47 protein-coding genes, 2 rRNA genes and 2 pseudogenes (2 of these 51 only partly in view) are annotated in these 57,671 nt (G+C 34.9%); 24 read left to right on the forward strand and 27 right to left on the reverse strand.

Annotated elements, in window-relative coordinates; genetic code table 11:
• A 23S ribosomal RNA gene (locus QWZ06_RS01330) occupies window positions 1-1,326 on the forward strand (it extends 1,462 nt beyond the left edge of the window).
• Between the two features lie 146 nt (window positions 1,327-1,472).
• Window positions 1,473-1,580 (forward strand): 5S ribosomal RNA (rrf, locus tag QWZ06_RS01335).
• A gap of 707 nt (window positions 1,581-2,287) precedes the next feature.
• On the opposite strand, the gene QWZ06_RS01340 is transcribed toward rrf, so the two are convergent.
• The 13 genes and pseudogenes from QWZ06_RS01340 to QWZ06_RS01405 all read right to left on the reverse strand — a co-directional run bounded on the left by QWZ06_RS01340 (window position 2,288) and on the right by QWZ06_RS01405 (window position 17,880).
• Window positions 2,288-2,776, reverse strand: coding sequence for a hypothetical protein (locus QWZ06_RS01340; protein WP_290295369.1), 489 nt, complete (start codon window positions 2,774-2,776; stop codon window positions 2,288-2,290).
• An 87-nt stretch (window positions 2,777-2,863) separates the two neighbouring features.
• Window positions 2,864-3,388 (reverse strand): hypothetical protein, encoded by a 525-nt coding sequence (locus QWZ06_RS01345; protein ID WP_290295370.1) that lies wholly within the window; start codon window positions 3,386-3,388, stop codon window positions 2,864-2,866.
• The gene (locus QWZ06_RS01350; protein ID WP_290295371.1) at window positions 3,385-6,135 is read right to left on the reverse strand and encodes a COG1470 family protein; all 2,751 of its coding nucleotides are present in this window, start codon (window positions 6,133-6,135) and stop codon (window positions 3,385-3,387) included. Before QWZ06_RS01350 ends, QWZ06_RS01345 begins: the two co-directional genes overlap by 4 nt.
• Window positions 6,128-6,931, reverse strand: coding sequence for a WxL protein host-binding domain-containing protein (locus QWZ06_RS01355; RefSeq protein ID WP_290295372.1), 804 nt, complete (start codon window positions 6,929-6,931; stop codon window positions 6,128-6,130). The genes QWZ06_RS01350 and QWZ06_RS01355 overlap by 8 nt, the downstream gene beginning before the upstream one ends.
• Before the next feature lie 101 nt (window positions 6,932-7,032).
• Window positions 7,033-7,329: a hypothetical protein gene (locus QWZ06_RS01360; protein WP_290295373.1), complete on the reverse strand. Its 297-nt coding sequence runs from the start codon at window positions 7,327-7,329 to the stop codon at window positions 7,033-7,035.
• 116 nt (window positions 7,330-7,445) lie between these two features.
• Window positions 7,446-7,583, reverse strand: coding sequence for a hypothetical protein (locus tag QWZ06_RS01365; RefSeq protein ID WP_290295374.1), 138 nt, complete (start codon window positions 7,581-7,583; stop codon window positions 7,446-7,448).
• Window positions 7,584-7,796: 213 nt separating this feature from the next.
• The gene (locus tag QWZ06_RS01370) at window positions 7,797-9,059 is read right to left on the reverse strand and encodes an alkaline phosphatase family protein (protein WP_290295375.1); all 1,263 of its coding nucleotides are present in this window, start codon (window positions 9,057-9,059) and stop codon (window positions 7,797-7,799) included.
• 125 nt (window positions 9,060-9,184) lie between these two features.
• Window positions 9,185-9,364: a hypothetical protein gene (locus tag QWZ06_RS01375; protein ID WP_290295376.1), complete on the reverse strand. Its 180-nt coding sequence runs from the start codon at window positions 9,362-9,364 to the stop codon at window positions 9,185-9,187.
• A 22-nt stretch (window positions 9,365-9,386) separates the two neighbouring features.
• On the reverse strand, window positions 9,387-10,160 hold the full coding sequence (locus QWZ06_RS01380; RefSeq protein WP_290295377.1) for an alkaline phosphatase family protein: 774 nt from the start codon (window positions 10,158-10,160) through the stop codon (window positions 9,387-9,389).
• Window positions 10,161-10,242: 82 nt separating this feature from the next.
• The gene (locus QWZ06_RS01385) at window positions 10,243-11,763 is read right to left on the reverse strand and encodes a SusD/RagB family nutrient-binding outer membrane lipoprotein (protein WP_290295378.1); all 1,521 of its coding nucleotides are present in this window, start codon (window positions 11,761-11,763) and stop codon (window positions 10,243-10,245) included.
• Between the two features lie 18 nt (window positions 11,764-11,781).
• Window positions 11,782-14,939: pseudogene (locus QWZ06_RS01395) on the reverse strand (SusC/RagA family TonB-linked outer membrane protein).
• Between the two features lie 408 nt (window positions 14,940-15,347).
• Window positions 15,348-16,859, reverse strand: a complete 1,512-nt coding sequence (locus QWZ06_RS01400) for a BamA/TamA family outer membrane protein (protein WP_290295381.1) — start codon at window positions 16,857-16,859, stop codon at window positions 15,348-15,350.
• 232 nt (window positions 16,860-17,091) lie between these two features.
• The gene (locus QWZ06_RS01405; protein ID WP_290295382.1) at window positions 17,092-17,880 is read right to left on the reverse strand and encodes an SDR family oxidoreductase; all 789 of its coding nucleotides are present in this window, start codon (window positions 17,878-17,880) and stop codon (window positions 17,092-17,094) included.
• A gap of 402 nt (window positions 17,881-18,282) precedes the next feature.
• Here QWZ06_RS01405 and QWZ06_RS01410 point away from each other — a divergent pair, with 402 nt between their 5' ends.
• The 3 genes from QWZ06_RS01410 (at window position 18,283) to QWZ06_RS01420 (ending at window position 24,606) form a co-directional block, all read left to right on the forward strand.
• Entirely contained in the window at window positions 18,283-21,171 is a 2,889-nt protein-coding gene (locus tag QWZ06_RS01410; RefSeq protein WP_290295383.1) for a SusC/RagA family TonB-linked outer membrane protein, read from the forward strand.
• Between the two features lie 26 nt (window positions 21,172-21,197).
• Entirely contained in the window at window positions 21,198-22,706 is a 1,509-nt protein-coding gene (locus QWZ06_RS01415; RefSeq protein WP_290295384.1) for a RagB/SusD family nutrient uptake outer membrane protein, read from the forward strand.
• 73 nt (window positions 22,707-22,779) lie between these two features.
• Window positions 22,780-24,606 carry an alkaline phosphatase gene (locus QWZ06_RS01420; RefSeq protein WP_290295385.1) on the forward strand — a complete coding sequence of 609 codons (1,827 nt, stop codon included), beginning with the start codon at window positions 22,780-22,782 and terminating at the stop codon, window positions 24,604-24,606.
• 602 nt (window positions 24,607-25,208) lie between these two features.
• Here the strand turns inward: QWZ06_RS01420 and QWZ06_RS01425 are convergent.
• The 7 genes from QWZ06_RS01425 to QWZ06_RS01455 all read right to left on the reverse strand — a co-directional run bounded on the left by QWZ06_RS01425 (window position 25,209) and on the right by QWZ06_RS01455 (window position 30,751).
• Window positions 25,209-26,204, reverse strand: a complete 996-nt coding sequence (locus QWZ06_RS01425) for a phosphatidylinositol-specific phospholipase C (RefSeq protein WP_290295386.1) — start codon at window positions 26,202-26,204, stop codon at window positions 25,209-25,211.
• 238 nt (window positions 26,205-26,442) lie between these two features.
• Complete coding sequence (locus QWZ06_RS01430) at window positions 26,443-27,123, reverse strand: hypothetical protein (RefSeq protein WP_290295387.1); 681 nt, start codon at window positions 27,121-27,123, stop codon at window positions 26,443-26,445.
• A 21-nt stretch (window positions 27,124-27,144) separates the two neighbouring features.
• Window positions 27,145-27,633, reverse strand: a complete 489-nt coding sequence (locus QWZ06_RS01435; protein ID WP_290295388.1) for a hypothetical protein — start codon at window positions 27,631-27,633, stop codon at window positions 27,145-27,147.
• Window positions 27,634-27,718: 85 nt separating this feature from the next.
• A complete protein-coding gene (locus QWZ06_RS01440) occupies window positions 27,719-28,945 on the reverse strand; it encodes a 3-phosphoshikimate 1-carboxyvinyltransferase (protein ID WP_290295389.1) in 1,227 nt (408 codons plus the stop codon).
• 71 nt (window positions 28,946-29,016) lie between these two features.
• Window positions 29,017-29,343, reverse strand: coding sequence for a nucleotide pyrophosphohydrolase (locus QWZ06_RS01445; protein ID WP_034692883.1), 327 nt, complete (start codon window positions 29,341-29,343; stop codon window positions 29,017-29,019).
• A complete protein-coding gene (locus QWZ06_RS01450; protein ID WP_290295390.1) occupies window positions 29,343-30,512 on the reverse strand; it encodes a hypothetical protein in 1,170 nt (389 codons plus the stop codon). Before QWZ06_RS01450 ends, QWZ06_RS01445 begins: the two co-directional genes overlap by 1 nt.
• Window positions 30,513-30,535: 23 nt before the next feature.
• The gene (locus tag QWZ06_RS01455) at window positions 30,536-30,751 is read right to left on the reverse strand and encodes a hypothetical protein (RefSeq protein WP_290295391.1); all 216 of its coding nucleotides are present in this window, start codon (window positions 30,749-30,751) and stop codon (window positions 30,536-30,538) included.
• A gap of 183 nt (window positions 30,752-30,934) precedes the next feature.
• On the opposite strand from QWZ06_RS01455, the gene QWZ06_RS01460 reads away from it, so the two are divergent.
• Window positions 30,935-31,186, forward strand: a complete 252-nt coding sequence (locus QWZ06_RS01460) for a type B 50S ribosomal protein L31 (protein WP_027375398.1) — start codon at window positions 30,935-30,937, stop codon at window positions 31,184-31,186.
• A 268-nt stretch (window positions 31,187-31,454) separates the two neighbouring features.
• Window positions 31,455-32,615 carry a putative sugar nucleotidyl transferase gene (locus QWZ06_RS01465; RefSeq protein ID WP_290295392.1) on the forward strand — a complete coding sequence of 387 codons (1,161 nt, stop codon included), beginning with the start codon at window positions 31,455-31,457 and terminating at the stop codon, window positions 32,613-32,615.
• 42 nt (window positions 32,616-32,657) lie between these two features.
• Here QWZ06_RS01465 and QWZ06_RS01470 read toward each other — a convergent pair whose 3' ends face one another.
• On the reverse strand, window positions 32,658-33,479 hold the full coding sequence (locus QWZ06_RS01470; RefSeq protein ID WP_290295393.1) for a peptidase associated/transthyretin-like domain-containing protein: 822 nt from the start codon (window positions 33,477-33,479) through the stop codon (window positions 32,658-32,660).
• A gap of 197 nt (window positions 33,480-33,676) precedes the next feature.
• Between QWZ06_RS01470 and QWZ06_RS01475 the strand changes: the two genes are divergently transcribed.
• The 5 genes from QWZ06_RS01475 (at window position 33,677) to guaB (ending at window position 38,330) form a co-directional block, all read left to right on the forward strand.
• A complete protein-coding gene (locus tag QWZ06_RS01475; protein WP_185248914.1) occupies window positions 33,677-34,186 on the forward strand; it encodes a GFO_1088 family ECF-type sigma factor in 510 nt (169 codons plus the stop codon).
• Window positions 34,161-34,832: a hypothetical protein gene (locus QWZ06_RS01480; RefSeq protein WP_290295394.1), complete on the forward strand. Its 672-nt coding sequence runs from the start codon at window positions 34,161-34,163 to the stop codon at window positions 34,830-34,832. Before QWZ06_RS01475 ends, QWZ06_RS01480 begins: the two co-directional genes overlap by 26 nt.
• Window positions 34,833-34,884: 52 nt before the next feature.
• Window positions 34,885-36,165 carry a DUF4252 domain-containing protein gene (locus QWZ06_RS01485; protein ID WP_290295395.1) on the forward strand — a complete coding sequence of 427 codons (1,281 nt, stop codon included), beginning with the start codon at window positions 34,885-34,887 and terminating at the stop codon, window positions 36,163-36,165.
• Between the two features lie 11 nt (window positions 36,166-36,176).
• A complete protein-coding gene (locus tag QWZ06_RS01490) occupies window positions 36,177-36,677 on the forward strand; it encodes a DUF4252 domain-containing protein (RefSeq protein WP_290295396.1) in 501 nt (166 codons plus the stop codon).
• A gap of 192 nt (window positions 36,678-36,869) precedes the next feature.
• Window positions 36,870-38,330, forward strand: coding sequence for an IMP dehydrogenase (gene guaB, locus QWZ06_RS01495; protein ID WP_290295397.1), 1,461 nt, complete (start codon window positions 36,870-36,872; stop codon window positions 38,328-38,330).
• A gap of 50 nt (window positions 38,331-38,380) precedes the next feature.
• Here guaB and QWZ06_RS01500 read toward each other — a convergent pair whose 3' ends face one another.
• From QWZ06_RS01500 to QWZ06_RS01525, 6 genes and pseudogenes are all read right to left on the reverse strand, one after another.
• Window positions 38,381-38,578 (reverse strand): KTSC domain-containing protein, encoded by a 198-nt coding sequence (locus QWZ06_RS01500; protein WP_290295398.1) that lies wholly within the window; start codon window positions 38,576-38,578, stop codon window positions 38,381-38,383.
• 96 nt (window positions 38,579-38,674) lie between these two features.
• Window positions 38,675-39,361 carry a T9SS type A sorting domain-containing protein gene (locus QWZ06_RS01505; RefSeq protein WP_290295399.1) on the reverse strand — a complete coding sequence of 229 codons (687 nt, stop codon included), beginning with the start codon at window positions 39,359-39,361 and terminating at the stop codon, window positions 38,675-38,677.
• On the reverse strand, window positions 39,294-39,959 hold the full coding sequence (locus QWZ06_RS01510) for a phage tail protein (protein WP_290295400.1): 666 nt from the start codon (window positions 39,957-39,959) through the stop codon (window positions 39,294-39,296). Before QWZ06_RS01510 ends, QWZ06_RS01505 begins: the two co-directional genes overlap by 68 nt.
• 106 nt (window positions 39,960-40,065) lie before the next feature.
• On the reverse strand, window positions 40,066-40,740 hold the full coding sequence (locus QWZ06_RS01515) for an ATP-dependent metallopeptidase FtsH/Yme1/Tma family protein (protein WP_290295401.1): 675 nt from the start codon (window positions 40,738-40,740) through the stop codon (window positions 40,066-40,068).
• Between the two features lie 83 nt (window positions 40,741-40,823).
• Window positions 40,824-41,927 carry an AAA family ATPase gene (locus tag QWZ06_RS01520; protein ID WP_290295402.1) on the reverse strand — a complete coding sequence of 368 codons (1,104 nt, stop codon included), beginning with the start codon at window positions 41,925-41,927 and terminating at the stop codon, window positions 40,824-40,826.
• Between the two features lie 14 nt (window positions 41,928-41,941).
• Window positions 41,942-43,011, reverse strand: a pseudogene (locus QWZ06_RS01525) (DUF4407 domain-containing protein).
• A gap of 385 nt (window positions 43,012-43,396) precedes the next feature.
• On the opposite strand from QWZ06_RS01525, the gene QWZ06_RS01530 reads away from it, so the two are divergent.
• The 12 genes from QWZ06_RS01530 to QWZ06_RS01585 all read left to right on the forward strand — a co-directional run.
• Entirely contained in the window at window positions 43,397-44,731 is a 1,335-nt protein-coding gene (locus QWZ06_RS01530; RefSeq protein ID WP_290295403.1) for a tetratricopeptide repeat protein, read from the forward strand.
• A complete protein-coding gene (locus tag QWZ06_RS01535) occupies window positions 44,728-45,939 on the forward strand; it encodes a lamin tail domain-containing protein (RefSeq protein ID WP_290295404.1) in 1,212 nt (403 codons plus the stop codon). Before QWZ06_RS01530 ends, QWZ06_RS01535 begins: the two co-directional genes overlap by 4 nt.
• Entirely contained in the window at window positions 45,933-51,749 is a 5,817-nt protein-coding gene (locus tag QWZ06_RS01540; protein WP_290295405.1) for an RHS repeat-associated core domain-containing protein, read from the forward strand. The genes QWZ06_RS01535 and QWZ06_RS01540 overlap by 7 nt, the downstream gene beginning before the upstream one ends.
• Complete coding sequence (locus tag QWZ06_RS01545) at window positions 51,749-52,690, forward strand: hypothetical protein (RefSeq protein ID WP_290295406.1); 942 nt, start codon at window positions 51,749-51,751, stop codon at window positions 52,688-52,690. Before QWZ06_RS01540 ends, QWZ06_RS01545 begins: the two co-directional genes overlap by 1 nt.
• A gap of 68 nt (window positions 52,691-52,758) precedes the next feature.
• Window positions 52,759-53,232 carry a hypothetical protein gene (locus QWZ06_RS01550; protein WP_290295407.1) on the forward strand — a complete coding sequence of 158 codons (474 nt, stop codon included), beginning with the start codon at window positions 52,759-52,761 and terminating at the stop codon, window positions 53,230-53,232.
• A 72-nt stretch (window positions 53,233-53,304) separates the two neighbouring features.
• Window positions 53,305-54,021, forward strand: a complete 717-nt coding sequence (locus QWZ06_RS01555; RefSeq protein ID WP_290295408.1) for a hypothetical protein — start codon at window positions 53,305-53,307, stop codon at window positions 54,019-54,021.
• Window positions 54,022-54,087: 66 nt separating this feature from the next.
• Entirely contained in the window at window positions 54,088-54,561 is a 474-nt protein-coding gene (locus QWZ06_RS01560) for a hypothetical protein (protein WP_290295409.1), read from the forward strand.
• A gap of 457 nt (window positions 54,562-55,018) precedes the next feature.
• Window positions 55,019-55,612: a hypothetical protein gene (locus tag QWZ06_RS01565; RefSeq protein ID WP_290295410.1), complete on the forward strand. Its 594-nt coding sequence runs from the start codon at window positions 55,019-55,021 to the stop codon at window positions 55,610-55,612.
• 331 nt (window positions 55,613-55,943) lie between these two features.
• The gene (locus tag QWZ06_RS01570; protein WP_290295411.1) at window positions 55,944-56,333 is read left to right on the forward strand and encodes a hypothetical protein; all 390 of its coding nucleotides are present in this window, start codon (window positions 55,944-55,946) and stop codon (window positions 56,331-56,333) included.
• A gap of 209 nt (window positions 56,334-56,542) precedes the next feature.
• Window positions 56,543-57,013, forward strand: a complete 471-nt coding sequence (locus QWZ06_RS01575; RefSeq protein WP_290295412.1) for a hypothetical protein — start codon at window positions 56,543-56,545, stop codon at window positions 57,011-57,013.
• 26 nt (window positions 57,014-57,039) lie between these two features.
• Window positions 57,040-57,609: a hypothetical protein gene (locus QWZ06_RS01580; protein ID WP_290295413.1), complete on the forward strand. Its 570-nt coding sequence runs from the start codon at window positions 57,040-57,042 to the stop codon at window positions 57,607-57,609.
• A 6-nt stretch (window positions 57,610-57,615) separates the two neighbouring features.
• Window positions 57,616-57,671 carry the 5' end (the start) of a hypothetical protein gene (locus tag QWZ06_RS01585; protein WP_290295414.1) on the forward strand. 577 nt of this gene lie beyond the right edge of the window, so 56 of the gene's 633 nt are visible here — the first part of the coding sequence; its start codon is at window positions 57,616-57,618; the stop codon falls past the right edge of the window.

Here is a 57,671-nt window from a genome sequence, read left to right on the forward strand (position 1 = left end):
GGCCTAGCCTTCGGGCGAAGCTGCTGTAGGGAAAGTGCTTCCAAGAAAAAGCCGAAGTGAAGCAACCCGTACCAAAAACCGACACAGGTAGTCGAGGAGAGAATCCTAAGGTGCTAGAGTGAATCATGGTTAAGGAACTAGGCAAAATAGTCTCGTAACTTCGGGAGAAGAGACGCCATCAGCAATGGTGGCCGCAGTAAAGAGGCCCAGGCGACTGTTTATCAAAAAAACACAGGACTCTGCAAAAATCGAAAGATGCAGTATAGGGTCTGACACCTGCCCGGTGCTGGAAGGTTAAGGAAGGTGCTTAGGGTTAAACCGAAGGCATTGACTGAAGCCCCAGTAAACGGCGGCCGTAACTATAACGGTCCTAAGGTAGCGAAATTCCTTGTCGGGTAAGTTCCGACCTGCACGAATGGTGTAACGATCTGGGCACTGTCTCAACCATGAGCTCTGTGAAATTGTAGTATCGGTGAAGATGCCGATTACCCGCAATGGGACGAAAAAGACCCTGTGAACCTTTACTATAACTTCGTATTGACTTTGAGTAAGTAATGTGTAGGATAGGTGGGAGGCTATGAAGTGGGCACGCTAGTGTCTGTGGAGCCGACGTTGAAATACCACCCTTTACTTACTTGGAGCCTAACTTCTTTTTAGAAGGACATTGCGTGGTGGGTAGTTTTGACTGGGGTGGTCGCCTCCAAAAAGAGTAACGGAGGCTTTCAAAGGTACCCTCAGCACGCTTGGTAACCGTGCGTAGAGTGTAATGGCATAAGGGTGCTTGACTGTGAGACCAACAAGTCGATCAGGTGCGAAAGCAGGACATAGTGATCCGGTGGTTCCGTATGGAAGGGCCATCGCTCATAGGATAAAAAGGTACTCCGGGGATAACAGGCTAGTCTCCCCCCAAGAGCTCACATCGACGGGGAGGTTCGGCACCTCGATGTCGGCTCGTCACATCCTGGGGCTGGAGAAGGTCCCAAGGGTTGGGCTGTTCGCCCATTAAAGTGGCACGCGAGCTGGGTTCAGAACGTCGTGAGACAGTTCGGTCTCTATCTATTGCGGGCGTTAGATGTTTGAGAGGGCTTGATTCTAGTACGAGAGGACCGAATTGAACAAACCTCTGGTGTATCAGTTGTACCGCCAGGTGCACTGCTGAGTAGCTACGTTTGGAAGAGATAAGCACTGAAAGCATATAAGTGCGAAACTCGCCTCAAGATGAGACATCTTTTAAGGGTCGTGGGAGATGACCACGTTGATAGGCTATAGGTGTAAAGACAGTAATGTCATAGCCGAGTAGTACTAATTACCCGTAGATTTATAGCCTGATATGGCCGCTCGAAAGTGCAGCAAGGTTAGCTCTTTGTGAAAGTTTTTATCGCTTAAAACAGATATCAGAGATTAGATCTCAGATATCAGACAAATTGGTCTGAGATCTGATGTCTTGCATCTGACATCTTATATACAACCTTTAGGGTGGTTTTAGCGGTGGGGCTCACCTGTTCCCATTCCGAACACAGAAGTTAAGCCCACCAGCGCCGATGGTACTGCTAACGCGGGAGAGTAGGCCGCCGCCAGTTTTTATTTTATTTTTAAAAATCCTTTATCGCAAGATAAAGGATTTTTTTTGTTATATACCTTACCTCTGTAATCCCCTACCAATAAGTAATACGTACTCATTAATCAGTAATAAACAGTGAGCAATCCGAAGCTTAGTTCCTCGTTCCTCGTTCTTGATTCTCATACTGCTACTTGCTCTTCATGGAAGTCTTTGTTCTTTACTCTTTATTCTTACTAATATTTCCTGGTATCACTGTATACTTAGCTCTATTCCTCCTCGTTATTCAGGTTTTGGCTAAAGCCTTTTGGAATTGTTATTGATGATAAAGCGGGCTAAAGCCCACTTCTATTGAATGAATGTTGGATAGATAGATAGATAGATAGATAGATAGATAGATAGATAGATAGATAGATAGATAGATAGATCAGGTCTAACTCTAGATCCCTACGGGATGGCAAAATGGTGGATAAGGGTACCCATTATGCTAAAAGTAAAAAAGATCTCTAATGGCCTTTATTGATTATGAATGCTTTCAATTGTTCAATATTGACCTATTATTAAACCCTTTTAACCTTAAAAATAAGCTAACATATCGAGTTTATTATATAATGTCATTATAGCAGTAAAATAGCACTTGTTTGAAGCTGTAAACATTGTAGCTGTCTCAATATACTATTGTCATTTTAATAATAAAGCATTAATTCGAACTGGATAGATTTTAGAGTTCTAGTTCGCAGATATAGTGAAAACTACCCGTGCACTATATGTACTTGCGGGAATAGTAACAGAAACACCAGCTAATTGTAGGATTAAGTTAATATCTGAGAAAGTAACAGTATTGCCAAGACCTAAAACTCCGGCAAAAGTTAGCGTTACAAAAGTTACATCAGGAGTCTGAGGTACTGGTATGTAGGTAGTTCCTCCATTGATTGTAGCTGTACATAATAAGCAGAGCCCGGAAATACTACCGGTTCCACCTGTTCTCTTTGCAGATAAAGTTAATGAATTATTCCAAGCATTGGAAGTATAATGCATGGTCATTTTTGCCCCTGTACTGTTAAGAAGGTTGAGAAAACTTCCTGGCAGTGTGGCTGATATTGTTATAGGGGTACTGGTTGTATTATCATAAGTTCCTGCATAGTTATTTCCAGCTTCAGTAATGGTAGGTATAGTAGCGGCCCAATTTCCGGAAACGTTTACAACTTGTGCTTTCAAATAACCACTGATTATTAAAACACTAACATATAGATATTTCTTTAAGAGAACTCTGAGAAAGCGGCTATTCATTTTCATGTTTTGGTTTTATTCTGTGATTGTATAAACAATAGTGACAACTTTATTAGCCTGTGCAGATAAGTTAGCATAAGTACTAGGTGCAAGAGAAATCGTGAGACGATGTCCATTATTGGCTCCATTACCAGTATAAGCACCTCCAATCCCACTGATAATGGTAATGGGTGTGTTTGTAAGAGTAACTTGTGCAGAAGGAGTGCCTAACGTTCCTCCTCCTGCTCCGGAAGCTGCCGCTGCCTGTAGTCTGATATTGACTCCTGGAATCAGAGCCGTACTGACATATGCAGTAATTTTTCTGGTAAGTCCTCCAGAAGCTATGGCAGATGTATAATTGATCCATTTTGATGTATTGGGGGTTGGATTACCAAGAGGGTTTCCTGCTTCAGTAGGTGCAGTGAAATTTAAAGTAATATTCCCTGCAGGTTCTATATCCATCAAAGTAACGACAGGCAAGGTGAAGGTAACCGTAGCCTGCGCATATAATAAGCTGGATAAAATAAAAGAGGCCAATAATAGGGAGCGTTTCACAATCATTTCTTATTTTTTATTTCATTATACCCTACTTTTAAGGATTCCTGTTGATATTTAATTTCAATCTGTTGCTTTACAATCTGAATACTGATTTTTTTCGATTCCGAAGGTTTTAATGCAAATTGAAATTGGTTTGTTGAAATTTTATACCTTTTATCAAGGCCATTTCTATAAAGCTTAATGGTCCAATCACCTGGTCTGAGATACGTGAAATCAAAATTTTCTCCTACAAAACAAATTTTACGATAAGATTGATCTTTACTAATGGCTTCCACAATAATACTTTCTCTTTTCTCTTTTCTTTTTTTAGCTTGTAATGCGTCAATATCTGTTTTGTCTTTTTCTTCAGCTTCCAAAAGTTGGATCTGTCCCTGTACATTAGCTGCTGTTGTTAACCCGAAATTAAAAATATTGTCTTTGTTAGTAAGAGATAATGCCGTTGGAAAAGCGATTGTCGGAATATCATTAATCTCAGTGGTGGAGCGGTCTATTTCAAGAAAGTAATTGCCGGGGACTACATTTTTGAATATATAATTGCCATCCTTGTCTGTAATGGATAAATAGCTGCCCAGCATTAATCTTATCCCTTCTGCTTTTCTTATCCCGAGGTTGCTAACATTCCCGGATAAAGAAATATATTCAGCCGTTTTCTGCACCGGAATATTAGGGCGCCAGGTATAACGCATTGAAAAGATAAAATCTTTGTCTCCTATTTGTCCTCGCTGCAATGAATACCTGCCAGAAAAATCAATCTCATTTCCAGGAAATAATTGTTGATGAAATAGAATTTCGAACAAATTTCTGTCTTTAAAATATTCTTCAGGAATATAATTATTCTGATAAAAGATACTTAGGCTGGTTTTATTAGAAAATCTACTAAAGACCCTTGCCCCATAATACCATAATTTTTGATTTTGTAACTGATATCTAGAAGTGTTCGCATAGCTTCCGAATAGGTTAAAGGATGTTTTGAATTTTTCAAATGAAAGGTTAGCAGAATATATACTGGAATTGCCACTAAAACCTGTTAAGTAGTTATCTGTTTTCCCTAATTGTCCCTCAAGATTAATTTGAAATATTCCAATATGCTGATCTATACTGACTCTAAAAAAACGCTCATAGTAATCAAACTGTTTAGGTTCCAGGCGATCCTGATATTTTTGATACCCGTTATTAAGGATGATAGATCCATTGGCCAGGTATTTATATTGTATTCCATATTGGATATATTTTCTGTAAGGAGCTGCCAGAAATAATGTATCTCTCTGAAAGTTCTTAGCATCCTGCATATAGTTAGCGAAAACATTAATTTTCTTAGAGAGTCTGTACTGCAGATAACCACTGAAGGTATTTGTATTGGTAAAGTATCCGGCAAACTCAGGGCTCGCTTTCATATAGATTAGATTCCCATTAATTTTTTCAAAGTTTACTTCGGCCTGAGCCATATAGGCAGTTCCTTCATTGTTTTTTGTAGTACTGTAGGCAACTTCTCCGGAAAGGTTAATGTTTTTTGAAATCTTGAATTTTCCTTTAGCATAAGGGAGGTGTGCTTCGGAATTGAATCTGATATTTCCCAAATTGGAATTTTCTTTCAAGGGTGTTTTGTAAAGGTATCCCACTGAAATTTCAGACTCCTTACGAATTTTAAAAGCCGAATAGATATTAAACTCATCTTTAATATCCCTAAAAAATCGGGGATGATTATAGAAACCGCCTAAACTTACCTTATTAAAATCATACCGGATTTCTGCTCCACGACCATATCTTGCAAATTCAGTTAAATAGGAAGACGAATACGTTTTATCCCCTAAATGAACGAACAGATTTTCTCTTTTATAGTTCACAAAGTATTCTTCATACTGAGTAAAAGTATTTAATTCTATAGGGTTGTGAGTGGCCGCATGAAATTCAATCTGATTTTTATTTTCTTTATCCAAGGATCCTTTGCCATAGATCTCACCTTGAAAGCCATCATGGTAGATTCCCATATTTTTCATTCCGATGAAAGATAATGAAGCAACCACTGGAAATCTATGATAAATATCTTTATTGGTAGGTTTTACAGATATAACCTGAGTACTGATATACATCGTCTGGTTATCCTTGGGGTTGTCTCTTGAATATACCGAAAGATTTAGATTCTGAAATTCATTTTGACCCAGTTCAGGGTTAGTGGCTTTATGAATAGTGATTACTTTTGATTCATTAGGGCCAAGAATAATAGAAGGAGGATGATCAACAACGGCATTCTTACTTTCCAAAATAAGATTCTCCGTTATATTTCCATTATTTTTTACAAGAAAAGAAGCATTAATGGATTCTCCTGCTCTTGTAAACTCTGGAGAATCAAGTACAGTAAGAGAAAGCTTTCTACTTGCAGAAACTGTTATTTGTGAAGTTTTTGTAAATGATGATCCGTTGGAACGATCCGTGATATTGAGGGTGACAGTATAGTCACCTTGTGTAGTTTCTGTTGAAATACGCAAAGGAACCAGATATACAGAAGCTTCATGGGAAGGAATCTGAAAATCTCCTTTTGCTAATATAGGGACGATATGTGGACTAGAGGTGTTAACTGAAATATCAAATATTTTATTCTCAGAAGAATTATTTTGCAGACTAAAGGGAATAGACGTAGACATCCCCGGTAGTAAGCTATCTTTTTTACTGGCCAATCGGTTTGATTGCTGTTGAGAAAAAGCAAATAGCGGGAATAATATAATAATAAATTGTGTCCAGGCTTTAATCATTTTTTACTTCTAATTCCACATTGAGCGCAAAAGCGTTCTCATCTTCGTCCGTCGCTATTACAGTTGCTTTATACTGAGCAGGCGGTACTTTACTGATATCAATGTAAAATGTTTTAGAAGTAGAAGGCAGTAATCCCATTGTTAAGCTTGAAAAGGTGCCTATTTTTTCTCCTGTCTTACGGTTATAGATTTCAATAGATGCTGTAGGCTTACAATAAAGATTTCCCTTGTTGGCGATGGCAACTTTTACAGTTTGTTTTCCTTCTTCTTTTTCTACTTTGATATTTTCGAATGTAAGGTCCGGTTTGGCCTTTTCCATATCATAATCTGTAATAACCTGAATGGCATATCGTATGACAGAGGTAATATTTACGCCAGATTGTTTATCACTAGGTTTTACATCCTCTACAGGTTCTACGATGATCACACTCCAGTAACTGCCAGGATCTAGTGTCTGATCAGGAACGGTAATTTCATAAAACACCTCTGTTTTTTCTTTACCTTTCAACGTTACTAAATTGGTATTGATTTTTATCCAGTCTCCATTCGTTCTTTTTTGGGTATGTAATGCCGTATAATTAATAGTTCCATCGGCATGATACGTAAAATCCTGTAAAAATAATTTCACATTTTGGGGACTGTTACCCGTATTTTCAATCGCAATTTTCCCTTTGTAAACTTTTCCGTTTTCTATTGTATAGGAATGCGTAAGCCCATTAAGAACCACTATGCCGGCATGTAAAAAGCTGAACTGCAAAATCAAAGTGATCAAAAGAAGAATACGCTTTATCATCATGTAAAGTTTGGAGTTTAATAATTAATAATATAAAAACAGGAAGAAACTGGAATCCAATTTCTTCTTGATTTTGAAATGCGGAATAGAATTTTATTTAAATTCTAATTGTCTGATATGGTATAGGTAACAGTAGCTACAGTAGTTGCAGTAGCCTGCAAATCTGAATAAGCTGCCACACCGCCAGGTCCACTTCCAGCAGCAAGAGCATACGTAAGGTTGTGACCGTTATTCGCTCCATTTCCCGTATAAGCACTTCCAATACCTGAAATAATAGTTTGATCAGCAGCACTTAATGTTAAAAGACCTGCAGATGTTCCTAAAGTACCTGCTCCAGAGCCTGTAGCCGCCGCCGCAGTCACGTGGATATCTATCCCGGGAATAATAGCATTAAGCTTCACACTTACATTACGAGTCGGATCTGCAACAGATTTGATAGAAGAATAGTTAAGCCATAATGTAGTATTGGCTGCACTTGGCGTAATAGGATTCCCCGCCTCAGTAGGAGCTGTAAATCCTAAGGTAATATTTTTGTAGCGGCAGGTTCAATGTCTACCAGTGCAACTTCAGGGATAGAAATAGTAATCGTATGATTATCTGTATTTGTATCCTGAGCGCTTAAACTTCCAGATATGGCAGCTGCAAATAATGACATTGCAACGGTTAATTTTAATTTATTCATGATCTCAATATTAGTTAAGTGAAAATAATAAAAATCGATTAATTATGAAATAAATATATAATAATTTTTATATTATTGATTATTTCACTTTCGTAAAGCAATATAATTGATAAATATTTCACTTTTTAAATAAAAAAATCCTGCACGATTGTACAGGATCTATGATGTTTTATTGAGAAATAGCCGCTACATCCAATGGGGATCTGAAACAGAAACTTTCCCTGTTTCTATTCTTCCAGCAAAATGCCAGATATGCTCATTAGAAGCTATTTTTAGATCATACCAACCTTTATATGGGGTAAGATCAATAACTATTTTCTCCTCTGGCTTCTGAATTGAGAGCATTTTTTTACTTTTATCATACAGATTTTCCAGGGTAATATTTCCTTTTTTACCGTTTTTAATGATCAGCTCTACCTGATTTTTTAAAATATTATTAATCAATATAACTTCTGATGTAGAAATATTGCTTCCTTTAAACTTTCGGAAAAAACCATTAGGACCAAAAACTTCATAATCGTAGTTTCCTGATTGAACGGTTGGATGCGATAATTCCTGTTGAGAATATAGCGCATAGGAAAAATAATAATCTTTACCGTTGAGTTGAGTTCTGTCATACAAATGAAGGGGAACTCCATTTTCCTTTAAATTGGTCATTTTAATTTTTCCACCATCCAGATTCACATGGAAATTGTAAGGAAGGGGATTAGAAGGCTTCATTCCCTTTTCCTGAATGTTGAGTAAATCATTCTTCAGTTCGGGCTCAGAATACCATTTCAGTTGTGGAACAGGTTTATTTTTGGCAGCGTTGATGGTTTTAGCATAATCCTTCTGATCCAGATAATCCATTTTTGGAGCCTTGATATTAGGAGAATTAAAGGCTGAAGTAAGGTCGCCACAAACAGCTCTTCTCCATTCACTGATATTGTCTACATGAACATTCTTATTGAATTTTTTCATGATAAATTTTTCCAGGAATTGCAGTACTGAGGTATGATCTGAGACTTCAGAATTTACAAACCCTCCTTTCGTCCATGGTGAAGCAATGATCATCGGAACTCTGTAACCAAGACCTACCGTTCCTTCTGCTTTTTCATAATCCTTTAAAGTAGGATCAGACCTATATTCCTGAGTTTTGTCAACGTATTCCACACCACTTTTTCCGTTAAGATCGACGGGTTGACTTGGGTTTAATGGGGGAGCAAAAGGAATCACATGATCAAAATAGCCGTCATTTTCATCATAATTGATAATGAAAATTGTTTTTTTCCACATTTCAGGATCTTTGGTCAGTATATTTAAAACCTCAGAGATATACCAGGCTCCATACCAAGGCGATCCCGGATGATCTGAGAAATGCTCGGGAGCTACCAGCCACGAAACCAGAGGAAGTTTTTTCTCTTCCACATCCTTACGGAACTGGAACAATACATCTCCTTTTTGGGACAACTAACCTTTCCCCATTTTTCATCCTTTCCTACTTCTACACTGTGATAATCCGGATCATTTGAGTTGATCGTAAAAAGCCTTTTTCGTGAAGATTTTTTTCTCCATTGGAGAAAGTTTTAGCATAATTATCCGGGTGATATTTTTACCAGATCCTCCTGAAGTTCAGCAATGATCGCTTCCAATCTTTGTTTCTGGTCAGGCTTTTTTTCAGGATTTCCTGCTTCAATGACGCAATTATTTTTCGGAATGTATTCATAATATCCTTTTTGGAAAACTTTACATTGAATTTTTGGAAAACCATTCAATCGGATTATCTGTAAAAATTGCTCAGCCAAGCTTCCTGCTCGCCGGATAATCCTTTGGGAAGACTGATCTCATTCTGATACATACGCCATGATACATTCTGTTCCTCCAAAAATTTCCGGAAAAACTCTTTTCCATTTTTGCCTGTCTTGCTTTATCATAATCAATATCGTCATTAACAACATTTGCTTTTGATTTGCCATTTTGCTGTTCTCTTAAGGTTCCAGACCAGTGGAAAAGTCTATTCGGAGTGGTTCCTGTCATAGAAGAACAGAAGTATTGGTCAAATATGGTGAAAGCATCTGCAAGCTGATAATAGAACGGAAGATCCTCACGATTGTAATATCCTAATGTGAGAGGAATATTTTTATAATGTTCATTACCTGAAGCTTTTGCCTGCAGCCACTGATCATATTTTCCTTTATTGAAGGCCTGTTGCTGATTTTCCCATGAATGTGGAAGTGAACTCATCCAGGTTGATTTGGTATTTCTAAGATCCAGACGGGCTGGTGCAGCATATTTTCCCGTATTTTCTTTTTGAAAAAAAGCGGAATGCCCATCCTGCTTGATGAATGTTCTTTTATCTAAAAATCCACGGACACCTTTAAGAGCTCCAAAAGCATGATCAAAAGAACGGTTCTCCTGCATTAAAATGACAACATGTTCTGCATCATAAAAAGTGGATAATGCAGCTGGTTCTATTGCTAATGCTTTAAGGATTGCAGGGTGCAAAACACTTGATGTTCCAAGCCCAGCTAATAAAATACTTGATTTTTCTAAAAATTCTCTTCTGTTCATGATCAATCGTAATAAGAAAGAAATCGCAAGTTAATAGGATTTTCCTGCGATTTCTTGATTTAATATAAAAATAAGTCAGATTTTATTGTAACCACCAAGGTTTAGAGTTGATATTATCGTTTCCTCCGTACTGAGTGGTAAGGGCTGTCTTTAAATTGGTACTGTTATAATTATATTCAGACTGAGGATATCTGAATCTGAATGGTGCCGCTACACCCGCTTTTAAAGGGTAATTAGGATATCCCGTTCTCAAATAATCATAATAAGAAGTCCATTGTGACTGGTGGAACATCGTCATGTACTTTTGAGTCATAATTTTTTCCAACTGCATTTGCAAAGATACTGAGCTATCATAGGCAACCAACGGTGTGGTAAGATATTGATTCACATCAAACCCTGTAAAATATTGTCCCGGATTTTTTACATAAGTCTGGTAGAAATTGAAACTAGCTTTGATTCCGTTGTCATAGTGCGTTTTTGCAGATCCTGAAATCCATCCTCTGGCGGTTGCTTCTGCCAGAATAAATTCCAGTTCAGAATAACTCAAAATTGAAGAAGGCTCATTAGTAGGGTCTTTATAGAAACGATCGTTTACTTTGGATATATTTTTTGCTGTGATCAATTTTGCATTATCAGAATAAGGAGAAACAGGATCTCCTCCATTATATCCACTGAAATCGGTAATCGCTTTCCCCGCTTCTTTAGCTCCTGTAGTCTGGGCTGCAAAAGTAAACAATCTTGGATCATGACGGTCTTTAAACATATTGATGAAGTAATCTGCCATATATAAGCTTGATCCATATCCACTGTTGTTGAACATTGAATATCTACTATCGGCAGCATCTGCAAACTTAAGTTCCCCATTATCAGAAATAGAAGTCATCAAAGGCTGGCTTCCTGCAATAGAAGCAAACTCTGTTGCAATGTTGTAACTTCCAACCGTTGTTTTTTTGGAAAGTGTAATTAAGATTTTCAAACGAAATGAATTGATCAGTTTTTTCCATTTTGAAGCATCGCCATTGAAAATAATATCACCTTCAATTTTATCATTGGTATTGATGAGATCATTGGCCTCTTTTAATTCTGATAAAATTCCGGCCATCACAACATCCTGGCTGTCATATTTAGGTTGTGTAATTCCTGATTCGCCTTTTACCGCTTCAGAATAAGGTATACTGCCCACTTTTAAACTTGTATTGAAAAAATAATAAGCTCTTAGAAACTTTCCTACAGCCACATAGTTTTTATTATTTCTTTTTTCACCCTCCTGCATCATTTTTACGGTATTAAGAAGTCCTTTAGAATAGACTTCAAAAGAGGCGTCATTCCATTTCATATACTGAAAGGTATTTTCTCCATCAGTACCAATCATCATTCTTGAAGCATACATGTTGTCTCCGTTTACCCAAAAGGCCTCTTTAGCAACATAAGTCAGAAGGTATTTAGGATCAATGCTGGCCTGATCATTGGGGTTTTCATTGATTTTATCAAGATTAGATTCACATGATGTCAATGCCAGTACTCCTGCTGTAAATACAGAGGTGATGAACCTTTTTGTTTTTTTACTTTTTAATTCTTTCGTTTTGAATATAGTATTTTTCATTGTAATGTCGCCTTTAAATTAAAACTTAAGATTAAACCCAATCCCAAACCATCTGCTTGAAGGATCCTGAATGTCATTGGTGACATCACCTGTTCTTCCGGATCTGATCTGGAAATCCGGGTCAGAATAAAGGTTTTTCGATTTTTTCCACATGGCCAGATTATAGGCTGAAATATTAGCGGTAAAGTTTTTGATCATTCCTTTAGGATTCAGTAAATAAGAGAAGTCATATTCTAATACTACTGATCTTAACTTGATAAAAGTTCTATCGAAAACATTCGCAAACTCCTCACTTTCATTTTGGGTAACCCTTGCCTGGTATGGATAATTTTGTGCCCAATCCTGGAAGCTGATCGCTGTTGTATGCTGAGTATAAAGCCCGGTTGTAGGATCATAATTTACCCCATTAGGTACAAAATAATATTTTCCAGGGTTGGCATATTCAAGATCTCTGTAGGCGACAGAATTAGGATGCTTGCCACCCCACCACATTTTTTCAACGACCTGAGATCTCATGATACCGCCAATACTTCCGTCAATTCCGATATTTAAAGTGAATTTTTATACTTGAACGTGTTGTTGATTCCAAAAGTCCAATCAGGGTTGAAGTGCCCTAAATTACTTTGTGTATTGGCTCTGGTTGGCATTCCTGATTTAGCATCCAGAATGACTTGCCCATCCGGAGATTTCTGCCATTCGTAATCATAGTAACTATCCATTCTTTCCCCCAACTTAATGTTATTGTAGTTAGGCATATTATCATAGATAGAAGTTAACTTTTGGTTATAAGTACTCCAGTTAAGTAAAGCTTTCCATGTAAAGTCAGCTGTTTTGATAGGAACCAGTCCAAGGGAGATTTCAAATCCTTTGGTGGTGTACTCGTTACCATTTACATATTGTGAAACGAAGCCAGATGACTCAGCACTTGGGAATTGCAAGATGTTATTATAATCTAAAGTTCTGAAATAGGTAGCATCTAAAGTAATTCTGTTATTGAATAAACCGGCACTTAATCCCAATTCATAAGATTTTGTCTGCTCAGGTTTTAAAGAATTTTCTACGTTAAGAATCGTTGGATATAAATACGTTGGATTACCGTTAAAACTGATCCCTTTATTGTTTGCATAATAGTTTCTGATCGAATAAGGCTGAAAATCGTAAGCCACTTTTGCCCATGAAGCAGAAAGTTTTAACATATTGATCGCTTCAGGCATTTTAACCAGATTGGAAATAACAGCACTGATAGATGCGGAAGGATAGAAATAAGACCTATTAGCTTTCGGTAGAGTAGATGACCAGTCATTACGTCCGGAAAGGTTGATGAAGAAAGCATTGTATAATCCGATATCAATCGTAGAATAAGCACTATAGATTAATTTTTCCTTTAAATAAGTATACTTTTTGAGTGCTCCTATCGAATTTTCAAAGTTGTAGATTTCCGGAACTTTTAAACCGTCTGTAGAGGTTTCATTATTATTGTTTTTATAGTAAAATGCAGAACCCCCGGCATTGATGGTAAAATCAAAATTATCAGATATCTTTTTCTTGTAAGTGGCCAGTACATCATAGTTCAGATTCCAGGTCTTCAGATCTTTTACAATATATCCACCGCTTCTTGGTGCACTATAATTGAAATAAGAATAAGGACTGAATGTTTCAGACTTACTGTGGTTTTCAACAAGGGAAATTTTACCTTTTACAGAGAGATCATTTGTAGCTTTATATTCTAATCCGGTTTGGGCATTAATAATGTTGGTTCTATTTTGATTTTTATAATATTCAGCTCCGAACCACGGGTTATTGTACCATGCATAATTCCAGTTAGCCTGTGCTCTACCTTCCTGTCCTGGAATCCACATGTGATTTTTTAAAGCTTTCCCATCTACATCACCTCCCATCCAGATCAGGATGGTATACATATGCCCACTTGGGTTGTAATCATAGTTGGGGACGTTAGGGGTAAAGGCCTGATTGAAATTAAACTTCGTATCCAAGATGAGTTTTTCTCCCAGATGATTTTCAGAAGAGAAATTAACTCCATACTTCTGTAGGTAAGAATTGGGAACTCTGTCATCATAATTCATGAAGTTTCCAGAAAATCTGTAGATATCTTTATTATTTCTGTAGCTGATCGCGAAATTATTGTTGTTGATAACAGCCGGCTTTAAGAATGTATTTAAATTATCGTGGAATTTCCAATCGATCGGAACTCTTTCATATCTTGATTTATCATTATACTGAGTCCCACTTACAGCTCCATACCAAGGAATAACCTGTCCGGTTGTTTTGTCCCTGATCGGGCTGTTCCATTGTGCAATCTGCAATCCCGGAACAAATTTTGGTCCCCAGATCATATCTCCGTCATTCACACCACCATCAGCTCCATCCCAGAATTCATACTTTCCGTGAGATCCGTTTCCATATTCAGTCTGTGTTTTAGGAAGATTGGTAAATCCTCCTGTAATCATCGTATTCTGAGAGAATTCTACAGAGAATCCTTTCTTTTTTGCACTTTTTGTAGTGATAAGAATTGCTCCATATCTACCTCTTGAACCATAAAGGGCAGATGCTGTTGCTCCTTTAAGAACGTTAATGTTTTCAATATTATTCGGATCTAAATTTTGGAAAACTTCTTTTTCCACAATTACCCCGTCAATCACAAATACCAGGTTAGAATTTCCTCTTAATGTAAATTGAGGAGCTTGCTGCATCCCTGTTGGATTGGAAACATTCAGACCAGCTACCTGTCCTGAGAATAAATTTCCAATACTTGGAGTCGTAATTGTTTCAAATTGTTTAGTTCCTACCTCTTGGGTAGAATATCCGATCTTTTCCTTTTTCTTGGCAATTCCTAAGGCTGTAATTACAACGCCTTCAATCTGCTTCTCATTGGTTTTTCTTAAAACAACCGAATATTGCTTTTTTGAAGAAACCTCCACCGTGTAAACAGAGAAGTCAGGCGAAAAGAATTCCAGGATGTCCTTAGGATTGGCTGAAATGGTAAAATTCCCATTTTCATCTGTCGTAGCGGTTTTTCCCGTGTTTTTGTCGGTAATATTAACTCCTGAAACACTCGCCCCATTTTCAGATTTTACATTTCCGGAAACGGCAATCTCCTGAGCTGTAATATATAAGGGAAGTAAAAAAACAGCAAACGTAGCTAAAGCTTTCTTCATTTTTTTTGAATGCAAATTTAGCCGGGCACTATTACGTAAATTTTACGATCGTATTAAAATAAAAATACGTTTTATGTATTTTTTAACAGAAATAATTAATGAAATGGTAAAGAGGGAAGAGCCTTTGATATAGGGATTTTTGTTTTATTATATTGTGCTGGAAGCTGGAAGTGGGAGGCTGGGAGTTATTGAAGTTTTCAAAATAGCTGAAACACTTTCTATTAGCTTTTGGTTATGGAGGAATTTTTAGATTATATTATGCTGGAAGCTGGAAGTAGGAGGTTTGGAGTTATTGAAGTTTTCAAAATGAGTGAAACACTTTTTATTAGCTTTTTATCATAAGGTTGCGACTAAGAATAGTAACCTTACAGTAACTTCAGGCTTCCCGCATCCAGCTTACTTTCTCTCTTAGAATCTACTCAGAATACCCCAGTGGATCTTTATATCATTGAATTTAAATGGATTTCCAAATTCATTACCATTCGATAGTTGGAAACTCATCAGCCCAATCGGAATGAAGAAGTTGAATCCGAGCCCGACACTATAAAGCTTAGGTTTTACATTCAATGATTTATTATTGAGCTGTCCATATTGACCAAAGACATCAAAGAAAGCCTGATTGCCTATGAGGTACCGGTATTCTAAACCTCCATAATAATAAAAGTCGGCGGCGAGAGAGTTTTCATTAAAGCCTCGCATGGAATTCCATCCTCCGAAACGATAAAGTTCGTTGGCAGAAAACTCTATTTTAGAATCCATCATAGCACCTTCTCCTTTGATATTGAGGAAATGGTTTCCTGAAATATGGTAATTATGTTCTCCAAAGAAATAAAACTGGTTTTGACCTGATCTTATATCTCCTTTGGTGTAAGTTGTTGTTAAATAATCGTATCCGGCATTGATCCTTGTTTTGTAAAGAAAAAGATCAATATCGGTAGGTTCAGTCATTTCATACCAGATTCCGATCCCCTTTTTGTTATAGTCTTTTCCGATAGCATATAATGAATCTATAACAGTAGAGGTTTCCAGCGTTGCTCGCAGACCGATCTTGTTCCGATTATTAATATGATAATAAAAAGCAGGGAGGAATTTTACGTTAGCAAATGTAGAATCTTGTCTGTAGATATTTACCTTTGTATTCATCCCGACATTGGATTTGAAAAGATAAGGGATATCCACTTGTAGATCAAAAGTTTGTCCTTTGTCAGGGTTTCTTTGCCAGTATAAATTGATCGCTTCAAAACCATTGAACATATTCTTGAAATTCACATTCATGGTACCATTTAAGGTAAATTTATCCGTTTTATCATTTCCAAAACCAATTACCCCGTCAAAAGTATTGGTCTTTTTCTTCTGTAAAAAAAGATAAATATTGGTAGAATCTTTAGTGAATAAGGTTTGTGGCTGTCGATCAAGCATAACGAAAGGATGGCTTTGAAAACTTTTGTTGATCGCCACTAGGTTCTTATCATCATAATTTTTTCCCTTGAATTCCTTTTCAATATTTTTGATGAACCTTTTTGGAACTTTATCATAACCTTTTACAACAAAACCATTGATCGTTCTTTTATCATTCTTATTGATATCAAGCTCTACAATGGGAAATCCGTTTTTCTGCCCTTTGTATTTTGATTTGATCCTGCTGAAAGAATAGCCATCATCAATATAACTTTTATTGATACTTTTCTTAGTAGAATCTAAGTTCTTAGTGAAAAAATCTTTCTGAACTTTCAGTTTCTGAACAATAGAATCTGAAAGGTTTACATAAGATTCATTAAAGTTCTTTCCCTTATCAAAGAAAATCTCCGTACTGTCACCTTTTACCTTGACATCTTTCAGTTGGGTGAAAAAATAATTATTTTGAGCTAAGGAGTCCAGAAATTTTACAGCAGAAACAGAATCTTTTACCTTTTTTCTCACCTTGGTTTCTGTGTCAATAAGCCAATACTGTTTCTTCTGCGCTTGTGTAAAAACGCAGAACAGGACAAAAAATATTTTCAGAAACAGCTTCAATTCGAAAAATAATTAAGCCGTAGATCGATTGTTGAACTTAAAAAGAAAGCCTAAAGAAAAGCTTGCCTTTATAATTCTTAACAACTTAATACTTCTTAATGGTTTAAACAATTATAAATAACTTTTTATAAAACTGAAACTAGCTCAGTTTATTATATTTCTTCATTAAATTCTCATAAACTCCTTGTGGAAGAATCCATTTCAATGGGACTCCGATTTTCTGTCCGAATTTACCAAAATAATAATGAGCTTTCCATTTATTCTTTCCTAAAAGTTTTTCAATATATTCTGCTACTTCCAATGGGTCGGTTCCATCATCTACATGAGCATTCATTAAAGAATATATTTTTTCAAATACGTTTTTATAGGGCTGGGAAACCTGTGCGATCACTCTGTTGTCTGCAATATTGGTTTTAATATCTCCCAAATGCAACGAACATACGTCAATATTCCATTGGTAAACTTCATATCTCATGGCTTCAGTTACTTTATCCAAAGCAGATTTGGAGGCAGAATAAAATCCACGGAATGGTAATCCCATTTCACTTCCGATACTGGATACATTGATGATCTTCCCGAATTGGTGCTTTCTCATGGTAGGAAGAACGGCACTCATCATCTGAACAGGGCCGGCAAGATTCAGACTGAATAGTTTTAGAATATCTTCCTTGGTAGAATCTTCTACAGCACCTACCATTCCCATTCCTGCATTGTTGATGAGAACATCAATTTTGGTTTCTGTTTTCAAAACTTCTGCAATGGCATTCTGAACAGCGGAATTGTCTGTAACATCCGTAGGAATAGACTTGAAATATTCACTTTCCGTATGTTTTCGGCTTAATCCATATACTTTGTGCCCTTTTTTACCAAAGTATTCGGCCAAAGCAAATCCAATTCCTGATGAGGTTCCTGTAATGATAATGGTCATTTAATTCCTAGAATTTTTTATTATGTTCATTTTTCTCGCTTATCAATCATCATTTTTCATTGTTGATAAGCAGGAAAATCTATTTTCAGCAAATGTAAAAAAAGAAAAGGGAAGTCTGTGATTTATTATCCAGGAATACCGCAGGAGGAAAAATATAAGTTTGTTGTTTTTATGATGATCTATTACCTCCGATTGATGATAAACTTAAAATAAAGTTAATATCACTTGTTCATAGGGAATCAATAGAATAATTATTTTATTAATTTATGCTATTAAAAATAAGAGATTATGCTCTTCACGGCATAGTTAAAAAACCAAAATTTCTTAATGAAAACATAAGGAAATCTTAATGCAACGGGAGGGAAGGCTGTTCTAATTTTGCATCTAATTAAAAAGGATGTCATGAATGTATTTAAAATCCCTGTCTCAGTAACATACTTAACGGGTAGGGTATTACTTATTGGTGCAATTTCAGCTTCACCGATGTTCCTCTCTCAAAAAAAAGACAGTTTAAAAGAAAAATCCATCGATGAGATTGTTGTTGTTGGATACGGAACACAGAAAAAGAGTAAGGTTTCCGGTGCTGTTACGGAGGCTTCATTGGATAAACTTACTTCCAGGTCTCTGTCCGGAGTAGGTGAAGTTCTTCAGGGAAAAGCTCCCGGAGTAACGGTTGTGAATGAAGGCGGAGATCCTAATGGCTCTCCTAAAGTAAATATCCGAGGTCTGGGCGGAGTGAATGGAGAGTCTCCTCTTTATGTAGTGGATGGAGTAGTTTTTAACGGAACACCTGCTATTAACCCAAATGACATTCAGGATATTTCTGTACTTAAAGATGCTTCTGCTGCTATTTATGGAGCGAGATCTTCCGGAGGGGTGATTTTGATTACCACCAAAAGAGGTAAAAGAGGAACTTTGACAGTAGATTTTGATGTTAAATACGGAATTAATCAGGCATGGAAAATAAGAGAGTCTTTAAATGCAGCTGAATTCCAAGATGTAATGCGCCAGGCCTACGAGAATGCAGGAAAACTGAATAACCTTCCATTGGCCTTCAATGCAGATCAATATTCTGACGGAGGGATTACCAGAACCAACTGGATGAAAGAGATCTTTCGAACAGGAACTATTCAGGAATACAATGTAAACCTTAACGGTGGAAATGAAAAATCCAGATTCTTCGTGGGAATGAACCACAGAAGTCTTGAAGGAATTTTATTGAACACTCAGGCAAAACGATATAGTTTCAGGGTAAACTCTGAACACAAAGTAAAAGACTGGTTGACGATCGGGGAGAATATGTATTATAACTATTCCGACGGAAATACAGCCAACACAAAGAATGGCTACACAGGAGCCTTAGTGGCAGCGATGTATTATCCACCCAATGTTTCAGTGTATACACCATCCGGAGCTTTCTCAGGATTACCGATTGATGTGGCAGGAGGATATGGAGATATGATTAATCCTGTTGCTTATCTGAAAAGAATCAGCATTCAAAATCCTACTCATGAGATTTTGATCAATCCTTACATGGAAGTTACGCTGGCTAAAGATTTGAAATTCCGATCCAATTTTGCTCAAACCTTTAAAATAGGAAATGTAAAAGAGTTTACTTCAAGGGTACTGGAAGTAGGAAAGATCTTTGATACCAACAGTTTGGAATATCAGAATAATAATATTTCAACTTCTCTTGCCGAGCAGCTCCTTACTTACAAATTGACAACTGGTAAACATAATTTTGACTTCCTTGCAGGTTTAACATTCCAGAAAACAACTGAAGACGGATTCCGTGCTAAAACTTTTGATTTCAGAAGTGAAGCGGAAGCTTTCCGATATCTTCAGAATGCTGCAGATACTTATAAAGAAGCAGAAAGTTATAAATACAGAAGTGCATTAACTTCTTATCTGGCAAGAGTAAATTATGACTATGCCGGAAAATATATGATCAGCTTACTGGGAAGGAGAGATGGAACATCTTTAGTCTCTAAAGAAAAACATTTTGCAGATTATTATTCCATTTCAGGAGCATGGATGGTATCCAAAGAAAATTTCATGAAAGATATTTTATGGCTCTCCAACCTTAAATTAAGAGGAAGTCATGGTATTTTAGGAAACCTTGGCGGCGTTTCTTATCAGGCAGTGAATCCACAGATGATTCGTGATAATAATATTATTTTCGGCCAGGATCCATCACAGAATATTGCTTATTATGTAAAGACAATGGCTAACAATACTTTGACATGGGGGAAATCGGAACAGACCAACTTTGGGGTGGATGCTTCCTTTTTCCATAACAGACTTTCTATGCAATTTGATTACTTCGTGAAGAAGTCAACTGATCAAATCTTCAATGTCAACCTTCAAAGTACGGCAACCTATATAGATCGATATGTAAATGCAGGATTATTTGAGGATAAAGGATATGAATTGGGAATTAATTTTAATGGTAAAAATACCGGAGATTTTACTTATTCAGTTGGAGTAACATTGAGTCAACTAAAAAATACGGTGAAGCAATTAGCTGATGTAGATGAGATCTTTATCAATAGTAATAACGTACGTGGAGTTTTGAAACCTACCCGTGTAAAAGTGGGAGAGTCTCTTTATTCTTATTATGGTTATAAAACCGATGGAATCTTCCAAAATCAGGCAGAAATCAACAATTATAAAGATGCTAATGGAAATCTTATTCAGCCTAATGCCAAGCCTGGAGATATTAAATTCCTGAAGAAGGAAGGCAATACAGGAGCATTGAATAACAATGATTTTGTAAACCTTGGAAATCCATATCCTAAGTTCTCTTACGGGTTATCTTACAACATGACCTGGAAGAACTTTGATCTTAACTTATTCTTCCAGGGTGTATATGGAAACAAAATATTTAACGGTTTGAAATTTATTTCATTAAACCCAGGCGGAACCGGACAGAACTATAATATGGACAGAGATATTCTGAATGCATGGACTCCTCAGAATACCAATACCAATATTCCAAGAGTGGTACAGGGTGATCCGAGTGGTAATTACTCTAAAGTATCTGATTTCTATGTAGAAGACGGTTCTTATTTAAGACTTAAAAACCTTACAGTTGGATACTCGCTACCAAGAGAGCTTTACAAAAAACTTGATGTGAATAAAATCAGAGTGTATGTGACAAGTAATAACCTGTTTACCATTACTAAATATACAGGCTTTGATCCTGAAGTTGGAATGGAAAGCTATGGTGTAGATACCGGAAGATATCCTCAGGCCCGTTCATTTATTTTCGGACTGGAAGTCGGGTTTTAATCTAACAACAATTTAAAAGTAAAAAGATGAAGATTTTCAATACAGTAATTTTATTAACAGGGCTTTCTGCAGCAGTATTGTCTTGTACCAATGAACTGAATATAGAGCCGGAAGGAACTCCCACAGAAGCCAATTTCTGGAAAAGCGAAAATGACCTGATTACGGGAGCTAATGCTATGTATAAGCCGCTTTCCGACAGTGAATTTTATGGAAGAGGTTTTTTCTGGTTCATCAATGCCAGTGACGATATGGTAACAGGAAGATCGAAGAGTGAGGCTGATAATGCGAAGAATTTTAGCAGCAATTATATCGCAGCCGGAGATCTGGAGACCCAATGGAACAAAAGATATACGGTAATTGGTGTTGCCAATCGTGTGATCCGTAATGTTGATAATATTCAGGCTTCACAGGCGGTTAAAAACAAATATTTGGGTGAAGCATTGTTCATGAGCAGCAGAATGTATTTTGAAATGGCTTACAGCTATGGAAATGAAAAAGCAGGTGTTCCTATCATAGACCGTACAAAAGAACCGGATCCCAACCCAATTCCAAGGGCTGCTAATGTAATGGAAAACTACAATTATATTGTAAACGATCTGAAAAAAGCAGCAGAATTATTGCCTAGCCAGGAAGAACTTCCAGCCAAAGATTACGGAAGACCCCATAAAGCGGCAGCATGGGCATTACTCGCAAAAGTGTATCTGTTTATGAAGGATTGGAAGAATGCAGAATATTGGGCTAATGAAGTAATGACCAAAGGAAATAGAAATCTGCTAAATAATTTTGGTGATGTTTTTAAAGCTGAAAACAACTACAGTTCAGAATATATCTGGTCAGTACCGAGTACTACTAAATTTAATGGAGTAGGAAGTATTCTTCCGGGAGTAATGCTAGAAAACAAAGGTTGGGGTAAATATAACGGTTGGGGATATTTCCAGCCTACAAAAGAATTGTATGATGAATACGAAACCGGAGACCTTAGAAGAAGTGTAACCATTCTTAAAGAAGGAGACCAGTTTACCTTTGATGGAGCAGTAAGAACCTATGCTACATCAAACTCCCTTACGAAAGCTCAGTTTAACAAATATATGGATGCTTTCAAATATCCATTTAAAGATGGGCATGTAAATGCTAATGGAGATTACCCTTGTACAGATTTTGCCGTACCTATTATGCGTTATGCTGAGGTCATCCTTATCAAAGCAGAAGCATTATTGATGCAAAGCAAACCTGCAGATCAGGAAATCAATATGATCAGAAAACGTGCTGGTCTTACTGCCAAAAGTGGTTGTACTATGGTTGATCTGAAACATGAAAGACGTTGCGAGCTTGCGGGTGAGTGGGCAGACAGACACAGAGACCTTGTACGTTGGGGTGATGCACAGGCAACCTATGCTAAACCACTTCATGGAATGGATGGAAAAGAAGCTTGGGCTGCCAGAAACTTCAATCCTGCTATCCATAATGTTTGGGCTGTTCCACAGGTTGAAATCGTAAATAGCCACGGTGTTATTAAACAAAACGAAGGTTGGTAAAATTTTAGTCATGTATATTATCACTATATCATTGCAGAAATTCTGTGATGATATAGTCTTTTTAAAAGGTCTTATGAAACTATCAAAAATATTGGGCTTGCTGGCCCTTGCCATTTTTTCTGAAAATCAGGCACAGAACTATTTGAATTATAACGTAGGGAATGCTCATTCTCACAATGATTATATGCAGGAAATCCCTTTTTGGCAGGCTTATTATGCCAATTTTGGTTCCATTGAAGCAGATGTTTTTTTGGTAAAAGGTAAACTTTGGGTAGCCCATACAGAAAAAGAACTTTCTGCAGACAGAACGCTGGAAAATCTTTATTTAGACAATATTTCAAAGCAGATAAAGCTGAACAAAGGAAATATTTATTCAGATACAACTAAAAAACTACAGCTGTTGATCGATATCAAGCAGGATTATAAAACAATTCTGAGTGCACTAGTAAATACATTGAAAAAATATCCTGAAATTACTAATAATTCAGGCGTGAAAATTGTGATTACAGGAGGAAGACCTCAGCCGGGAGATTTTAAAAACTATCCAAGCTACCTTTATTTTGATGGAGATTTGAATAGAGACTATTCTGCTGATCAGTTAAAAAGAATCGGAATGTTCAGTGCAGATCTGCCTGAGCTGGTAAAATGGAACGGGAAAGGAATTCCGAGGGATGAAGAAACAGAAAAGATTAAAAAAGCAGTAGATAAAGCTCATGCTCAACAAAAGCCAATGCGTTTCTATGGAGCTCCTGATTTTCCCAATGCATGGGTAAACCTGATGGATATGGGCGTGGATTATATCAATACCGATCATATTCCGGATCTTAAAAAATTCATGAATACCATTCCAAAGAACTTCTACAAGAATACCAAGGAATACGCTACTTATGCACCCACCTATAAAACAGATGGCATCAGCAAAAAAGTAAAAAATGTAATTCTTCTGATTCCGGATGGAACTTCCTTGCCACAATATTATGCTGCTTTTACGGCCAATAAAGGAAAACTGAATGTTTTCAATATGAAAGCTACAGGTTTGTCTAAAACCAATTCATCCAATGCTTATATCACCGATTCAGCACCGGGATCTACAGCTTTTTCTACAGGAGTAAAAACTAAAAATACATTTGTTGGAGTAGATGGAGCAGGTAAAGCTTTGGCTCAAATTCCTGATATTATAGCAGCGAAAGGATTGGTATCCGGATTGATCTCTACCGGAGATGTAACCGATGCAACCCCGGCAGATTTCTATGCCCATTCTGATAATAGAAACAGTTCCGAACCTATTCTGAAAGATTTTGCTACTTCTAAAACCAAAATACTGATCGGAGGTCCTACCAATGGATTAACTCAGGAAACTGAACAGAAGCTTAAAGAAGCAAAAATAGATATGTATCACAATCTTAAATCCGCTGAAAAAATAAATAACAGAACACTCATTATTGATCCTCTGGCTTCACAAAGAATAACCAACGGCAGAGGAAACTGGCTGGCTGATGCTTTTGATCTTACTTTAAACGATTTAAAGAATAATAAAAAAGGGTTCTTTATGATGATAGAGGCTTCCCAAACTGATGGCGGTGGGCATAGCAACAATATCGAGCAGCTGGTGACCGAATTATTAGATTTCGACCATGTGGTAGGAAAAGCAATGAAGTTTGCTGATGAAAACAAAGAAACTCTGGTTGTGGTTGTAGGAGATCATGAAACAGGAGGTTTAACGCTTTTAGATGGCAGTCTGAAAGATGGTTGGGTGTTTGGTAATTTCAGTACCAATGACCATACTTCTATTCCATCGAGTGTTTTTGCCTATGGCCCGAACTCCAAAGAATTTACAGGGCTGTTTGAAAATACAGAGATTTTCAACAAAATTATGGCAGCATACGGTATAGAAAAATAATAAGATCCATTTAACTTTTACTTTTATAAAAATGTAGTCTTTAATATCTAAAGACTACATTTTTTATTTGCTGTAGATATCACAGCATAAAAAGCATCACCGAAAATCGCAAGATTTTCAAAACTTTAGTGTACTTCTTATGCGCAAAGCTTGTCCCTTAAAATCAACTAAAGTGTTTAAACCTTTAGTGACTTTGTGATTGGATGTTATTCACCTGATGTTTTATTTGATATTCTCTCGCAGATCGAGGAGATTTCGCAGATGGATAAAAACTTCGTTTTCATTTTGTTGCAATGGTAAGAAAATCGCAAGATTTTCAAAACTTTAGTGTACTTCTTATGCGCAAAGCTTGTCCCTTAAAATCAATTAAAGTGTCTAAAACTTTTGTGACTTTTGTGGTTAATCATAGCATCCAATCCATTGTAAAATTTTATTTCCCACAGATTGCACAGATTTACACAGATATTTGCGGGTAAGAAAATAACAGTATTGATTTATTCCCCAATAAATAATCTGCATTATCAGCTCAATCTGCGGGAATACATAAAAAAAGCTGTCTCAAAAAGAAACAGCTTCATGGTGACAATTTATATTTAACTACATTAAAAATTCGTTTTTACGATCAATTCGGCCAATTCAGCATTTACAAAATCGATAGGCATTATCCCATAAGAACCTTTTGTATTGCTTTGGAAGAAAGTTTTAATTTTAGGATTAATAGCATTGGAAACTGTCGGAATACTTGGAATACCGAAGATTCCTGGTTTGTAACCGCTGGTGAAATTGATGAAAAGTCTGTCGCTGTTATTGCTTTTGGCTTCATTCAACAGGTTGAAAACTCCATTCCATTTATCATCATTATTGGTTACCTTATAATAATCCTGAACTTTAAGCGGAGCTCCCGGATTATTGATTTCAAAAGTGGTATTGTCTGCCCATGAAGTGGCATTGATACCTTTAGCTGTTCCTGCTGAAAATCTTCTAAGCAATTTGATTTTTCCTCTTACCCCTCCAAGAGTAGGGATGTTTGTTCCAAGATCCCATTTTGAAGGATTTTTCTGAATGTAAGAATCAAAAGTACTTTCAAAACTTCTTGTAGTATTAGAAGCATCATGTTCTTCTTTTACAGACATGATGATGGTTTCTGACGGATGACTTTGTAGGAAAGCATAACAGGCATTCAATACGTCATCAAAATTTAAATTCTGGTAAATAGCACCATGATGGATCGTGAATGAATTATCAATATGTCTGCAACGGATATCCAGGAATCGAACTCCTGCATTCAGCTGCTCTGCAATACTAAGGTTTTGTGTTTTTGCTGTACCACTTACTACAGGGGCATCTATACGAGCTCCGGAATCATGAGTTCCGGGAATAGAGATTTTTGAAATTGAAATATTATCCTGAAGACCAGCCATCCAGCTATTCATTTCAACAGGGACCAGAGAAGCCATTTTATGACTTGCTTTGCTAACAGATAGACCTGTTTCATTAGAATCCCTTTCTGCTACTCCTTCTGAGCATGAAAAGAATACAGTTGCCGTGGCTATACTAAGCGTAAAGTTTTTTACATATTTCATTGAGTGCTTGAACATAGTTTTAATTTTAATTGGATTTAAAATTAAGAATATGTCAAGTAATGAGGAGTTAATTTAATTTTAAGAGATGATTAAGTTGTTGTGTAGAGAAAGTAAGAAATTGGGAGCTGGAAGTTGGAAGAGGGGAGTACTTGCAGTCGGTAAAGAATATTTCTGTTTTTTATAGGATGAAGGAAGAGATAAAGTCTGGTTTAACTTTTCGGAGAAATATAACTTCCATCCTCCTGCTTCCATCTTAAAACACAAAATCCTCCTTCAGTCCAGGAATTTTAAATCTATGTTCTCCTATTTTGAAATCATCCATTGTAATTAAAGGGTTAAATGTATGAACAAATTCTCTATAAACGTTTTTCGGTACTTTTGTCTCTTCATCACAAGAAGAATACTCTTTGTTTACAATTACTTTTCCTGTAGAAAAATTGATTTCATGGGTAATATCAAAATCACAAGTATCTGCAAAATTATCATACGAGCCAATCAGGTAAAAATCTCCATTCTGAAATCTGAAAGTATATTTACTAACCTGAGTATGCCTTGAATTACTGAAAAAGCTCTGTTCCACTATCAAACAATTATTTTTGATCTGGATGCTAAGAATATTATCATCAGGATAAAAACCTAGTCCACTTGAATATAAAAGAGTGGAGTTCTCTTTCCATATTTTTAGGATCCCTTGTTCATTTTTCAGAATATAAAAGACTCTTCGATAATCTTTTTTCCCAAAGTCTCTTTCATAATCAGATGCTATTTTATCCGTATCAAATACAAGAACTGTTTCGTCTTTCCCATCTTTATCCAAATCTCCTTTTACCTCTGTCACTTTTTTATAACCCTTAGGAACATAAAAATTTTTCAGGTTTTGAGCAAAGACGGTAGTGGCCATTACAATAGCAACAAAAGAAAATAACTTTTTCATGGGAAAAATAATATTCAGGAATTATAATCCAGTATTCTCTTTTACAATTAATTTGGATTCGTCTAAGCTGCTTAGGTTACCCTTTATGGATTTGTATATCCCTGTAATATCGGTTTCTTTTCCCTTAGAATCAGTTACGGTAACTCCAGTGGAGTAGGCTCCATCTTCTGCATAGTAAGATTTATAGAGTTGATATTGATAGCCATTATTTTTGAATGACAGATAATGAAGTTCCATTCCTGCATTTTGTTTTCCACCCCCTCTCATATAAGAATTGTAAGTGAATTTTTTCCAACTATCTTTAGTTCTTTCTGAAGGAAATTCCATTTCTACTTTATTCTTGTTTCCAAAACGATATTGGATGTATTTTTCTTCTTTATCCTTTACCAATGTCATTTTCTTTCCACTTTTTGTTTCAAAAGAATAGATGATTTCTTCATTAGGTAAAAGGTATTGTGCCCAAATTGATAATGGAAGTGCCAAGGCAAATAAGATCAGAAATTTTTTCATGATTGGGTGTAGTTTATGGTTGATGCCTTAATTTGAGAAGGCTCGATGATTCATTCTCAAATTAAGACATTTTTAGATTTTCAAATTATTTCGTCATTACGCTGGCAAGATCTTCCCAGAACATTGGGTAAGATTTTTCCACTACATCTTCGTCTTCAATAGTAAGCTCTCCAATCAGACAATAAGGAGCAAAACTCATCGCCATCCTGTGATCTTGATACGTTTTGATTGAAATATGCTCTTCAGGTTCTCCGAAACTTACAGATTCAATGGTTAAATCAGTAATCTCCGTTTCAGTGCCTAGTTTTTTAAGCTCATTATATAAGGCTTGAAGTCGGTCTGTTTCTTTTACTCTTAATGTTCCCAGTCCTGAAATTTCAAAAGGAATTTTTAATGCGGCGGCTGTTACACAAAGTGTCTGTGCGATATCCGGGCAATTGTTCATATCCAGGATGATTTTTTCCGGGAAAACAAAATCAGGCTGAGGTTCTAGGGTCAGTTGATGTTCCGCTTCCAGGAAAGTTGTTTTAATTCCAAAAAAGTCTTCATAGATTTTTGCAATCGCAGAATCTCCCTGAGTAGATTCCTTGTAGAAACTTTTCAGATGAAGGGTTTCTCTTCCCAAAGCACAGATCGAGTAGAAGTAGGAGGCAGAGCTCCAGTCGCTTTCCACTTCATAAGCCTTTACTGAAGATTCATTATCTAGGCTGAATGGTTCTACTTTAATGGTATTTCCTTCAAAGCTATTTTTGATCCCGAATCTTGTTAGGATATCAAGCGTCATTTCAATATAAGATCTTGAAGTCACTTCTCCTACAAGATGAATTTCCAATCCGTTTTCAAGCTTTCCCGCGATAAGAAGCAGCGAAGTAATGAACTGACTGGAAATATTGGCAGGAACATTTACCGAAGTCTGCGTAATTTTCTTTCCTGCAATTTTTAAAGGTGGAAAACCTTCATTTTCCAAATATTCGATATCAGCACCAAGATCTTTCAGAGCATTTACCAGATTTTTGATGGGTCTTTCCTTCATTCTTCCAGAGCCCGTAAGAATAGTTGTTTTTCCCTCTTGAATAGAATAATAAGAGGTAAGAAAACGCATGGCTGTTCCCGCATGGTGAATGTCCACTACATCTGTAACTTCAGATAATGCCTTCTTCAGCAATTGCGTATCCTGAGAGTTGGATAAATTTCCGATTTTTATATTACTAAACAGACTTTCCAGAATCAATAAACGATTCGAAATACTTTTCGAACCGCTGATCTGTACTGTTTTATTTCCTATTAATGTTGATTTTTCTAGCTTCTTCATTATTTCTTCATATTCCTTATACAAGATTTCAGATCTTTAAATCTACCATCTGAGATCTTGTATAAAGGATCTTATTTTAATTTTTCATTATTCTGATGACGATCCTTATCACGATCCGTCTTGATCTTCATTTTTCTGTCAAAGGCATCCTGCAGATTCACTCCGGTTTGATTGGCCAGGCATAATGTTACAAAAAGTACATCTGCCAGTTCTTCGCCAAGATCCTTATTTTTATCACTTTCCTTCTCGCTCTGTTCGCCATATCTTCTCGCGATGATTCTTGCGACTTCACCTACTTCTTCAGTAAGCATCGCCATATTGGTCAGTTCATTAAAGTATCTTACACCGATGGTTTTGATCCATTCGTCAACCTGCTGTTGTAACTGAGTAATTTCCATTATTGATAAGCTCCTATAGTAGGATTAGTAGTTCTTGGTTCATTTACAATATCAAAAGGGACAGTTCCTGCTACAGTCACATTTCCTTTTCCTTTTGCCGGAGATGTTGTTTTTACTCTTAAATTCATTTTGGCCATGAAATAATTCATAAACTGTGGATCTTCATTTTTGATCGTTTGTATTACATTCGCATTATTATCAAAAGTAAATCCTGCTTCTGAAGTTCCTGAATATTTTAATAAACAGTTTTGAATAAGGTATTCAAACTGTTGTCCTGGTGTTGCTTCAAACTGTAATGCATTATCCCTATCAGAATATACAATACTATTTTTTAGATTGAACTGCTGTAAAGCGCCCTGTTCTGTCTGTCCTTTTTCATTCTTCCATTCATTCGTTACGAAGATCCCTTTTCTGTCAAAAGTTCCCATCGATTTAGAGTAGTTGGCAATCGTAGCATGAGTATAATTGTGCTTCCCGCCTTTAAAAATTCCGATAGATGATAAGCCACAGTTATTCATTACTAAATTATTAGCAGTGACTGTAGAATTTACAGCATAAATTCCATATTCAAAGAAAGTATGAATAAAAGAATTGTTGATCGTAGCAGTTGTTTGCTTCATTTCAAGTCCTTTTGTTCCTCCGAATAATCTAGCATGATTCATATTAAGGATGGAGGCTGGTTCCATTTTGATCGAATTCCAGTTTTTAGAGATCGTGTCATAATAAGGATCATTTCGGTCACCACGAAGAATGACTTGCTTGTCCAGGGTTCCATTAATATTTAATACCCCTTTTGAAGAAACTTTTATTCCACTGTTTTTATGGAAATATACTTTCGTACCAGGGTCTATATCCAGCGTTACATCAGGATCTATAGTAAGATTTCCGTAGATAATCTTGGCTTTATTATTAGTCCATGTTGTGGAAGAGGTAATTATATTGGGGTTGGTGGGAGTCTGAATAAAAAATTCTGCATCCTGAACTACAGAGAACAGAGTAACATGTTGTTGTCCTGCAGGCCCGGTAAATATAATTTTATCCTCGGCAATCGCTTCAGGCCCCGTTGCCTGTGGCGCAATTTCTACATATATATAGAGACTGTCCTTTTTTCTAAGCGGAACATCCTTAAAATCATATCCCGGCTTTCCATCTACATTGATTCTATACAATGATGCTGCTCCGCCTTCAAGATTTACTCTTGGGATAAGGACATCTTTATCCTCATTATTGTATACTTTACTACATAGGTTTCTGAACGTACCTGGTGATAAACCGTATCACAGAATACCGTGTCTCTTGAAAATCTTAGCTGCTGTGACGGAGTATCAAAGGTAATATCATCCTTATTACACGATACCGCAACAAGGAGCATCCAGAAAGAAAAAGCCAGTAATAATTTGAATTTCATCGAAATTAAAGTTTAAGTAAGTTCCAAATTTAACGAAAATACTTTGAATTTCTTATCAAGAAAAAAATATTAGAATCTGTATTTGGATATTAGAAAAAAAGTTGTACTTTTGCAACCTAAAATTAGCAGAGAAATATCCATTACTATTTCGAAAGCAAACTTTAATTTTTTAAAAATAGCATTATGAAAAACGGAATCCACCCAGAAAATTATAGACTTGTTGTTTTCAAAGATATGAGTAACGACGAGGTGTTTCTTTGCAAATCTACTGCAGAAACAAAAGATACTATCGAGTTCGAAGGACAAGAGTATCCACTAATCAAAATGGAAATCTCTTCAACTTCTCACCCTTTCTACACTGGTAAAGTGAAATTAGTTGACACTGCAGGTAGAGTTGATAAGTTCATGAACAAATACAAAAAATTCGCTAAGTAATTTTTGTATTCTTACAATATTAAAGCCTTTCAATTTTTTGGAAGGCTTTTTTGTTGTTAAAAAAATAAATGATAGATGTTATAAAGTAAGGAAAGATGAATTCACAGTATAGTCTCTCATCTCTTAGTCTATTATCTATCCGTCTATTATCTGGCAATCCATTATCTTCCATCTTCTATCTCAACTTCTCCCATCTTTTTGTATTTTTGTTTTAAGTAGTAAAGGTTCAGCTTTTGGCCTCTATTTTTTAACCTATAATTTCTAAAAAATGCAATTAGTATTTTCAGACGCACAATATTGGGAAGATTTTCTTCCGCTTACCTTTACCAGACCAATTGCAGCAATGCGATGCGGAATCCTTACCTTTTCTGAAAGATGGCAAAGAATTCTGGAGAATACCGAAATTTCTTATTTTACAGAAATGTACCTTCAGGATAAGTTTAAAACTCCGGAAGAAAAAGAAAGTCTTTTTTTAGTCCCGAATTTTATCCCTACAGAATCTGTTATTCAGCAGATTAAAGATCTTAAACAAGGGGAAGCTTTGGTGTATGAAGACGAATTGGTAGCGGCAAAGGTGAATATGAAAGGATTTTCACTTCACCAAATCGAAAAAATGACAGATATTAAAGAAGAGCTTATTTTCTTTAAAAAGCCAAAAGATCTATTTACTTATAATCATCACGCTATTGATTTCGATTTTGACCTGCTTACGAAGGGAAGGTCTTCACAGGAATTATCTTCTACAAACGGTTTCTTAGGTGATAAAAAAGACCTTTTCATTGAAGAAGGTGCCTCTATTGAATTTTCAACGATCAATACAAAAACCGGGAAAATTTATATTGGTAAAAATACAGAAGTCATGGAAGGGTGCCATCTTCGTGGACCTATAGCACTTTGTGATGATTCTAAATTTAACCTTGGAGCTAAAATTTATGGAGCGACTACGGTGGGGCCGCATTGTAAAGTTGGAGGTGAGGTGAACAATATTATTATTTTCGGGTACTCCAGTAAAGGGCATGAAGGTTTTGTAGGAAACTCAGTGATTGGAGAATGGTGTAATTTCGGAGCAGATAGCAACTCATCGAATATGAAAAATAACTATGGGAATGTAAAATTCTGGAGTTACAGAAGCAAAGCCTTTGAAGATACAGGTTTGCAGTTCGCAGGTCTGATTATGGGAGATCATTCTAAGACTGCCATCAATACACAATTGAATACTGGAACTGTTATAGGGGTTGCCTCCAATATTTTCAAACCAGGTTTTCCACCCAATCTTGTAGAAAACTTCTCATGGGGTGGTTTGAAAGACGATGAAAAGTTCAGACTGGATAAGGTCTATGAAGTAGCAGAAAGGGCTATGGCTAGAAGAAAAGTGGCTTTAACAGAAGAAGATAAAGCTATTTTGAAGCATGTTTTTGAAGCCTATTAAATTAAAATATAAAACCCTCAGTATTCCTGAGGGTTTGTTTTTTTAGTTTGAGTATAGCAATCTTAGAGAATTTAAATAGCTTTTTCCGGAAATAATCTCCGCTTCTTTGTTTTTGAAAAAAAAGAATTGATATTCCGGATTTTCTTTTTTTAATTTTTCAAATTTTCTTTCACTAATGCTTTTTCCATTAAAGTAATAATAATCTGGAGGTGTTTCTGAAAGAATAATTATAGCACCTATAGTGGCATATTGAGAGTCAATTTGAAATTCTTTATTATCTAATCTCTCGTTTTTCTCAAAAATAACAGCTTCATTTTCAAGAGTGCTTGAATTAATAGTATCTTTCTTGTTGTTTCCTTTTCTTTCAGCTTCATTAATTTTATCGAAGTCAAAATATAAGACATTTTTCTTCTCAATCAATTCATCAGGTATTTCTATAGAAAAAGTGCCATCTTCATTGGTGGTGGTTTTAATGTATTTTGATTTAGAGATAAAGAAAACGTCAGCACCGGTTACTTCCTTTTTGGTGTTTTTAGAAATAAGTTTTCCCGATACTTTTGTGATGCTTGTAGTTTTTTGTTCAGTAGTCATTCTAAAATTATCTTTAGTTTGAGCTTGAACAAAGGTGAGATTTGTAATTAAAATAATTCCTGTAGCTGCTAAAGCAAGTGATCTTATTGGGATTCTGCCACAAATTTCTTTTCCATCAGCTGTTTCAAAAATATCCTGAATCTGTTGATCTGTTTTGTTTGTAAAATCAACTACGCATTTAGAACATTTCTCACAAAATTTTCCTGAATGAAAATCTTGCATATCATCCCACCTCTCAGGACAGGGATTGTAGATTTTGATCGTATTCTTCATATTTGTGTTGTATCCTCGCAGTTATGTTGTTTAATGAATTAAATATAGTGGTTTTCTAAAAGAAAGCAATATGCTTAATTGTTTATCTTAGCCGAAAACTCAATAGAAAATAAAATTTCAATTTTTTTTGAAGTTTTTTTATTTTTGATGTAATAGATTGTAAAGACGAATTGTCTTACCTATAAGAAACAAAACTCATGACCCAAGAAACTTTCAAGAATACGGTGTTTATTCTCAAAGACGAGATGTATCGTTTTGCGAAGCGATTCGTCATGAGTAGTGATGAAGCAGAAGATGTAGTGCAGGATATCATGATGAAGTTTTGGCAGAAGCGGGATGAACTGGAGCAGTTTGGGAACTTAAAATCCTATGCGCTGAAGTCTGTCCGGAACGAATGCCTGAACCGGCTGAAGCATCACGATGTGAAGATAGGCTTTGCGGATATGCAGCTTCATCGGTCGGAGCTTTATAGTATGGAAGTTGATAACCTTAAGGAACATATTATAGGATTTATCAATCAGCTCCCCGAGAAACAGAAGCTGGTGATCCACTTGAAAGATGTAGAAGAGTATGATGTTTCCGAAATTTCTGAAATGCTGGAAATGGAGGAAAATGCAGTAAGGGTAAACCTTATGCGAGCAAGACAAAAAGTAAAAGAACAAATCTCACAACTGATGAGCTATGAAAAAAGATCAATTACAAGATAAATACGACGAAATCTTCCGAGAAATAAAGGAAGAAAAAATGGAATGGAGTTTTGATGACTTCCTTCAGCAGGCAGATAATAAAGTGACTGAAGAGGATGCTACACCCATTATTCCATTGGCAGAAAAGAAAAAGCCCTCATTTCCCAAATGGTTTTGGATGGCCGCCAGTGTAACACTGGTCTTTGGAATAGGATTTTTCCTTAAAAATAATTCAGGAACTGGAGTTCATGATAAAGAAAGTCTGGTGAAAAATGAGGTATTAAAGCAAAAATCCGATTTTATTGAAGAAAATAATAATCACCAGGAGCAGGTGGCAGTAAATCACACCGATTCTATTTCAGGAACTAAAAAAGATTCTATCTTTCAGGATAATCACGTAGCTGAAAAAGATGTGATGGACGAAATATTGCCGAAAAGAGGAAGATTGAAAAAGGAAAGAAAGCCAAGATATGCAGACAATTCCTATTTTAAAAATAATAAAGCTAAAGATTCTACAGGATATGAAAACTCTTACGTAATTGTAAACGGTAAAAGAATTGACAATGTAGAAGAAGCAATCAATGTAACAAAGTATTCATTCCAGATATTTGCAAATAACGTTAGTGAAAAATTGGCACAGCCTACTGTAGTAGATGATGATTATTAATCGGAAAATAAATCGGTTGTCATCGTTAACTTAAAAAAAATAAAATTGACTCATGAAAAAACTATTCATAATATTCGCTCTTGCTTTTTCCCATTTCTTTAATGTATATGGACAAAAAGATAAATTTGACCAGCTCTTTGACAAATATCAGGAAGTGGAAGGAGTAACCTCTATTAAGATTGCTAAACCTATGTTTGGAATGCTCAGCAGTCTCAATATTGATGATTCTCAGCTGGATCAGATTAAACCGTTATTATCGAAAATTAACGGATTGAAAATTCTTATTACCGAAAATCAAGAAAAAGGGACTACGGCTGATGGACGCAAGGTTCAGGCTAATATGTCTCAGCTGAATAAAGATATTTCTTCTTATTTAAAGAATCTCAACTACAGCGAAATCATGTCGGTAAATAATGCCGGAGCGAAAGTGAAATTCCTTTCTGCGGAGGCTAAAAATGGCATTTTGGAGGACCTGTTACTGAGTATTGACGGGGGAAGCGGAGAAAGTATATTTGTAATGCTTGATGGAAAGCTTTCCATGGATGATGTAAGTAAGATCATCAACTCTAGTGAAACCAAAAAAAGCCCGGTTTCTAACATAAGAAATAATCTGAACTCAGATAGTAATTCGTCTTACCTTAATGGAGAGGCTAGAAATGTAGGAGATTTTTCAGGAATTCAAATGAGTACTGGTGTCAACGTAATCTTTAAACAAGAGAAACCTACCAGTGTAAAAGTGATTGCAGATGCAGATAAATTACAATACATTGTTACAAAGGTTGAGAATGGTATCCTGAAAATCTATATAGATAATAAAGGAGTAAGAAATTTAAGGTTTAAAAACTTAAGTATCAACGTATCTTCTCCAAGAATGGATAACATTGATGTGTCTTCGGGATCTAATCTTACGGTAGTAAATTCTATTCAGGAAAAAAATATGACCATTGATGCTTCGTCTGGATCTAATATCACCGGTGATTTCAAAATTGCCAACGCAGCAACGATTTCAGTATCTTCGGGATCAAATGTGAGAGCAGGAATTACAGCCGGAAATATCGCAATCAAAAGTTCAAGTGGCTCAAATATGAGTCTAAGTGGGAGTGCAGATTCAGGAACTATTGATATCAGCAGTGGAGCATTGTGTAAAGCAGATGATTTGAAATTTAGTCATCTTGAAACGGAAGTTACTTCCGGAGCCAATCTGACTGTAAATGTATCAGGTAAACTAAAAGTGAAAGCTTCTTCAGGAGGATCGGTAAGATACAAGGGAAGACCTGAAATAGATGCTAATATCAGTAAAACATCAGGTGGATTGTTAAGACCAATTGAATAAAAACCATCACCATGAAAACTCTTAAAACTATTTTATTCTCGCTTTTGATTGTAGGTACATTCCAATCCTGTATTGTTTCCGCAAAACCGAATATGGATTTCTTTTCAGATTCAGGACATCATTATAAAAATGCCAAGTTTACAAGCTTCAATGTACCGCTAATGTTGGCTAAGCCCTATATCAAGAAAGCTTTAAGGGAAGATGGTGAAAGTGAAGAATTCATCAGTCTTATCAAAAAAATTTCTAAGATAAAGATCCTTACCGTAGAAAATGGAAGTAAAGAGATGCTGAATGATTATGCTCAATTTTTAAATAATAATCAATATGAAGAATGGGCTACCATAAAACATAATGGTGAAAACGTAAACCTTCGTGTAAAACAAAAAGGAGAGGCTATTAAAAATATGCTGATTACAGTAAATTCAGATAAAGAATTGGTATTTGTAGATGTAAGAGGAAGCTTTACTCCTCATGATATTTCAAAAATGATCAATGCCGTTTCTGATAAGTAATCTAAGAAATTTAAAGAAAAATTAATTGTCGCAAGTAGTTTCAGACATATTCAATTTATTTTGTAAAGAAAAACCGTTCTTAAAAAAGGACGGTTTTTTGATTTAACTTATTGATTATTAAATTTTATTTAAACTATTAAAAATGATTTTCATATGTCGTTAAAATAACCTAATTTTGCAAAGAAAGTAAAGATGTCTATTCATAACAAAATTGTAGAGACAGCCATCACTTTCGATGACGTTCTTCTAGTCCCTTCTTATTCAGAAGTTTTACCTAACCAGGTTTCATTAAAATCAAGACTTACCGACAAAATCACGCTGAATGTTCCGATAGTTTCCGCTGCAATGGACACTGTTACTGAAGGTGATTTAGCAATTGCCCTGGCAAGAGTTGGAGGTTTAGGCTTTATCCACAAAAACATGACGATTGCCGAGCAGGCAGCACAGGTAAACCGTGTGAAACGTTCCGAAAATGGAATGATCTCAGATCCGGTTACCCTTTCAAAAGACCACACTTTAGGACAGGCTAAAGAGATGATGTCTCAGTTCAAAATCTCAGGACTTCCTGTTGTGGATGCGGATAATGTTCTTATTGGAATTATTACCAACAGAGATGTGAAATATCAGGAAAATCTTGATGTGAAAGTGGAGGAGATCATGACCAAAGAAAACCTGATCACTTCAGACAAAGATACCAATCTTGAAAAAGCAAAAGAAATCCTTCTTAGAAGCAGAGTTGAGAAATTACCTATCGTAGATAAGGATAACAAGCTTGTAGGGTTAATTACTATTAAAGATATTGATAATCAACTTGAATATCCTAATGCCAATAAAGACAACAATGGTCGTCTTATCGTAGGTGCCGGAGTTGGAGTTGGTGAAGATACTTTAGACAGAATTGAAGCTTTGGTACAAGCTGGAGTGGATATTATCGCAATTGATTCTGCTCACGGACATTCTAAAGGAGTATTAGATAAAATTTCTGAGATCAGAAAAGCATATCCAAACTTAGATATCGTAGGTGGAAATATTGTAACTGCTGAAGCGGCTGCAGATCTTATCAAAGCAGGAGCTAATGTTCTTAAAGTAGGGGTTGGGCCAGGCTCTATCTGTACAACAAGAGTGGTTGCCGGAGTTGGAGTTCCTCAGTTATCTGCTATTTACAATGTATACGAATATGCTAAATCTCAAAACGTAACAGTAATTGCTGACGGGGGGATCAAGCTTTCAGGAGATATTGTAAAAGCTATTGCAAGTGGAGCAGGAGCAGTAATGCTAGGTTCTCTTTTGGCAGGTACAGACGAGGCACCTGGAGATGAAATTATTTTCCAGGGAAGAAAGTTCAAATCTTACCAAGGGATGGGAAGCCTTTCTGCGATGAAGAGAGGTGGAAAAGAAAGATATTTCCAAAGTGAAGCTAAGAAATTCGTTCCGGAAGGAATTGAAGGAAGAGTTCCGCACAAAGGGAAATTAGAAGATGTGATCTTCCAGTTAACCGGAGGTTTAAGAGCGGGTATGGGATATTGTGGAGCCAAAGATATTGAAGTTCTACAAAAAGATTCCAAATTGGTAATGATTACAGGAAGCGGATTGAAAGAATCACACCCACATGATGTGATCATTACTCAGGAAGCTCCTAACTATTCTTTATAAAGAGTATTTGATACCATAAAAAAAGACTGCCTATTTGAGGCAGTCTTTTTTTATTTTACCTTTTTGTATCTGAATCTAGGTTTGATCACTTGATTTAAAAATTTTCCTCTGGATGCTGCTTTACCAAAATTTTCAACAATATAGAAGGGTACTTTAAAATAGTCATAAACTGACCCTGACTGATATATAATTCTTAATATCCCAGTTTTCGGAAAATATATAAAACTATTAACAACACTTGAAGGCATATCATATTTCCAGCAAAAAATGTTCCCTAAATTAAAAGAAAAAGCTTCCGAGATTCCGAAAGCTTTTGTTGATTTTTACTTAAGTGAGGTTGTTTTTTATTTTTTCACGAACTTAAATTCATGAGACTGTAAGCCCCGAGTTGTTATTCTTAATAGATAAACCCCGGATATAAGTTGTGAAACATCAATTTTTGAATCGAATATTTCAGACCTTATGAGCCGTCCGTCAATATGATATATCTGCATAATTTGCCCATCATTAATTCCGGAAATATGGATGATATCTGTAACAGGATTAGGAAAAACTTGAATTTTGCCCTTAGAAACTTCCTGTATTCCGAGAGTCGGACCTTGTATGTCTCCTGTCATTGTAGAGTTTCCAGAAGTAAGATTGCCACCACATTGGCTAATGGTTTGTGAGGTGTTTTCAATCCATGTCCCAGCGGCATTTCCTGGCGGAATAGCAAGGCTGTTGTTGCTTGTGGAATTATAATATATTAAAAAGGGAGTTGTAAAAGTACCGTTGCCTTCATCTGCAAGAAATTCCCAGCGGGATAAAGAATTATTCCATTGGATTTTAAACTCACAAGTTCCCAGCCCTCCACAAGGCTGCTGTCCATCAATAGGAGTTGTCATGTAAATATTTTTATTGAAGCTATCCGTTCCGGTTTTATTGAAAACGAAATTCTGATCATCAAATAGATTATGACATCCGTTAAAGGTGATCGTCTGGGCTGAAGCTGAGCCTGCAAATACCAGACATAGTAAGTAAAGGTATTTCATAACCATTAATTATGGGATGGGAAATACCGTTCAGGGCAATAATACATTTTACTGTAAGAAATGGCTGCCTGTTTTCATGAGCTTGATTGCCTCCCGTATTGTTTAGCATTGTGCTTTTCATGGTAGTGTCCGTTGAAGCATCTGAATATTCTTTATCCAGAATTTTTGTATTAGCGGGTAAACTTCCGGTAGGTACATTCTGATTTCCTTCAGCGGTTACAGCATTTACCGTGTGATTGTGAGCAGGCATTTGTGCCACGGTTAGGGTTACGCTTTCAGCTCCTCCGGTTTGTCCAATGGTGTAATTTGTTTGACCTCCAGGAGCCTGTCCGTTATGAACAAGAACTCTACCTCGCATATCAGGTAATGCAAAGGTCGTAATTCCATCTCCTCCGTAAGTAGTCCCCAAAAGTGAGAAAAGAGCTGTGTTTTGTGCGATAGACATAAGCTGTCCATTACATTCAGCCCAGCCATTCGGGGCAAAATTATAAGGAACGAATGCAATTTGACCTAAAAAAGGTTCTGATCCTTGAGCTTTTAATGCAGGGGAAAATGCACCGCAGATGAGCAGTGTGCATGTGAAAAGTAAATTTTTCATGATAATTGATTTTTACTAGTATAAATTTAAAAAGAAAAAACCTTTCAGATTGAACTAAAAGGTTTGAATTTATTAATGGTTTTTGCTATTTCTATAGATATTTTCTCTAGGAATTTAATAATTGATGATAATTCGTAATATGTAAATATCCTTCTTCCTTGATACTAACTACTAATTGATGGGCAACTGCCATATCATGGATTTCCTTTGGTGACATACTTCCTTTTTCACTAAGGGTTTTGCTCATATTTTTAAGTAAATCAAGATGTAGAATCAGATCTTCTCTTGTTTTTTGCACAAGTTCCTGCATCAATTTTTCGATTCTTTCATCAGTGATGTGTTGCTGCATACGGTGAGGATAGGCCTCCAGGTTATATGCTGCCTGATAGTCTTCTTCAAAACCATATTTTCTGATGAAATCAATGGCCAGACTTGTTGCTTGTTCCCTGTCGTGGCTTCTTCCGATGCTGGCATGCTGATCTCCAAAAATAATTTCCTCAGCAATACCGCCTGCCAGATAGATTTTGATTCTATTCAGTAGACTTTCTTTGGTATCATGAATCTGATGGGGGAAGGTAAAGCCCGCCGCATAACTGCTTGCTACTTTACTCTTAAGTTGTAATGGTGCAAAACCTGTATAAAGGATATAAGAAACAGCGTGGCCACACTCATGAACACTGATGTTGGCTACAGCATCCTGTTGGTTGGCTTGTCGTATGCTGTCAATTCTTCCCAGATAAGGAATTTCAATAGTTCTCTTACCTATCTTTCCGATAATCATCTTCTTCTCCTGAAGGTAATTGATATCAATGTTCTTATCATCATGGATAATAGCTTCAAATAGGAAATTGCTGAGGTTGGTATCTAAATATCAACCACACTGCTGAAAACAGGGCGTACCCCTTGAACCGGAAATACTCCATTTCGGTAAATTAACTCATTGATCTCTTTATTGATCTTTAAAGAAACTCCGAACTTAGTTTTTGTTTTATGCTTTAAATTATCGATTTCCCGTTGAATCAGTTTATGAAAGTCCTCCGTTTTTAAAGAAAAATAGATCAAATGAATATTCCCAAACCTGGCTACCTGCTCAGGACGGAATTTTCTGGCTAAAGCATTTTTAATGTCAACTACAGTTATTTTTTTAGTAAATGCATGGTAGATATTAGCATCTACATCTGCTTCACTGGTTTCCTTTGACATCTGAAATGCTTCATCCAGGTTCCCGCTGATGATGATAAGCATTTTGCTATAATCTACGGGTTCATAGATTTTCTTTTCTTTCTGTTTTTTGCGGATTAGCTTAATCATATCTTCCTCCTTCATATCGATAATGCTCATGACATCATCATCCATGCTGAGGTATTTTTTTAGCTCTTTGGCATCCCATAGGTTCAGATAAGGATTTTCATCCAGCTCTGTTTCTCCGCTCAGCTTTCGTCTGTCATTTTCTTTTTTTCGGAACAGATAGGAGAATAAATAATGTTCAAGATCTTCACGTTCTCTTTTACTCAAACGTCCATCACTCAGTAGTTCCCAGAAATCGGTAAACTTGGTTTGCGGTACCGGTACACCATCCGGATCTATTGTATTGAAACGCTGGATCTCGTCAAAAAGAGCAATGCTTGGTTTTTCATCACTCAGTCCATTGCTTTGTAAAATATCTGAAACACTTTTACTCCATGATGTTTCATCCGTATTGCTTAATTCAATTTCTACGAAACGGTTTTGAAAATCAAGAAAGCGAACCATTTTTCTTACCAGATCCGTTTTTCCTACTCCGGTCATTCCCCAAAGATTAATAACCACAGGACGGGTCAGAATCTCCGGCATCAGGTACCATATCTGAATATATTCCATGATATCATCGATGATCTTATCTATACCGATGAATTCTTTTTTAAGGTAAGCTTTACAATCGTCCAGCTTCTTCTTTTTCTTCTGGATTTCTTCTTTGTTAATAATCATGTATGAAAAATACATTATTTTTTTAGATTATCCTTGAAATCTTCAACCCTGAAATCGGTAAGAGCATTTCCTTTTTCAATTTTTTCTTTAGAATATAATCTGAAGTCGTTTTCTGTTTTTTCTAAGAGATAATCATAAGGTCCTACATGAGAAATTAATTTTACCAGTACCGGAGAAATTTCAAGACAGATAAATAATCCCATGATAAAAGTAGCTGCCAAGCCAATGATGGCAGAGTTTTTACCAAGCTCGTCCAAGGCCTGAAGTCTGGCTGCAAAACCATTGAATTTATCTTCAAAAGTTTCTGTAGACTTTCTTTCTGTTTCAAGATTCGTATAGACTTTTGAAATTTCTTTATCCAGATATTCCAGTCTTGGAGCTACCTGTTTTTGGTAATTTTCGAGATCTTGTCTTCTTTGTTCTTTGAGTTGTTGTTTACGCTTAGCATTAGACCCGAATCCTTCTTTACCACTGGTTAAACCGGATTCTTTACCTAAATTTCCTTCTCAAGCTCTACAGATGCAGAATCGTATGACTGCTGATATTGAGCTGCCTTGTCTGCAATTTGTTTTTTTTCTGTTTCAAAAGGGCCACTTTGCTGAAGAATTCTTCCGGTCATTTCTCCCTGAAGCTGTTTTTTATTCCTTTGAATAATGGTATTCAGTTGTTTATTTACCTCTTTTTCAAAGATTTTAAGCTCTAAAGGTTTGGAAATAATAATTCCTAGAAATGTGGCAAGGATTAAACGGGGAATAGACATCAGGATCTGATTCCACCATGTTCCTGTTTTTTTGATGGAAGAAACAATATACCGGTCAAGATTAAAGATCATTAATCCCCACAGAATTCCAAACCCTACTGCTGCCCAGATATCATCAAATACGGTATACATGGCATAGCCTGCAGATAGAGTAGCAAACACGGCGGTGAAAAGTACAATACCTCCAATTCCGGAAAATTTATTCCATTCACTTGGGGTCTTTCTTAAGATATGGATGTTCCCGCCGGAACACACCATCAGAAACTTTTGGAACCAATTTATTTTATGATTCACCTGATTTATAGTTTGTTGGTCTGTTTTCATTATAGAAAATTTATACAAAGGTAATACTAAAAATCATACCAATGTAAAAGATAGTATTATGTTTTACCAAGTAATTTAATGTTTTATATTTTAAAAAGTGATTTTTGCTGAGTTTATACTCTTTTAATAAATTTTTTTTAGTAATGTAAAAGTTTAAAAAATATTTATTTTATGATATTTATTATGATTTTTATTCTTTAAAAATGAATGTTTTTGGGTTTTTGCACCCATTGGTGAAAAAAAAATATATAATAGTTTGGAGAGTTTATAAAATATTTTATTTTTGCAATAAGGGGAAGTTAGACAATATTTTTATAACCTTCGCGGTACAAAGATACAGGCCATTGAAACCCTGTCTTCCCCTTTTTAATTAAAAAAACAACTAATGACCAGAAAAGATTTCCTTACACTAGGTTCTCTAAGTGTGATGTATTTACTATTTCCAAGCTACTTGTTTTCGGAAGTTACCACTAAAAATTTTTTACCTGAAGATGTTAATACATTATTAAAATCTGCCTCTGATTTGAGAAAACAGAAAAGATTTGATGATGCTAAAAAAGTTTATCAAAAAATCATTCTGCAATATCCCAATGAAATAAGAGGTTATGATGGTATGAGGAAAACTTTATTATCACAAAATAATAAAGAATGGGAAGTAATATTGATGTTTAAAGCAGCTTTAGTATTAGCACCGGATAATATAGAACTTCAGCAACGTCTTAATAAAGAATACTTAAATGCAGCAACCGGAAATAAAAAGCTATTACAACTTATTGGTTTCAAGGGACGTTTGTTGGTTGATATTAAAAATCAATATGAAAGCCCAACGCAAAGGAGTTATAGAAATGCAAATGTAGGAGAGCAATATTCTAAAATATGTAGACTAGTAGAATGGGAAGCTGATATTAAAAGTCCTCATAAAAGTCCAAAATTTAAAGCCTATAAAAAAGAACAGTACCAGAAGTACAAGCATCGGTTTGATCAGCTTACAACAGATGAATTGAATACGGAATTAAATGCTCTATTGGCAAAACCCTCTTCTGAGGATAGAGTACACCATATTCGGCAGCTTTACAATTTAAGCTTTAAAAAAATGCGGAAAGAGAAAAATCCTGAAGCATTAAATAAGGCATTAAACTATTATAATACAATAGATAAAAAAGATCCTTTATTTTTAAAATATATTCGTGACTTAGCAAGATCTCAAAAAAAATATGATGTTTTGATTCAGGTGGAGACTCAAAATAATACCCTAAAGAAAACATTTTGGTCAGCTTTATCACTGTTGGATGTCCATATCAGAAAAGCAGAACATCAGAAAAGTATGATCCCTTCTGAAACAGCTGCGCTTATGAAATTCTTAGAAGAAAATATAGACGCCCCCAATAAACGATTTGAGGTTAATACTCGTAAAATAAAGCTTAATATTTTGGGGAATCAGTTGGATGTCGCTAAAGATCAGTTGCTTAATCAGTGTAAAGCTATGTATGGGACTTTCAATACACACATGATTGACCGTGTGAATGTGTTGATTGCGAAATACTATTCCAAGAAAGGCGATTCAGAGGGAAAGAAAAGAATATTGAATATCGTGGTTGATCCGGGACAATATATTGATAATGCAGATCCTCTAATTAAATCAATTGCTTTGATGAATCGGAAAAGAGTTTCTAAAGGAGCCTCCAATCAAAATTTACAAAAACTAATAAGCCAATCATGAAAATAAAATATACTATTTCTTTTTTTCTGCTTCTTTTAGGAAAACTTTTTTATTCTCAGATTATAATTACAGAAGTGTACTGGAATACTCCTTATAATGAAAAACTGAAATTTACTAAGAAAATTAATGGAGTTCCTAACGGGGAGTTTATCGATGCTGTAAAGCATCATAGAGGAGAATTTGTAGAGCTTTATAATTATAGTGATAAAGATCTTAATCTCAAAAACTGGACTTTATATGATTATCAGGGTTCATTCCAATTGCCGGATAAGATCATTAAAAGTGGACAATTTGTAGTTGTTGCATATAGTACACTCCCTGGAAATACAACTCCTTTTTCCGAGTATTTCACGACCACAGCCGGAAAAGAAGATCAAATTATTCTTCAGGACAAGATTATTATACGAAATAAGAGAGAAACTTTATCTCTAGGCTATGTTACCAATGATGGCGTTGGAGGTATAGTAAGTAAAATAGCATGGGATTTTAGAGAGGAACCGAAACGTAACTTTCTTCCCAACTTAGCGGCTAATCCCTCTCAATTTTATACTGTTAAGTCTATACAGTATCATCCTGATCCGGCATCTACATTAGATCCAAATGTACAATTGGAACCTGATGCCTTAACCTATTATCAAGCAACCCCTAATCCTTTAGCAGCTGATTTTGTACCTCCTATTCAAAGTTATGACGAACTGGTTAAAAATACATTTCAGGAATTTTTTTCTTATTTAGATTGGACAGATAATGTAAATGAATTGGTTAATAAGACTTGTCCTATTTCAATTGAACAGGTTTCCCAAACACCCACTAATCCTAGTAATCCTGTAAGGCAATGTTTTTCATATGATACTGCTGGGAATTTTGTAAATACAAATTGTGGAAAGAATGTTTTAATTCCTCCAATAAAGTTAATTACGCATGATTTGGATGAGATAAAGAATAATATTACAATATTCCCCAATCCCACAAAAGCTTCTGAACAATATAATGTAACGATATTATGGTCTGGTTCCGCATTGGACAAGATTCAGTCTGTACAGATTTTTAATTCTACAGGTTCGCTTATCCATAATTTTAATTTTACACCGACTCAAGGTATCAATACAATTTCTTTTAGTCTGCAGAATCAGCTTCCGGGGACTTTTATTGCCAATTTTGTTTTATTTAACGGGCAAGTAATATCTAAAAATATTTTAAGATGGTAATTTCACAAACAGTACAATTAAAAATATATTCTGTTTTATTATTTTTTATATCGTACATCACAGCATTTTCTCAAGAGAATAAAACGATTGAGATTCCTCTGAAATATAGCACGGCTGGATATGCTGAAAATAATTCTTCGAAGGGCGGCAGCACTTCAGGAAAGATTGTTCTTGATGTACTAGCTCCTTCAGTACAGGCAGAAATGGGTACTAGTGAAACGGGAGCTCTTACTTATATCTTGCCTATTGAGGTTTTTAAAGGGTTAAATAATTTTCAACCCAATGTAGCATTAGCCTATAATAGCCAAAGTAGTAATGGGCAGGCTGGTTGGGGTTGGAATATTGTTGGACTTTCTACCATTACGATGGGTGGAAAAAGTAAAGAAATTGATGGAATAACAATAGGTACACAATATGATGGTAAAGACCCTTATTATTTGGATGGGCAAAGACTCCTAAAAATTAATGAAACCACTTTTGCTACAGAAAAGTTTTCTAAGGTCAAAATAACAAAGCCGACATCTGGAGAATATCAATTTATTGTTCAGTATACAGATGGTAAGATCGCAAAATATAAGGAGCTGATTTCTCAACAATTTTATATTTCTACCATTACGGATGCTTTTAATAACGAAATACACTACTCTTATCAGGTAGAAAATAATGTTCCGGTTGTAACAAAAATATCCTATGGAGGAAATGATATAGGAAGTGATAAATACTTTGTCAATTTTCTTTATAAGGCTCGAAAGCGTAATATTCAGATATTTAGAAAAGGGATATCTTATCTTACCAATAAAGTTCTTTATGAGATTAATACAAGCTCTTCTGATGTTGCTGTATACAGAAAATATAGCCTTTCTCATGACTATATTGAAGATAATAGTGTAGAACGTTTAAGAAGTGTTATTGTAAGTAATGAAAATGGTGAAAAACTTAAACCTCTAAACTTTAATTATAATACTGTCACACAGGGAGTAATAGCATGGGGAGCTAATAGATGGGATGGAATTAATGGAGGAGCTACTGGCTTAGGAAGTGTCACTTTAGGAAATTTTACCAAAGACAAATATCCTTACCCAGTGTTTCAGGTTAGACATGCAAATGGGTATGATATTAGCGATGGTGGTACTTTTTACGGAAACATAGATGTAGGAACAAATAATTCAGGTACATCATTGTTTTCCGGAAGAGTTTTGGATCTTAATAACAGAATTACTGAAAAAGATCAGTTAATTGTTGTAAATGAATCTTCAATAGGGAATGGAGATTATAATAATCCAAATGCAGGAATTAATCAGCAGCTAAAAGATCAGGTTGTATTTGGGATAAAGAATATAGTGACCGGAGATTTACGAAAAGTATCAGTTCCTGTAAAAGGGGGGCTCGTAGAAGTACAGAACTATATAGCGCCAGATCCTTACGATCCTTATAGCCAGGGATCTTATGAAACATCTTATACACGCGATGAAACAAGAAGAGAGTATGTTCAGGCTGACTTTAATAATGATGGACTTATAGATTTTTTAATTATAGAGCCAAAGAATTTAAATAGAGGAAATCGTATATACCTTGCTGAAATAGGAAAACAGAATTCAAGTACTGCTATCGATCTTAATCCCGTTATTTTAAGTGAGACTTTACCTTTCCATGGAAAAGATATTTATCCTGTGGAATTTGATGGGGATGGTCTTCCTGAATTATTGGTTGTAGATAAATATAATGCAAAATATTCTGTTTATAAAATAAACTTTGGAACAAATAATCTGGATACATTAGTTTCTAACGAACAGCTTTATAATTTTGGAAGTAAAACGCCTCTTCTTTTTGGAGATTTCAATGGAGATGGTTTGACTGACTTTATTACTCCACAAACTGTATATGAAATTCCTGAAGATGATAATTCTGGAATTAAAATGGGAGATACTTATTACAGGATGCAAACAGAAGGTTTGTTGTGGTGGAAATATACAGGAAACGGAGCAACATTCATAAAGAATCAGGAAGATTACACAGAACAAAAGATTGCATATTTAAAACCCTCTCAGAATAATTATATAAAAAGAACCACTTTTTGGCAAAAGTTCTGGAATGGGCAGCCTGATTCATATGAATTTACACGATATGCAACTAATAATATTATTATTACAGATTTTAACAATGATGGACGGTCAGATATTATTACCATTAATAAAATTGGTAAAATAAAATATAATGTTGATGGAAAATTATATGGAGCACCTGTACACAATCTATCTAATACTTTATTAAGAAGAGCTTCTGCTCTTAGAATTGAAGAATTTTATTCATCACTTACGAATAGGGTGAATTTTTATGAAAACAAGAATTTACAGGGAGGGACGTTTAAACAATTATCCACCTTTTCTATTGAAAGTCATGAAATTTCTCCTTTATCACTCATTACATCAGCTTCCAGTTTTAATTATCTCAATATATTTAGAGCAGGTATTGACATTTTTGACCCAATTGTAAGGGAGAATAGATTTATCGGGATAAGCAATGATAACTTTTTGGAAAAGCAGATTCAGGAAGTAAATAATGGCTCAAGTATTCTTCAAAAGATCAGTTATGAGAGTATGGATTTTTTTGAGGGAGCTGAGGCTAATATTAACAGCGCTAAAATAGCCTATTATTATAAGCCACAGGAACAATTGAAATATCCTTATTTGGTACATAAAGCTAATCCTATGCTTTACTTAGTCAATAAAATACATACTGTTTTTGACGATAAAATTCTTACAAAAGAATACCGATATGAAAATGGAATACAGCATCTTGAGGGGAAAGGATTTAGAGGATTTCAGAAAACTTATGCAAGTGATGCTTATGAATCTGAACTAAAGAATGGAAAGTACATTAATAAGAATCCGGTAAAAGCTGTTTTTTGGAATATTGAGACAAGGAATCCTGAAATGGATAATGCTGTTGTAAAATCTACCTATGGTGGTATCAATAAATTTTTAATTGAAAATACAACCCTCAATAAAAGGTTTAATAAAGGAAATCATCAGTATCTTATTATGCCAGTGGAAGAGAGCTCCAAAGACAATCTTAAAGATGTTGTTATCAATAAAAAATATGATTATGATGAAGCTGATGATCTAAAATTAAAAAATGCAAGTACAGATTATAATGGAATTGGATATTCTGTTTCAAAATATACTTACAAACCAGAATTCTCTAATGGAGATCATTATTTCTATGGGAAGATAGCATCTGTTGAAAATATAGTTTCTAAAGATGGGTTGTCATTTTCTAGTAAAGAAGAATCTGATTATTTTCCAAACGGAAATGTTTCAGAGTCTAGAAAATATAGTAACCAGGCTAATATGGCACCTGTTGTTACCTCTTATACTTATGATGGTATTGGTAATCTGAAAACTCAAACGCTGTCTACCTCTGGAGTTATTCCTCTAATGACTTCATATGAGTATGAAGGAACCAATCGTTATATAAATAAAACAATAACTCCTGACGGATTATTCTCCACAGCAAATGTCAATACTTTTGGGCGTATTGTTACTGAAGCTTCATCACTAGGGCTAACAACTTCTTATAATTATGATACATGGGGTAACATCACGGAAATAACGGATTTTCTGGGAAAGAAAACAAGTATTTGGAAATCTGTTGCAGATGTTTCTACAGGAGGTTTTTATAACCTGCATAAAAAACGAGAAGGAGGAGTAGAGACAATTGTAACGTTTGATAAATTTGACAAAGAAATTCAGACGAAAACTCAGTCAGTAAACAGTAAGTGGGTAGTTCAAAAAACAGGATATGATATTTTTGGAAAGAAAATAAAATCATCCGAACCTTTTTTCGAAGGAGAAACCATAAAATGGAATACTGTAGAATATGACGAACTTAACCGTCCTGTAAAGAACGTTGCATTTACGGGGAAAGTAATCACAACATGTTATGAAAAATTAAAAGTCACAGTAGATGATGGGTATAAAAAAACATCTAAAACTGTAGATGCTATGGGGCATGTGATAAGGCAACAGGATCATGGGGGCGTTTTAACATATTCTTATTACCCAAATGGAGCTTTGAAAGAAACTAATTATGAAGGGATCAAAACTAGTTTTGAAATTGATGCATGGGGAAATAAAACTAAAATTAAAGATCCCTCGGCAGGAACATTTACTTATGAATATGATAATTTAAGCCGGGTTACTAAAGAAACAACCCCAAAGGGGTACACCTTGTATACGTATGACGATTTAGGAAGGCCTCTTACTGAAAATACCTACGGAAATACCGCTGCTGAGAATACCAATATAGAGAAAAAATACACCTATAGTGGGCAGACAAAACTTCCTGAAACCATTACGGGAACAAGTAATGGGAATACATTTACCTATACCACTTATTATGATCAATATTTCAGAATAAAAGGGAAAAAGGAAGAAACTCCTGCTTTTACTTATACATCTTCTACTGTATTTGATGCATTGGGCAGAGCTGATACTGTAGATATTGCTACTACATTTTCAGGATATAATTCCTCTTCATCTGTAAAAAATGTATATGATAGCAATGGTATATTGATCCAGCAAAACGATGCTGTAAAAAATACCATGATCTGGCATATCTCCTCGGCCAGTGCGAAAGGTCAGACGACACAGATGGAATACGGTAATGGCTATAGCATTACCAATCAATATAATCCAAATGATTTTTCTCTGACTCAGATAAAACACCGAAATACTAGTAGTGGAGCATCTGTTCTGGATATAGATTACAATTATGATGTAAATAAAGGAGTCCTGAACTGGCGTAGAAACAATACTTTTGATAAAAAAGAAGATTTTACCTATGACAAACTTAATCGTCTTCTTACAGAGGCTGTAAATGGAGTCTTATCGAATGAATATACATATGACAAAAGAGGAAGAATTACTTCCAATACAGAATTAGGAAAATATAATTATAATGAAACAGATTATAAACTGCAAAGTATAGATTTTAATACTGCGGGGCAGAATGTAAGTGCTCAGAGAGGATTTGCTTCCATAGCTTATAATGCATTCAAAGCACCAATTAATATTAACCTTCCAGGAAAAGAAGACTTGCGTTTTGAATATAATATTCTCAAAACCAGATATTCAATGTTTTCTACTATCTCAAGGAAACAAAAGTTTTATACATCTGATTTTGCGGTAGAATTTACAAAGGTTTCAAATAAAGGGGGGGGAACGGCTGAAATAACAACCTATTTGACAGGTGATCCTTATTCTGCCAATTATATAAAGAAAGATTATATAATGTTAGGCGCTTCCATCGATAGTTCTGAAAATTATTTTTTACACAGGGATAATCTCGGAAGTATTCTTGCTATAACGAAAGCTGACGGAACAGCAGTGGAGAAACGCTTTTTTGATGCCTGGGGAAATCTAAAAGCATTAGTGAATGAAGATGGTGAGGTAACTACAGACGCAGTACAGCTGGCTTCAGGAAACTTATTTTTAGATAGAGGTTATACAGGGCACGAGCACTTATGGAAGACAGGGCTTATCAATATGAATGCCCGTCTTTATGATCCTGTTCTCAGGAAGTTTTTGAGCCCGGATAATCTTGTTCAGGATCCTTTCAATACGCAGAGTTATGACAGGTTTGGATATGTTTATAATAATCCTTTATTATATGTAGATGTAGATGGAAATGAATTTATATCTTTAGGAGTCGCTGTTATTATTGGAGTCGCTGTTGCTATAACAACAAAGGCCATTATGAACATGATTAATGGGATACCATTCTGGTACGGAATGGGAAAGCAGCTCTGATGGGAGGCGTTTCAGGGGCTATTAGTTTTGGAATAGGATCAGCTGCTACCTCTACTTTTGGAACGATTGTGAGCGTAGGAAAGGCTCTTTTTGAAGCCGGAGCTCATGCTTTAACCAGTGGAGTAATGGCTTCTATAGGAGGTGAGTTTGGAGGAGCCGCTTTTATGAGCGGAGCGATTTCTTCCTTAATGTCTAGTGGAATACAGGCTTTAGGTACTAATTTTGGATTAAGTAAAACATCAAATAAGACTGTTTATAATAATTTTGGAAAAGAATATATGAAAGCAGTTATGGTTACTACCGGAGGACTAAGTGGCGGTATTTCTTCTACCATTGCAGGTGGTAATTTTTGGGATGGGTTTAAACAAGGATTAATCACTAGTGGACTAAATCACTTTGGACATTTAGCAGGTGAAGCAATAGAGTATAAAAATAGGCTGGCAGGATTTTTAGTAAAAAATAAAATTATGCCTTATGACCCTGCTACAATAGAAAGTTTAAAGAAAATAATAGCATTATTTACAACAGATGGACAATGGGTAAAGGTTGCAGATGAGAAAACATTAGCGGATTGGTCAGAAGGATACCTAAAATCTATTGTTGATAACAATAAATTATTAGATCTGATCATAAATAATACTGTCCGTAATTCTCCTGCTTGGGGAATAACGAATCCTATTAATGGGAAAATTATACTAGCACCAAGACTATTGGACAACATAGAGGATAATTTTACAGCTGCATCTGTAATTATTCATGAACAGGATCATTACTGTAATTTCCAAATGGGGCTTTTGCAAGGAAATAGCTACATTGCACAAGAAATGAATGAATTATCCGCATATAATGCTGCTGCTCAATGGACTGGTTTTATGGAAAAACAAGGGTATGTACATGCACAGAACGTTGCTTGGTTTTTCTTTAATTTGTTACATCATTAATTTATAGAATTATGAGAAAAATATTTTTATTACCATTTTGTTTTTTATTTATCTTTTGTTCTAACCAAATGAAAATAAACAAAAGCAAAGATGTTGATATTTGTTTTCCACAGAATAATTTATCAACAAAAGATACGGGGAGTATTATTAAAGAAACAATAAAAAATAATACAAACAATACATACATTATTGATCCATATGGCTTTTATGGACAGTCCTATGTGTTGGAAAATGGAAAAATCATAGAGCCATACATGAATGCTGTACAAGGTTATGTATCTAAAGATGATAGGCTATGTCATGAATTATTAGTTATACTGAAGCCTTTCCAGACTATACAGCAATCGGTGAATTACAATGTAAATAATAGAGGTATTTATAAATATTCAAAAGGTAGTGAATATTTTGAAGTTACTAATTCTGTTCATAACAAAAAAACTGTAACATTGTTAGGTTGTGAAAAATATATTGAAGAACTAGAGTCTAAAGGATATAAAGTATTAGAAGATAGTATTGTTGCAAAAATTCCCTTAGTTCCGTAATTTATAATCCAGAAATCATCGTTTTGTCTTCATAATATTACTTTTCAGCAAAACAAAGTTTTAAATTTTGGTTTGAATAAAACATCCAATAAGGCTGTTTATAATAATTTTGGAAAAGAATATATGAAAGCGGTTATGGTTACTACAGGAGGATTAAGTGGGGGGATTTCTTCTACCATTGCAGGAGGTAATTTTTGGGATGGGTTTAAACAAGGATTAATCATTAGTGGACTAAATCACTTTGGACATTTAGCAGGTGAAGCCATAGAGTATAAAAATAGACTACATAAACTTTTGACCGAAAATGGGATTATGTCATATGATCCTGCTATTGAAGAAAGTCTAAAAAAAATAATTGCATTATTTACGACTGATGGTCAATGGGTAAAGGTGGCTGATGAAAAAACCTTGGCTGAATGGTCGGCAGGGTACTTGTCATATAAAATTAACAATGATAAATTATTGGAGCTTCTAATAAATATTCCAGGGCAGGAGACAAGAGTTTCTCTCGGTATAACTAATCCAATCAATGGAAAAATTATATTGGCACCTAGGTTATTGGATAAAATAGAAGATAACTTTTCAGCAGCCTCAACAATTATTCATGAACAAGATCATTATTGTAATTTTGTAATGGGACTTTATCAAGGTAATAGTTACATTGCTCAAGAATTGAATGAATTTTCCGCATATAATAAAGCTGCACAATGGTCAGGCTCTATGGATAAACAGGGATATAGACATGCTGAAAATATTTCATGGTATTTTTTCCAGTTATTAAGACGTTAAATTAAAATTATGAGAAAAATATTTTTATTACCATTTTGTTTTTTATTTATCTTTTGTTCTAACCAAATGAAGCTAAATAAAGGAAAAGAGATCGATATATTTTTAAAAGAAGGGATATATAATCTTAATGTTGAGAATAAAATAAAGTATAATATTGTAAATAATACAAACAATTTCTATATCATCGATCCCAATGGATTTTACGGCTCATCATATACTTTAGAAGATGGAGAAAAGATAATTCCAATTAAATACTTCAGTAAGGGATATTATAACCGTTTTAATGATAATGATTGCAAAAAAGATTTGATTATTTTAAAGCCTAAAGAATCTAAAAATGTTGCATTAAGTTTAAATGGAGATGATAATAGTTTATATAATTATACAAAAGGGAGGGTATATGCATATCATGTGAGCTCTCTTCATAATAAATACAATGCTACAGTTTTTGGTTGTAATCAATATATAGATAATTTAGAAAAAAAAGGCTACAAAGTACTACAAGATAGTATTGTTGCTAAAATACCTATAATTCCTTAATTGTAATATTTTGATAATTATTTGTGATTTCATAATAAAGATAAAATATATTAATAAGAGTTTGAAATAAACAAAAAAATTACACCACTACGAAAGTAGTGGTGTGATTTTTTGGAGATTGCCAAATGGAATACAGAGTTTCTGGAATTATATGGAGTCTAGAGCATATATGGAAGAAGCAAAGTGGAATGGGAGATACATCAATGATATAGGGCAAAATCATATTATGAATTCAATGCAAGTAATGAGCGGATTTTTATAGATATACATTAAACTACTATGGAGAAAGTCGAACAAACAGACCAAAAACGCTGCAAATAATGGAGTATTTTGCACATGCTGGAGCAGACCATATATCAGGTATTTCACTAAAGGACTCGGATGCTACTACTTATTTTAATAGTGTGAAAAATGATGCATTTAAACTGTTTTTTAATTTCGTTTTTAAATAATTATCATGAGAATAGCTGTTATATTTCTTTTTCTTACGATTAATCTTTTTGGACAGAAAATCAAAGTTATCAACATTCAAAAAGATTCAATTTATATATCTGTAGAAAATAATACAAATAAAGATATGGTGATTTATCCAAGTTCATTTATTTTAAACTCATCCTTATTAAATGAGAAAGGAAAAATTTTATATTCTGAGTTAGTACATATTGAAAATCCTAAAAATCGTGCATATTTTAAGTCTATAGACTATAAAGAAGAAGTTGATGCCATAAAAGATCAATATAGTCCGAAAGAGAATGATGCTGTTTCATTTTGGTATATTGACAAAAATAAAGTCATTATCCCTAAGCATACTCATAAAAAAATTAGCTTTTTACTGTATGTTTGTCTTTTGGGTGGTTTGCTTGAGAAGGAATATTCTTCTGAAAAGATTTATATGACAGGGAAAATTAAATTTTTGGCAGAAAATTTTTTTCCAGAAAAGTATAGTAATGAAATAAGAAGCAAAAAACAAATAGTGATTAAAGATATTAAGTTTTGTAAAATCCCTATTAAGGATTATAATAATTTATTCTGTGATAAAGAATTAGATTGATCTGTAGATCATTTTTCATTACAATTATAGATTTATAGTTTTTCCTTTGTAATTAAATTATTATTAACTGATACTATAATTATTCTACAGCATTTGAAAACAAATATTATTGGATGTTTTTTGATTTATCACATTTCATTAAAACATAATTTTAAATTTTGGACTTTATAAAATAACAAATAAGACTGTTTATAATAATTTCGGAAAAGAATATATAAAAGCAATTATATTTGCTACTGGAGGATTCCGTGACAGCATTTCTTCTACAATTGCAGGTGGAAATTTTTGGAATGGGTTTAAACAAGGGATTATTACAAGTGGGTTGAATCACGTGGCGCATTTAACCACAGAGTTTATTCAAAGAGAAACAAGGCAAATTGCTTTACAAACAATCAAAAAAGAGTACCCACGTTTTTATGAGGTTTTAGAAAAACTGTCACAGTTTTTAGAAGCTAATCCTAAGGTTTTGCAAAATTTAGCAGAAGATACTGGAATGACCAAAGAACAAGTATTAAGCTTTATGAATATTAAAAGTCCTGAAGGGCAAATAATAAAAGCAGCTCAATTTATATTAAAAGATCCTACGAGGTATAGATTTGGACAAGCGGGATATCCTAATAGTTTTATAAATGTTGACTTAATTAAGACCTTTGAAACTTTACAAACTCCAGCATTTATACAAGGAACTTCATTTTTATTAGCAGTAACTGTTTATGCATGAATTTGTTCATTGGGGAAGATCATATAATACATTGTCTTCAGATAGACCGAATGAGGAAGATTATGGCTCTTATTGGGAGAATAGAACATTTGGTATAGTGACTAGTAGAAATCAGGCAACAATTAAACTATCTTATCAATATGGTTGGAAATTTTAAATTACTATTATTATTCATAATAAGTTTATCATGCTCTCCAGTTAATAAGAATTTGGGAGAAGAAATAATTAGTCAGAATTTTGATTGTTTTTTGAATGATATTCCCGAATTTCTTTCAAAAGAAACTCCAGATGGAATTATCCCAATTATTGTAAGCGATAGTATTACTACAAATAATTTTATTATTAATTATTGTCAGGATGTATGCTTTGATAAAATTAATGTGGAAGGATTTAAAATTGATAATAAAACAGCTTACAATAATTTTATAATAAAGAAAATTCCAAAACAAGATAGATATTCTAAAATATTTTTAGTGAATGATTATAAAAGTTTAAAATTAAAAAAATATATAGCTCTTAATTTTTATAATTTTTATATCAATAATGATTGTACCAAAGCTTTTATAATAGTCGAAAAGAATGAAGTCGAAAGCAAGTGGGGAAAAACAGAAGTTTATTTTTTTAATAAAGAAAAAGGCAAATGGAAATTTTATAAAAAAGAATTGTTGTTGATTGGATAGTAGGTGGGTTGAATCATTTGGGACATTTGGTTACTGAAACAATAGAGAATGGTAAAATAAATGGACAAATTAGGAGAAGAATTGTGGATAAGTATGGAGAAGAATATCTTAATAAGCCAATATCAGAAATGACTTTGCAAGAATTAGCAGAGGTATTTCCTGAAATGTATAACAAAAGTGCTAAAGATTATAGTTTTGCAAATAGTGGTAACATCTATGATACATTAGAACTCGAATATGGTGTATTGTATCATGATGGAAGAGAAGTAAATGGTATAACAGATTCTTTTTCAGGAAAAGTTCTATTATCACCTGCTTTTTTAAGAGGCAAAAATGTTATATCCGTTGCAGCTACTTGGTATCATGAAACTATACATTCTATCCATGCTGTAAGTGGTCTTTTTATGAATACTGTGAAATTATTTATGACAAACGGTAATGATTACAATACATCAGTAAGGAAAGCTATAGATGTTTCGGAAACTATTGCCCACTTACAAACTCAAAATTTTGGACTAGATATTCCCTTTAGAACACCAAATAATCTGATAAGAAAATATAGTATTAGCTATATAGAATTTTTAAACCTAAAATAATATGCTATGGAATGTAAAATACGAAAAGCTGTTAGGATAATTTATATACTAATTTTTTGTTC

It is taken from the genome of Chryseobacterium tructae (assembly GCF_030409875.1).
Classification (GTDB): domain Bacteria; phylum Bacteroidota; class Bacteroidia; order Flavobacteriales; family Weeksellaceae; genus Chryseobacterium; species Chryseobacterium tructae.

Coding starts and splice junctions, on each gene's coding strand:
- QWZ06_RS01520 (WP_290295402.1), bottom strand. CDS start 41,927: ATGATTATTAACAAAGAAGAAATCCAGAAGAAAAAGAAGAAGCTGGAC.
- QWZ06_RS01535 (WP_290295404.1), top strand. CDS start 44,728: ATGAAAATAAAATATACTATTTCTTTTTTTCTGCTTCTTTTAGGAAAA.
- QWZ06_RS01445 (WP_034692883.1), bottom strand. CDS start 29,343: ATGGAAATTACTCAGTTACAACAGCAGGTTGACGAATGGATCAAAACC.
- QWZ06_RS01530 (WP_290295403.1), top strand. CDS start 43,397: ATGACCAGAAAAGATTTCCTTACACTAGGTTCTCTAAGTGTGATGTAT.
- QWZ06_RS01405 (WP_290295382.1), bottom strand. CDS start 17,880: ATGACCATTATCATTACAGGAACCTCATCAGGAATTGGATTTGCTTTG.
- QWZ06_RS01420 (WP_290295385.1), top strand. CDS start 22,780: ATGAAACTATCAAAAATATTGGGCTTGCTGGCCCTTGCCATTTTTTCT.
- QWZ06_RS01425 (WP_290295386.1), bottom strand. CDS start 26,204: ATGTTCAAGCACTCAATGAAATATGTAAAAAACTTTACGCTTAGTATA.
- QWZ06_RS01435 (WP_290295388.1), bottom strand. CDS start 27,633: ATGAAAAAATTTCTGATCTTATTTGCCTTGGCACTTCCATTATCAATT.
- QWZ06_RS01550 (WP_290295407.1), top strand. CDS start 52,759: ATGAAAATAAACAAAAGCAAAGATGTTGATATTTGTTTTCCACAGAAT.
- QWZ06_RS01415 (WP_290295384.1), top strand. CDS start 21,198: ATGAAGATTTTCAATACAGTAATTTTATTAACAGGGCTTTCTGCAGCA.
- QWZ06_RS01500 (WP_290295398.1), bottom strand. CDS start 38,578: ATGCCTTCAAGTGTTGTTAATAGTTTTATATATTTTCCGAAAACTGGG.
- QWZ06_RS01510 (WP_290295400.1), bottom strand. CDS start 39,959: ATGAAAAATTTACTTTTCACATGCACACTGCTCATCTGCGGTGCATTT.
- QWZ06_RS01440 (WP_290295389.1), bottom strand. CDS start 28,945: ATGAAGAAGCTAGAAAAATCAACATTAATAGGAAATAAAACAGTACAG.
- QWZ06_RS01465 (WP_290295392.1), top strand. CDS start 31,455: ATGCAATTAGTATTTTCAGACGCACAATATTGGGAAGATTTTCTTCCG.
- QWZ06_RS01410 (WP_290295383.1), top strand. CDS start 18,283: ATGAATGTATTTAAAATCCCTGTCTCAGTAACATACTTAACGGGTAGG.
- QWZ06_RS01545 (WP_290295406.1), top strand. CDS start 51,749: ATGGGAGGCGTTTCAGGGGCTATTAGTTTTGGAATAGGATCAGCTGCT.
- QWZ06_RS01460 (WP_027375398.1), top strand. CDS start 30,935: ATGAAAAACGGAATCCACCCAGAAAATTATAGACTTGTTGTTTTCAAA.
- QWZ06_RS01505 (WP_290295399.1), bottom strand. CDS start 39,361: ATGAAATACCTTTACTTACTATGTCTGGTATTTGCAGGCTCAGCTTCA.
- QWZ06_RS01380 (WP_290295377.1), bottom strand. CDS start 10,160: ATGAACAGAAGAGAATTTTTAGAAAAATCAAGTATTTTATTAGCTGGG.
- QWZ06_RS01430 (WP_290295387.1), bottom strand. CDS start 27,123: ATGAAAAAGTTATTTTCTTTTGTTGCTATTGTAATGGCCACTACCGTC.
- QWZ06_RS01470 (WP_290295393.1), bottom strand. CDS start 33,479: ATGAAGAATACGATCAAAATCTACAATCCCTGTCCTGAGAGGTGGGAT.
- QWZ06_RS01565 (WP_290295410.1), top strand. CDS start 55,019: ATGAGAATAGCTGTTATATTTCTTTTTCTTACGATTAATCTTTTTGGA.
- guaB (WP_290295397.1), top strand. CDS start 36,870: ATGTCTATTCATAACAAAATTGTAGAGACAGCCATCACTTTCGATGAC.
- QWZ06_RS01515 (WP_290295401.1), bottom strand. CDS start 40,740: ATGATTATCGGAAAGATAGGTAAGAGAACTATTGAAATTCCTTATCTG.
- QWZ06_RS01365 (WP_290295374.1), bottom strand. CDS start 7,583: ATGTCATTATTTGCAGCTGCCATATCTGGAAGTTTAAGCGCTCAGGAT.
- QWZ06_RS01490 (WP_290295396.1), top strand. CDS start 36,177: ATGAAAACTCTTAAAACTATTTTATTCTCGCTTTTGATTGTAGGTACA.
- QWZ06_RS01385 (WP_290295378.1), bottom strand. CDS start 11,763: ATGAAAAATACTATATTCAAAACGAAAGAATTAAAAAGTAAAAAAACA.
- QWZ06_RS01560 (WP_290295409.1), top strand. CDS start 54,088: ATGAAGCTAAATAAAGGAAAAGAGATCGATATATTTTTAAAAGAAGGG.
- QWZ06_RS01480 (WP_290295394.1), top strand. CDS start 34,161: ATGAAAAAAGATCAATTACAAGATAAATACGACGAAATCTTCCGAGAA.
- QWZ06_RS01355 (WP_290295372.1), bottom strand. CDS start 6,931: ATGATGATAAAGCGTATTCTTCTTTTGATCACTTTGATTTTGCAGTTC.
- QWZ06_RS01455 (WP_290295391.1), bottom strand. CDS start 30,751: ATGAAATTCAAATTATTACTGGCTTTTTCTTTCTGGATGCTCCTTGTT.
- QWZ06_RS01540 (WP_290295405.1), top strand. CDS start 45,933: ATGGTAATTTCACAAACAGTACAATTAAAAATATATTCTGTTTTATTA.
- QWZ06_RS01345 (WP_290295370.1), bottom strand. CDS start 3,388: ATGATTGTGAAACGCTCCCTATTATTGGCCTCTTTTATTTTATCCAGC.
- QWZ06_RS01350 (WP_290295371.1), bottom strand. CDS start 6,135: ATGATTAAAGCCTGGACACAATTTATTATTATATTATTCCCGCTATTT.
- QWZ06_RS01485 (WP_290295395.1), top strand. CDS start 34,885: ATGAAAAAACTATTCATAATATTCGCTCTTGCTTTTTCCCATTTCTTT.
- QWZ06_RS01475 (WP_185248914.1), top strand. CDS start 33,677: ATGACCCAAGAAACTTTCAAGAATACGGTGTTTATTCTCAAAGACGAG.